Here is a 44,357-nt window from a genome sequence, read left to right as displayed (position 1 = left end):
GTGCCCCCCCCGCCCCCCCCCGCCCCCCCCCCCCCCCCCCCCCCCGCCCCCCCCCCCCCGCGCCGCCCCCCCCCCCCCCCCCCCCCCCCCCCCCCCCCCCCCCCCCCCCCGCCGTTCCGGCGAACCGTTCGCGGACCGTCGACGTCCCTGCCGTTATGAACACGTTCAAGAACGGGATGCGCCAGCTGCTGCGCTTCGCGGTCCTGGAGGTGCGCTGCTGCGCCTTCGCCGTCGCGCTCGTCGGCGGCATCGCCGTCTCGAAGCTGCTGCCCGAGCTGCCGGTCGCCCGGTACGACCTGCTGCTCCTGTACGGCGTCGGGCTCACCGTCCTCGCGTGGAAGGTCGGTTGGGACTCCGGCCGGGACGTCGCCGTGATCGCCGGCTGCCACGCCATCGGGCTCCTCTTCGAGCTGGTCAAGGTGCGGATGGGCTCGTGGAGCTACTCGGAGGACGCCCTGACGAAGTTCGGCGGGGTGCCGCTGTACGGCGGGTTCCTGTACGCGGCGGTCGGCAGTTACGTCTGCCGCGCCTGGCACCTGTTCGACCTGCGGCTCACGGGCTACCGGCCCCGGATCACGGCGGTCCTCGCCGGGGCCGTGTACGTGAACTTCTTCAGCCACCACTGGCTGCCCGACGCCCGCTGGGCCCTGGCCGCGCTGCTGCTCGTCGCGACGGCGGGGACCTGGGTGCGGTTCCGGGTCGGCGAGAGCGACCACCGGATGCCCCTGGCCCTGTCCTTCGTCCTGATCGGCTTCTTCCTCTGGGTCGCCGAGAACGCGGCCACGTACGTCGGCGCCTGGAGCTACCCGGACCAGCTGGACGGCTGGCAGCCGGTCTCCCTCGCGAAGTTCGGCGCCTGGGCCCTACTGATCACGGTCACGTTCACCCTCACGGCAAATCGGACATTCTTCATGCACGGCCGCCGGAACCGTGCTACAGTCGAGATCAGTTGCAGTCGTGGTTCCCATTGAACTTACAAGTGCCTTCGACGATTCGACATCGTCAGGCACTTTATGTGTTTTCGGTGCAGTTTTCCGGACGGGGCAATCATCACGGCGACGCCGGGATCCGCACAGTGCGGCTCCCAGGGCTACGCCCCGAAGGAGACAAGATCATGGCCAATGGCACCGTGAAGTGGTTCAACTCGGAAAAGGGCTTCGGCTTCATCGAGCAGGAGGGTGGCGGCCCGGACGTGTTCGCCCACTACTCCAACATCGCCACCTCCGGCTTCCGTGAGCTCCAGGAAGGCCAGAAGGTGACCTTCGACGTCACGCAGGGCCAGAAGGGCCCGCAGGCGGAGAACATCCTCCCCGCCTGACGTTGACACGTCCGTCGCGGCCGGGGTCCCCACCCGTGTGGTGGGGGCCCCGGCCCGTCGCGTTTCCCAGACTTCTCACCGGACCAGGTGCCGCATGAACACCACGCCCCCGAACGCCACGCCCTCCGAGGACGCCTCCGCGACGGCCGTGACCTTCGCCGCCTTCGACCTGCCGGCCGGCCTGCTCGCGGAGCTCGCCCGCCGCGGCGTCGAGACGCCCTTCCCGATCCAGGCCGCCACGCTCCCGGACGCCCTCGCGGGCCGCGACGTCCTCGGGCGCGGGCGGACCGGCTCCGGCAAGACGCTCGCGTTCGGCCTGCCGCTCCTCGCCCGCACCGCCGGGCGCCGGGCCGAGGCCCGCAAGCCGCTCGCCCTGGTCCTGGTCCCCACCCGCGAGCTGGCCCAGCAGGTCGCCGACGCCCTCACCCCGTACGCCGAGGCGCTGGGGCTCCGTCTGGCCGCCGTGGTCGGCGGCATGTCGATCGGACGGCAGGCCACGGCGCTCCGCGACGGCGTCGAGGTCCTGATCGCCACCCCCGGCCGGCTCATGGACCTCGTCGAGCGCAAGGACTGCCGTCTCGACCGGGTGGCGGTCACCGTCCTCGACGAGGCCGACCGGATGGCCGACATGGGCTTCCTGCCGCAGGTCACGGAGGTGCTCGACCGGGTGCCGGGCGGCGGCCAGCGGATGCTGTTCTCGGCCACGCTCGACCGTGACGTCGACGAACTGGTCGAGCGCTACCTCCAGGACCCGGCCGGCCACTCCGTCGACCCCTCCGCCGCCGCCGTCTCCACCATGGAGCACCACGTGCTGCACGTGCACGGCGCCGACAAGTTCGCCACCGCCACGGAGATCGCCGCCCGCGACGGGCGCGTGATCATGTTCCTGCGCACCAAGGCCTCCGTCGACCGCTTCGCCAAGCACCTCCTCGGCAGCGGCGTGCGGGCCGCGGCGCTGCACGGCGGCAAGTCGCAGCCGCTGCGGGCCAGGACCCTGGAGCGCTTCAGGAGCGGCGAGGTCCCCGTCCTGGTCGTCACGGACGTGGCGGCGCGCGGCATCCACGTCGACGAGCTCGACCTGGTCGTCAACGTCGACCCGCCCGCCGACTCCAAGGACTACCTGCACCGCGGCGGGCGCACCGCCCGCGCGGGCGAGTCGGGCCTCGTCGTCACGCTGGTCACGCCCGAGGAACGCCGTGACGTGGCCCGCCTCATGACGGAGGCCGGCATCCGCCCCCGCGAGACCCGGGTCCGCTCCGGCGAGGCCGAGCTGACCCGTATCACCGGCGCCCGCAAGCCCTCGGGCGTGCCGGTCGACGGCAGCGCGCCGAGCCAGGAGCGCGACCGGCGCGGCGGGGCGGCCTTCCGGGGCATCGGCACCGTCCCGGGGCGCCCGGGCCGCGCGAAGAACGAGTCCCGCCGGGCCGCCGAGGCCCGCAAGACGGCGGAGGCCCGCCGGGCGGCGAAGATCCGACGGGGCGGCTGACCGGACGGCCCGACGCGTCCCGGAGCCGGGGGCCGGCACGGCGCCCCGCCACCGGGCCCGGTGGCGCCGGTTCCCCCCGGTGACGGCGAAGCCCCTCCCCGTGCGGGGAGGGGCGTCCGGCCGGAACCCGAACTCCGGCCGGACGGCGGGAATCCGGACTCCGGCCGGACCTGCGGACGCCTGAACTCCTGCCGGAACGGCGGGTGTCTGGCTCTCCTACCGGATCGGCGGGTGCCTGGACTCCAGCCGGACTGGCGGGTGTCTGAACTCCTGCCAGACCGGCCGAAATCCGGCACCTCGGCCGGGCCTACCAGCGTCCGGACTCCTGCCGGACCTGCGAGCGCCCGGTACTCCGGTCGGACCGGCGGCCACCTGGTGCTCCAGCCGGTCCGGCGGGTGTCGTCAGACGCTCCAGATCTCCTTCATCGTCTCCACTTCGCCCTTGGCGTTCAGCGTGACCTCGTAGACGTTGCCGTAGCAGCCGTAGGGCGCCTCCACCTTGGGGTAGTCGTCGGGAGCCCCGATCTCCTGGGCCAGGCAGCGGTCGACGTGCAGCGCCAGCTGCTCGTGGTCGACCTGCTTCGACTGGCCGGGGCCGAGGGCCAGATACGCCTTGACGCTCCGGGGAAGGACGTAGTGCTTGGTCGGATCCCCCTTGTCGGCGCCGTAGATCCAGTCGTTCGGCGTGCAGTGCGGCTTGGCCTCCGCGGCCTCGAAGCCGCCGGCGTCGCGCATCAGCTGGACCTTCAGCTTCAGGTGCCCGGCGGGCAGGGTCGGCGGCTTGCCGCAGTCGCCGCCCTTGCCGTCGCCGTCGACGTCATCGGCCGGAGCGCCGTCCCCGGCCTCGCCGGGGTCCGACGTCCCGGACGCGGTGGCCGACGGCGAGGCGCTGCCGCCGGAACCCCCGGGCACGCCCGCGGCGTCGGGGTCGTCCGGGCCGCAGGCGGCGACGGCGCCCAGGGTGGCGAGGAGCGCGATCGCGCTGAGAACACGGCGGGTTGAGGTCATTCTTCCGTTCCCCCGAATGAGAAAGCTCGATGTCGTGATCATGATTGATCGACGGAGCTTTCTACCCCACGGAGTTACCGGAAGGCCAACGGGCACGACGGGGCGAGGGCCGTCAGTCCCGTCCCGGGGCCTTCGTCGTGACCAGCAGGCCCGTCAGGAGGCCCGCGAGGAGCAGGAGGCCGGCGGTGGTCCAGAGGGCGACGGAGTAGCCGCCCAGGACGGCCTCGTTCGTCCGCGTGACGGCCGCCCTCAGCGCTTCCGGGACGTTGCCCGGGTCGATGAGGAGGCCGCCGCGGACCGCCTCCGCCAGGGACTGCGGAAGGCCCTCGACCTCGTCGAGGCGGCCGGAGATCGCCGCGGCGAGGACGCTGCCGAACAGCGGGACGGCGAGCCATCCGCCGAGGCCCTGGGCCGCCAGGACGGCCCCCGCCGTGCCGCCGGAGCCCCGGGGGCCGGTCGCTCCGGTCGCGGTGGCGAGCAGCGGCCCCAGTGCCAGGCCGAGGCCGAGGCCGACGAGGAGGATGCCGGGCAGGACGACGGCGGCGTACGAGCCGTCGGTCCCCATGCGGGTCAGGAGCCCCAGGCCGGCGGCCGCGAGGACCAGGCCCGGGACGGCGAGGTGACGGGGCGCCAGCCGGGCCTGGAGGCGGCCGGAGAGCTGGGCGGCGACGAGGACGGCGGCGGCCATGGGCAGCAGGTCGAGGCCCGTCCGGGACGGGCTGTGGCGGAGGACGGCCTGGAGGTACAGGAACACGATCAGGAACAGGGTCGGGGTGCTCAGGCCGACGAGGGCGAGGACGAGGAGGGAGACGGCCCGGTCCCGGTCCCGGAAGAGGCGGGACGGGACGAGCGGGTTGCTCGTGCGGGTCTGCCACCACACGAAGGTCACCAGGAGGGCCACGCCGACGAGCAGGAGGGCCACGGTCGGGGGCGCGGTCCAGCCACGGGCGTTCATGCCCTGGACCTCCTGGGCCCGGTCGAGGCCGAAGGCGAGGGCGGCCAGTGCACCGGTGCCGAGCAGCAGGCCCGGTCCGTCGAGGCGGGCGGCGGCACGGGCCGACCGGTCGTCCGCCAGCAGGGCGGCCGGGAGGGCGGCGATCAGGGCGAGCGGGACCGCGGCGAACAGGCACCAGCGCCAGCTCAGGGTCTCGGCCAGCCAGCCGCCCGTGAAGGCGCCGACGGCCACGCCTCCGCCGGCGAGCACGGCGTAGACCCCGAAGGCGGTGCCGCGCTCCTTCGGGTCGGTGAAGCCGCCGCCCACCAGGGCGAGCGCGACCGAGGAGAGCAGCGCGGCGAAGACGCCCTGGAGGGCGTGCGCCGTGACGAGCACGCCGGCGGCGGGGGCCGTGCCGCCGAGCACGGAGGCGAGGGCGAAGCCGGCAAGGCCGAGGAACGCCGTCCGCCTGCGGCCCAGGAGGTCGGTGAGGTGTCCGCCGAGCAGGAGCAGGGCGCCGAAGGCGAGCCCGTAGGCGAGGGACACCAGACGGAGGTCCCCGACGGGCATCCGGAGGTCGGCCTGGATCTCCGGCAGCACGACGTTCGCGCTCGTGGCGCCGACGAGGACCAGGAACTGCGCCGCCGCGGCGAAGGCCAGGCCCCACCACCGGCGGGGAGACGGCCCGGCCTGGTCGGTCGGGGCGGTGGGCGTCCCCCAGGCGCCGGGAGCGGCGCCGACGGGCGGCCCGAAGCCCGGCGGCACCGGGCCGTGACCCGTCGGCGCCGTCGGGGGGTACGTGGGGTGCGGAGGGAGCGGCCGGGGGTCGGCGGAGTGCTGGGCGGGGATCCGCGGGTCCTGCGGCGTCACCCGCGTCTCGGGTGCGAAGTCCAGCAACCGGGCCGCGTGTCGGCCCAGTTGGGCGAGGACGGCGCCGGGCAGCCACTCCTCGTCCCGGTCCGTCGCCGTGCGCGCCGCCACGTCGGCGGGGGTCGGGCGCCGGGCCGGATCCTTGTCCAGGCATGCCCGTACGAGATCGAGCAGCGAGTCCGGGACGCCCGTCAGGTCCGGCTCGTCCTCCGCGATCCGGAACAGGTGGGCGCTGAGGCCGCTGTCGGTGGCGCCGAAGAGGAGCCGGCCGGTGGCGGCGTACACCAGGACGGCGCCCAGGCAGAACACGTCGCTGGCCGGGGTGAGTTCGAGTCCGCGCACCTGCTCGGGCGACATGAAGCCCGGCGAGCCGATCAGCATGCCCGTGCGGGTGTGCAGGCTGTCTCCGCCGAGGCCGTCCATCGCCCGCGCGATGCCGAAGTCGATGACGCGCGGCCCGTCCACGGTCACCAGCACGTTGGACGGTTTCAGGTCGCGGTGGATCAGTCCCGCCGCGTGCACGGACCGCAGCGCCGCGGCGAGCCGGTTGGCGAGGACGCGGACCGAGTGCTCGGGCAGCGGCCCGAAGTCCCGTGCGACGACGGTGGTCAGGTCGGGGCCGGGGATGTACTGGGTCGCCACCCACGGCACCGGCGCGTCGGTGTCGGCGTCGAGCACGGCCGCGGTCCATTCGCCCCCGACCCGCCGGGCGGCCGCCACCTCGCGCGCGAAGCGCCGCCGGAACTCGGGGTGCTGGGCGTGCTCGGCCTGCACCACCTTCACGGCGACCGTCCGCCCCGCTTCGGAGCGGCCGAGGTACACCAGTCCCATCCCGCCCGCGCCGAGCCGGGCGATGAGTCGGTAGGGGCCGATGCGCGTCGGGTCTTCGGTGATCAACTGGTCCACGGAACCAACATAGTTGAGGTGTGCGCGACCCCGTGCGGGATCACCCGGATCACGGTGGGATCACCCGGATCACGGCCGTCCGGGCCGTTCACGGCGCCGCCGGGGCGAAGGACAGCATGCGGGCCCGGTGCATCCTGTCGTCGCCGCTCACGCTCGACGGCGTGATCACGATGCGGCCCTTCACGTAGGCCAGGCGTCCGGCGAGCATGGCGTACTCCGTGGCCACGGCCGAGGCCGGATGGTTCAGGACCCGTTTCTCGGTGTCCGCGCCGCCCGGACCGAGGCGGATGATCCCGCCCGGCCGGCTGGGCGTGGCGGACTCGTAGACGAGCGCGGCCGAGCCCGCCTCGGCGTGCAGGGGGTGGAGCCTGGTGAGGGAGGACCTGACGCCCCAGAGGAACTTCCCGGTTCCGAGGTCGTAGGCGCCGACCCGGTCCGTGCCGCCGAGGTAGACGGTGTCCGGGCCGACGAGCGTGCCGTCGCACTCCTGGATGTCCTCGCCCGACTCCCCCGCGTCGGCGCAGTAGGTGAAGCCCTTCGCCCGGGGGTCGATGGTGGTGCGGAGCTTCCCGTCCGGGCGCAGGGCGACGACCCTCCAGTCGTCGCGCCGCACGCCGCGGAAGGTGGTGAGGACGACGGGGTCGACGGAGAGGACCCTGCCGACCTCCCATCCCGGCGGGGTCCGGAAGCGCCAGAGGACCTTGCCGGTGCGCGGGTCGAGAGCGCGCAACTGGCTGTAGCTCCTCGTCCGGTCGACGCTGATCGCACAGTCGGCCTTCACCAGGAGCCGGGCGCCGCCCGCCACGTCGTCGGGGTGGCACCTGCCGGGTTCCTCCAGGGGGATGTCGTAGAGCTTCGTCCCGTCGCCGACGCGGTAGGCGGCGGCCTTCATGCCCTGCCCGACGGCGAGGACGTCGCCGCTCAGGGCGGTGTTCACGATGATCGTGTCGTCCCCGGAGCCGGTCCTGGTGAGCTGTCGGTGCCAGCCGGTCCTGCCGGTCCTCAGGTCGATCATCTGGAGCTGGTCGCAGCGGTATCCGCTCCAGGCCTCGCGGTTCTGGCGGACCACGACCACCTTGCCGTCCGGCGTCGGGGCGGCGGGCGTCTCGCAGACGGGCGTGGGCAGGTGCACGGTCCAGAGCTCGGCGCCGTCCGAGAGGCGGTGGGCGGTGACCTTCTTGTAGAGGGCCTGGACGACGGTGTCGCCGACGGTCCACAGGTCGCGGACCTCGACGGAGCGCCGGGGCAGGTCCGTCGGGTCGTCGACGACCCACGCCGTCGCCTCCCCCGGTCCGCGGCCCGCGTTGATCTCGTCCGAGGTCGGGACGCGCTCCGGTGCGGGCGTGCGGACGGCGGGGGTACGGGACGGGGTCGGCGCTCCGGAGGGGCGCGGGGTCCGCTCCGCCACCGGGGCGGCCGGACCGCCCCACCAGCCGCCGCCGGCCGCGTACACGCCCCCGCCCGCCAGCAGGAGCAGCACGACGAGGACCGCGGCGAGCACCGGCCTCCTGCCGAAGCGTCCGCGCCGGGGCGGTGGCCCGGACGGGGCGTACCCCTCCGGGGCGTACGGGTTGCCCGGCACCGGCTGCTGCGGCGGACGCGGTGCGTACCAGGGCTGCGAAGGGCGTTGCATCGGTCTTCCCGCTTCTTTCGTCCCGGTTGTCTCTCGTCCCGGTTCTCGTTCGTCCCGCTTCTCTCTCGTCCCTGCTCGGCGGTGGGCCTACGCCGCCACGTGTTCGCCGGACGGGTCCGCGACGACGATCCGGAGGTGCGCCGGGGCGTACTTGCGCGCCTTGGTCACCATCTTCCGCAGGTCGAACTTGGCTCGGGGGACCGCGACGTGGATCGGGGCGGGCATCTCCGGGTCGTGGGCGAGGCCGGTCCCGCCCGCCGGGAGGGAGGCGCCGGGACGCAGCCGCGCGCCGATCAGGGTGTGGGCGCCGCCCTCCGGGGTCGCCACGACCAGCTGGGTGATGTCGCTCCAGGGCAGCGGGACGGTGCCGAACCGGGCGCCGGCCGCGTCGAACTGGAAGGCCGTACGCCGGTTCTCGTACCAGGAGACGATGAAGGGGAGCGCCGCCACGATGACGACACCGCCCTTCATGTCGAGCGCCCATCCGAGGAGGACGGCGAGCCCGACGACGCCCGCGATCGCGCCCCACAGACCCGCCTGGTCCCGCGCGGAGAACGGGTGGGTCACCCGGTAGCGCTCCCATCGGGCCGTGCGGCGGGTGGGGCCCGCGCCGGGCCTGCTGCCGGCCTGTGCCATGACGGTTTCTCCCTCACTTCCGACGACGCGGGCCGGCTGCCGCCCCCACGGCGGCAGCCGACCCGACGGGGCCACCCTGGCGCGGGGCGGTGGAAAGCCGATGAAATGCTGCTGAAGCGAAGGTCTTGGGAAGCGGTGCGGGCACCGCGCGTACGGGGGACGTGGGGGCGAGGACGTGGGTGTGGAGCCGACGGGCCGGGGCGCGGGCCCGGCCGGGGCGAGCGGGCCCCTGCGGATCGACCTGCTGGGGCCCGTCCGGGCCCTGCGCGGCGACGTCCCGGTCGACCTCGGTCCGGTCCGCCGGCAGGCGGTGCTCGCCGCCCTGGTCCTGCGCGCCCCGGGCTTCGTGACGTACCGGCAGCTCCTCGACGACGTGTGGGGCGCCGAACCGCCGGGCACGGGCCACCGCGTCCTGCCCAGCTACGTGTACGCGCTCCGCAGGGCACTGGACGCGCCGGACTCCGGGCCGGACCGGTCGGTGATCGGCGGCGGGCGCGGCGGCTACCGCTTCGAGCCCGGCGGGGCCCGCACCGATCTCGCCGAGCTCGCCGAGCAGGCGGACCGCGGCCGGCGGGCGAAGGCCGCGGGCGACCTCGCCGCCGCCCTCGACGCGGTCGGCCGGGCGCTCGCGCTGCTCCGCGGCGAGCCCCTGCCCGGCCTGCCGGGGCCGCTCGCCGACACCGAGCGCCAGCGGCTCGCCCGGCTGCGCCGGGCCCTGCACCAGGAGCACGCCGAGTGCCTCGTCCTGCTCGGGCGCCACGCGGAGGCCCTGGACGGCCTCATGGCGGCGCCGCTGGCCCTCCCGTACGACGAGCCCCTCGCGGCCCTCCGGATGCGCGCGCTGTACGGCAGCGGGCGCCAGGCCGAGGCGCTGGCCGTCTACGGGGAGACCCGGGCCCGCCTCCTCGACGAGCTGGGCGTGGAACCCGGCGAGGACCTGCGCCGCGTCCACCAGGCCGTCCTGCGCCGCGACGACGCCCTGCTCCTCGGCCGGGTCCCGGTGCCCCGAGGGGAGGCCGCGCCCGGCGGGGCGGGACACCGGGACACGGACGGGAACGACGAGGAACCGGCCCGCCCGGACGCGAACGGGAACACCCGGGAACCGACCCGCCCGGACGCGAACGGAAACACCCGGGAACCGACCCGCCCCGGCCCGGACGAGGAGACCGGCGAAACCGTGCGGCCCGGCATCGACCTCCCCCGCCCCCACCCCCCATCCCACCCTCGCCCCCGGCGGAACGAACTCCCCGGGGACACCGCCTGTCTGGTGGGGCGCGAGGCGGAGCTCGCGGTGCTCACCGCCGCCGTGCACCCGGGAGCGGTGTCCGTGATGACCGTGGACGGGACGGCGGGCGTCGGCAAGACCGCTCTGGTCGTGCGGGCCGCGTGGACACTGGCCGACGAGCACCCCGACGGCTGTCTGTTCGTGGACCTGGAGGCGTACGGCGCCGCCGACGAAGACGCCCGTCCGCACCGGGCCCTGCGCCGGCTGCTCCGCACGGTACGGGGAGGGGACGAGGAACTCCCCCCGGGCTCGGGCGACATGGACGCCGGGGACGATCCGGCGGAGCTGGTCACGGCCTGGCGCGCGGCCACCAGCGGGCTGCGGCTGCTGCTCGTCGTGGACGGCGCCCGGAGCGCCGAGCAGGTCCGGCCGCTGCTGCCCGCGGGACCGGGGAGCCGTGTCCTCGTGGCGGGGCGGCAGCGCCTGCCCGGCCTCGACGCCGAGGTGCGGCTCACCGTGGAGCCGCTGGACACCGGTGACGCGGTCGGTCTGCTGCGCACGCTCCTCGGGGAGTCGCGGGCGGACCGCGAGCCCGAGGCCGCCCTGGAGCTCGCCCGGCGCTGCGCCGGCCTGCCGCTGGCGCTGCGGATCGCGGGCGCCCGGCTGCAGAACCGCCCGTCCTGGACCCTGGCGTTCCTGGCCAGGCGGATGTCCGACGACGTGCGCGGTCTCGGCGAGCTGCGGGCGGAGGACCGCAGCGTGGAGGCCGCCTTCCGGCTCTCGTACGACCGGCTGGAGCCCGAACTGCGGCGGGGGTTCCGGGCGTTGGGGGCGGTGCCGACCGTCCGTTTCGACGGGCTGGGCCTGGCCGCCGCGCTGGGCCGTCCCCGTGCGCACGCCGAGGGGATCCTGGAGGACCTGGTCGACGCGAGCCTGGTCCAGGAGCCGCATCCCGGCCGCTATCGGCTGCACGATCTCGTCCGGGCCCATGCGCGGCAGCTCGCCGCCGCGGTGCCCGAGGAGGCGGCCGCGGACCGCGCGGCCGTCCTGCGGCTCTACACGACGGCCGGACGGACGGCGGGCGACTGGGGTCCCGAGACCTTTCCGGCCGTCCCCGGCGCGGCCGGGTCCCCCTTCGGCGGCCAGCGGGAGGCCTCGGAGTGGCTGGACGCGGCCGGTGGAGAACTGCTCGACGTGGTGGCCGCCGCGGCCGCCTCGGGCGCGTACGACCACGCCTGTCTGCTCGCGGAGGCCCTGGTCGACCACCAGCTCCGCCGGGGCCATCACCACGAGGCCCGGGCGGCACTGGAACTCGCGCTGCCGTGCGCGGAGACGGCCGGCGACCGGCGGCTCTCCTCCGCTCTGCGGAACTGCATGGGGGTCGTCGACATCCACCGGGGGCGGTTCCGGCAGGCGCACACGTGGTTCACGGAGGCCCTGCGGCACGCCCGTGGTCAGGGCGATCCGCGGAACGAGGCGCGGGCGATCGCGGGGACGGGGGTCGCGCTGTGGCCGCTGGGCCGGGTCGAGGAGGCCGTCGGTCTCCTGAGCCGGGCCCTGGAGCTGGCGGCCGGTCTCGGCGACGACTGGCTGACCGGGGTCTCGACCTGCAACCTCGGGGCGATCCACGCCCTGCGGGGACGGCACGAGGAGGCCCTCGACCACTACGGCGCGGCCCTCGCCCTCGCCGAGAAGAACGGCCGTCCCAGGACGATCGCCCAGTCCCTGTGCTTCGTCGCGGACGCCCACCTGGCGCTCGGCCGCCACGCGGAGAGCGCCGCCCTGCTGCGGCGGGCGGCCGAACTCGCGGAGGAGGCGGGGGACATGATGCTGCGCGCGGCGGCGCTGTCGCAGCTCGCGGCCGCCGAGCACGGGCGGGGGCGGCTGCGCGCGGCCGTCGACACCCACCACGAGGCCCTGTCCACGCTCACCGAACACAGCAGCACCTGGCTGGAGATGGAGATCCGCATCCGCCTCGGCGGCACCTACGCGGCGGCGGGCCGCCGCGCGGAGGCCCACCGGGAGTTCCGCACCGCCCTCTCCCTCCCCGGCGCCGGGGACCACCCCGGGCAGTACGACCGGGCCCGCGCCGGGCTGACCGGCACGGGCGACGCCCCCGGCCGGTAGGCGCGGACCTCCCGCCCGAAAAAGGCCGGGGGCCGGACGGGGCCCGCGCCGCCGCGCACGTCGACGCCGATCTCGATCACGGAGGGCGGCATCGGGGAGGCGGACGGTCGCGCGTGACCCGGATCACAGGGAACGTTCGCGCGGTGCGGGGCCTCCTTCAGGTGTCGGCGCCCCGTGGTGCCCGACCCGAATCCGATGCGGAGGGGATCCCCATGGCGGTCATCGACATCCAGCGGCCTCGTGCGGCGGTCGGCGGGCGTGCCGTCGCCGTGTTGCTCGCCGTGCTCGCGCTGGCGCACGTCTACTGGGCGACCGGGCTGACCTGGCCGGCCGCCGACGAGCGGGGGCTCTCGCTCGCCGTCCTCGGCGGCGTCGTGTCCTTCGGGCCTGCGGTGGTGCTGCCGCTGGCCGTTCTGGAAGGGGGTGCCGCGGTGGCCGTGGCCGCGCACGCGCGCGGGGTGCGCGGCCACCGGGTGCCGCAACTCGTCACGTACGCCGTGGCCTGCGGGATGCTGCTGCGCGGGGCGGCCGGTCTGGTGTGGATCGTCGTCGGCCGGGACGGCTCGGGCGCGGCCTTCCCCTGGCTGAACGCGCTGCTGTACACGCCGCTGAGCCTGGTCTTCGGATGGACGGCCCTGCGTGCCGCCCGCTGAGGCCGGCGGTCCCGTCGACCGGGGCGTCACGCTCGTCCGGGCCGCCCGGCGCGGCGACACCCTGGCCCTGCACGAGCTGCTCGACCACCTCACCCCGTACATCGCCCGGATCTGCCGGCCCATCGCCCTGGACGACGGGCCGGACGCCACCCAGGAGGCCCTGGTCGCCGTCTTCACCTCGCTGCGGTCGCTGCGGGAGCCCGAGGCGCTGTACGGGTGGGTGCGGGCGATCTCCGTACGGGAGGCGGTGCGGGTCGCCAGGCGGGCGGCGCGGGCGCGGCCCGCGGAGCTCCCGGACGTGCCGGAGCGGGGTGATCCGCAGCTGGCCGCCGACATCGACGACGTGCTGGCCCGGCTGTCGCCCGCGCACCGGGCGGTGCTCGTGCTGCGGGACGTCGAGGGGATGGACGAGGAGGCCGCGGCGGCGCTCCTCGGGGTGCCGGCCGGCACGGCGAAGTCCCGGTTGCACCGGGCACGGCAGAGCTTCCGAAGGGCGTGGTCCGCGTGAACGGCGACGAGACGGTGATCGACGAGGTCCGGCGGCTGCGGGTCATGGGCGCCGGTGTCCGGGGCGCGCGGATCGTGGAGCGGGTGCTGCCCGTGCCGCTCGACGTGGTGTGGGGCGTCATGGGTGATCTGGAGGGCGGCTTCGGGGAGTTCCAGCCCGACATGCGGTCGGTGCGGGTGCTGCGCAGGGACGGCGACCGGGTGGAGGCCCTCGCCCGCAGCCGTTACGGCCTGCGGGCCCGTTTCCACGGCGTGCTGCGGCCGGGCTGGTGCTGGCTGCAGAGCCGGTTCCTGGTGATCGGGATGGCGGCTGTGGACGAGGGCGGCCGGACCCGGGTGGCGCTCACCGGCGGCGTCCGCGTCCCGGGGCGCGCCGCGCTGGTCCCGTTCGGGGCGCGCCGGGAGCTGGAGCGGGCCATGGCGCGCCTCGCCAAGCGGGTCGACACACCTGGGTGACGCGCCGAGGTGCCGGACGCCAGGGACGGGCAGGAGACGGGTCAACGGTCGACCAGTCGTGGACGCGCGGCCCCACCCGTGGATTCCGCGTCGGTGTCGTCGGTGCCGACCGGGCCGCGGGGAAGCAGCCGGTCCAGCCACTTCGGCAGCCACCAGTTGGCCCGGCCGAGGAGTGTCATGGTCGCCGGTACCAGCACCATGCGTACGACCGTGGCGTCGACGAAGATCGCGGTGGCCAGGCCGAGCCCGAACATCTTGGTGGAGGGGTCCTCGGCGACGGCGAAGGACAGGAAGACCGCCACCATGATGAGGGCGGCCGAGGTGATGATCCGGGCGGTGCGCGAGACGCCCTCGACGATCGCCGTGCCGTTGTCGCCGGTGCGCAGGTACTCCTCGCGTACGCGGGAGAGGAGGAACACCTCGTAGTCCATCGACAGGCCGAACAGGATGGCGAAGAGGAACATCGGGATGAACGACACGATCGGGACCGTCGCTTCCAACCCGACGAGCGCGCCTCCCCAACCCCACTGGAAGACCGCGACCATGATGCCGTAGGCCGCGCCGATGCTCAGCAGGTTCAGCAGTACCGCCTTGAGCGGTACGAGTACCGAGCGGAAGACCAGCATCAGCAGCAGGAACGACGTCGCCAGCACGGCGGCGACGAACACCGGCAGGCGTTGGCTGGTGCGTCGGCCCACGTCGGACAGGCTCGCGGCGGCGCCGCCGACGTGGGCCCTGGCCGGGCCGTGCCCGATCGCCGTGGGCAGCACGTCGGTGCGCAGCCGGGTGATGGTGTCGGCCGTGGCCTTGTCCTGAGGGCCGGTGGTCGGGAACACCACGAGGGTCGCGATGCCGGTGGCCCGGTCGATGTGCGTCGGCGCGACGGACGCGATGCCCGGATCCGCCGCGATCGCCCCGACGAGCCGGTCCAGCACTCCCGGATCACCGGCGGGGTCCGCGGCGATGACGAGGGGACCGTTGGTGCCCGGGCCGAACCCCTCGGCGACGAGGTCGTAGGCCCGGCGCTCGGTACGGCTGTGGGGCAGCGAGCCGTCGTCGGGCAGGCCGACGCGCAGGCCGAGCACGGGCAGCGTCGCGGTCAGCAGCAGCCCCGCCGCGCCGACCGCGTACGGCACCGGGTGCCGGCCGACGTGCCCGATCCAGCGACGCCACCCGGCGGCGTGGGCGGCGCCCGCCGCCCTGTCCCGCCGCCGTGCGAGTCGGCCCGGCTTCCCGGCCTGCAGGACCCGGCCGATCCGGCCGGCCCGGGCCAGGCGCGGGCCGGCGGCGCCGAGGAAGGCCGGCAGCAGCGTCACCGACGCGAGCACCATCGTCAGGACGACGATCGAGACGGCGAGCCCGCCCGCCGTCATGAACGGCACGTTCGCGACCGCCAGGCCGAGGATCGACACCACGACGGTGCCGCCGGCGAAGACCACCGGCCTCCCCGCCGTGGCCACCGCCCGCCCCGCCGCCTCGCGGGGACCGAGCCCGCGCGCGAGGTACTCCCGGTGCCTGGCGAGCACGAACAGCGCGTAGTCGATGCCCACTCCGAGTCCGACCATGCTGCCCAGGACAGGGGCGAAGGTGGGAACGTCCGTCACCCCCGCCAGTACCGTCATCGTGGCGACCCCGACGGTCAGCCCGAAGACCGCCATGCCGATCGGCAGCGCGGCGGCGACGAGCGAACCGAACGCCAGGAACAGGATCGCGGCCGCGGCGAGGAGGCCGACCAGCTCGCTCGCGCCGCCGTCGGGGTCGGAGAAGACGTAGAAGAGGTTCCCGCCCATCTCGATGCGCAGGGGCAGTTCGGGGCGCAGCCGGTCGCCGAGATCGACGAGGGCGTCGAGGTCCTCGGCCGACAGCCGGCTCTGGTCGGGGTACTGCACCCGGACGACCGCGACCCGCCCGTCGGCCGAGACGAGGCCGCCGCGCACGGCGGTGTCCCCGCCCGCGTCGAGCGCTCCCGCCGGGTCGCTCGCGCCGAGCACGTGCGGCAGCCGCCGCACCTCGGTCCGCAGCCGCGTGAGAGCGGTGCGCGCGGTGCCGTGGTCGAAGAACGTCGCGCCGTCGTCGAGGGGGGTGACGACCACTTGGGCGGTCATCCCCTCCTGGCCGGTGCCTGCCTTCTCGATCAGTTCCGCGGCCCGTCGGGAGTCCAGTCCCGGAGCGGTCATCGAGTCCGCGGTCCGCCCGCCGAGGGCGACGGCGGCGAGGACGGCGAGCGTGGCGACGACCAGCCATGCCGCGATCACCCGCCAGGGATGGCGTGCGGCGCTTGCGCCCAGGCGCAACAGGGCTTTCGAGAGCATCGGTTCCTCCAACCACCGTGTCGGCCGTCCTTGTACGGCCGCCGATGCCGAGGTTCGTCGCCACGGCGCTCCGCGGCATCGGCCCGCGGGCCGCGGATCCGTCGGCCCCGGGGCGGAGTGACGACCCGTACTTTCGGCCGATGCGCGGCACGCCGCGGCCCCTAGGCTGAGAAGCGTGCTCCGAGACGACCTGCGAACCCTGTGGACCGAACCCCGGCCGCCCGGCGCGCCCGCCCGGGTGCGGCGGGACTGGGCGCTGCTCGCCGCGGGCCTTGCCGGTGTGGCGCTGGAGGCCGGCCTGCGCGAGGACGTCGTGTGGCGGCCGGCGGCGGTGGTGATCGCCGTATGGCTGTGCCTGCTGCTCCTGTGGCGCCGGACCCGCCCGCTGACGATGGTGACGCTGGCGTTCGGCTCGGTGGTCCTGCTCCCGGTGGCCTCGCTCGTCGCCGCACCGCGCGAGCCCGTCGGCCTGTACACCGACGCGGTCGTGCTCGTGCTGGTGTACGCGCTGCCCCGGTGGGGATCGGGACGCGAGATCGTGCTGGGCGCCGCGGTGATCCTCGCGGGCGGCGTGCTGTGTTCCGTCACGGACGAGAGCCCGGTCCTCGAAAACGTCGTGGGCCTCGTCTTCCTGCTGCTGCCCGGCGTGGTCGGGGCCGCCGTGCGGTTCCGGGTGACCGCTCGCGAGCGGCAGTTGGAGCAGGTGCGCTCCCGCGAGCGCGAGCAGCTCGCCCGGGAACTGCACGACACGGTGGCCCACCACGTGTCGGCCATGGTGATCATCGCCCAGGCGGGCCGGGTGCTCGCGGGCGTCGACCCGTCCGCCGCCGTCGAGGCGCTGGAGGGGGTCGAGGAGGAAGGGGCGCGCACACTGGAGGAAATGCGCGCCATGGTCGCCGCGCTGCGCGACCGCGGGGTCGGCGCCGAGTTGGCGCCCCCTGCCGGAGTCGCGGACCTGGAGCGCCTGGTGCGCACCCCGGGCGGTCGTCTCAGGGTCGACCTGGGGCTCGACGGCGAACTGGACGCGCTGCCCCCGGCCGTGGACGCGGCCGTCTACCGGATCGTGCAGGAGTCGGTGACCAACGCGCTGCGGCATGCGGTCGACGCGACCGAACTCGTCGTCCGGGTCGCCGCGGAACGGCACACGGTACGGGTGAGCGTGCGCGACAACGGCCGGCGCACTGGCCGGGGTCGCGACGGGTACGGACTGACCGGACTGCGCGAGCGCGCGACCCTGCTCGGCGGCACACTGCGAGCCGGCCCGGGTACCGACCGGGGCTGGCACGTCGAAGCCGAACTGCCGAGAGCGAGGAGCGAGAGCGGTGTCCATTCGCGTCCTCGTCGCTGACGACCAGACGATCATCCGCACCGGGTTGCGGATCATGCTGGACGCCCAGCCCGGCATCGAGGTGGTCGGCGAGGCCGCCGACGGGTGGGAAGCGGTGCGTCTGGCCCGCGAACTGCGCCCTGACGTCTGTCTGTTCGACATCCGCATGCCCGTACTCGACGGGCTCGAGGCCACCCGTCTGGTCGCCGGCCCGGGCGTCGCCGCCCCGCTGGCCGTGGTCGTCATCACCACGTTCGACCTCGACGAGTACGTCTACGGCTCACTGCGCGCCGGCGCCCGCGGATTCCTCCTCAAGGACACGGGACCGGACCTTCTGGCGCAGGCCGTGCGGTCGGCGTCCGACGGTGAGGCGCTCATCGCGCCCAGCGTCACCGTCCGTCTGCTCCAGGCGTTCGCGGACCTGCCCGCCGGGCGGCCCGTGGCCCAACCGGTCTCCCCCGTCACCGCCCGCGAGGAGCAGGTGCTCCTCGCCGTCGCTCGCGGGCTGACCAACACCGAGATCGCCGATGCGCTGCACATCAGCCTCAGCACGGTGAAGACGCATCTGGCCAGCCTGATGGCCAAACTCGGCGCCCGCAACCGGGTCGAGATCGCGATGTGGGCCTACGAGACGCGCCGCATCCTCCCCGGAACCTGAGCCGGGTGCCGGGCCGTGTCACCGACATCCCCGAACAAGACACCCCCTAGGGGGCGTCCTGGATCCGGCGGAACGGGCGGTCCGCCTCCAGGGTGAACGCCACGTCCAGCAGGGTCCGTTCGCTGCCGGGGCGGCCGGAGAACATGACGCCGACGGGCAGTCCCTCGTCCGTGGTCCGGGTGCTGGGCAGCGAGATCGACGGGGTGCCGACGACGTTGTCGACGGGGGTGAACGCGACGTAGGCGAGGATCCGTTCGACGAGCTCCGGGTACGGGACGGTCGGTGCGAGCCGGCCGATCGGGGGCGCGGGGTGGGCGAGGACGGGGGTGAGGAGGAGGTCGAGTCCGCGGAACGCCGCCGCGTACGCCACCTTCGTGCGCTTCAGCCGCCGCAGCACGCCCGGGGTGTGCCGCCAGTTCTCCAGGTAGGTGGCGCGCAGGCCGCGGCTGAGGCCGTCCATGCGGTGCCGGTCGAAGTCCGCGCCGAGGGTCCGGCCGGTGGCGCCGAGGAGGAACGACAGCATCCCCCAATAGGTGAGGAAGTCCTCGGTGAAGCGGGGGTCGATGGCCATCTCGACGGGTTCCACGCTGTGGCCGAGCCGTTCGAGCGTCGTCGCCGTCTCCGTGACGGCCTCCCGGGTGACGGCGTCGGAGGCGACGCCGTTCGGGGAGTCCAGCAGGAACCCGATGCGCAGCCGTCGCCCGGAGGGGCCTTCGACCAGGCCGAGGGGCGGCAGCTTCGGGTTGCGCCAGTACGTCTCGGCGGCGGCGAGGAACGCGGCGCTGTCCCGTACGGAACGGCTCACGACGCCGTCGACGACGAGGTCCAGGGGCAGGCGGCGGCTCTGGTCGTTGGGCACGACCCTGCCCCGGGTGGGCTTGAGGCCGACGAGCCCGCAGGCGGCGGCGGGGATCCGGATGGAGCCGCCGCCGTCGTTGGCGTGGGCGATCGGCACCGCTCCGGCGGCGACGAGGGCCGCGCTGCCGCCCGAGGAGCCGCCCGCGGAGTGGCCGGTGTGCCACGGGTTGCGGACGGGTTCGGCGGCCTCGTACTCCGTGGTGGGGCTGAAGCCGAACTCGGGCAGCCGGGTCTTGCCGAGCACCGTGACGCCGCTGCTGAGGAACTGCCGGGCGAAGGGCGCGTGCCGGCGCGCCGGGCTCGGGGTGAAGGCCGCGCTGCCGTGGCCGGTGGGCAGCCCCTGGTGGTCGGTGTTGTCCTTGACGAAGGTCGGGACGCCCGCGAAGGCGCCGCCGGTCGCGGCGCCGGGCGCGGGGGCGTCGACGTGCGTCTGGACGGCGTGGAGCCGTTCCTCGACGGCCCGCACCCGCTCGGCCGCGTCCCGGGCGGCCTCGGCGGCGCCGACCTCGCCGCGGCGGATGGCCTCGGCGAGCCCGACGGCGTCGTGTTCTCCCAGGGCGTCGTCCCGGAAGGCGTGCACCCTGGTCTTGTCGAAAGTCGTCACCGCTGCCTCAGCCCCCGGCCGTGTGGATGGTCTCCCGCCATCATTGCCTACCAGCGGGTAACGGGCGAGGGTTCGGCGCGGATCAGCGCCCCTGGAGCGCCTTCACGTTGTCGCCGAAGGTCCAGCCCTTGGAGCCGTCCCAGTTGGCCGACCAGGTCATCAGGCCCTTGAGCGAGCCGCCGTAGTGGTTCCAGGCCTGGGCCACCGCCGACGGCGCCATGTACCCGCCGCCCGCGCCCGGCTGGGCCGGGAGGCCGGGGACCTGCTTGTCGTACGGGACCTTGACGGTGGTGCCCTGGACGACGAGTCCACGGTTCAGGCAGTCGGTCTGGGCGACGAACCCGGCGACCGTGCCGGCGGAGTAGGAGTCGCCGGAGCATCCGTACATGCTGCCGTTGTAGTACTGCATGTTCAGCCACCACAGGCGGCCGTTGTCCGCGTACTTCTTCACGATCGGCAGGTACGCGCCCCAGATCGACCCGTAGGCCACGCTGCCCCCGGTGACGTACGCGGTCTCCGGCGCCATCGTCAGCCCGAAGCCCGCCGGCATCCGGGCCAGGACCCCGTCGATGATGCGCACCAGGTTGGCCTGCGAGGTGGACAGGGTCCCGATGCTGCCGCTGCCGACGAGACCGGTCTCGATGTCGATGTCGATCCCGTCGAAGTTGTACGTCTTCAGGATGGGCACGACGGTCTCGACGAAGCGGTCGGCGACGGCGCGGGAGCTCAGGTCGATCCCGGCGGCGGCGCCCCCGATCGACAGCAGGATCGTCGCCCCGGCCGCCTTGGCGCGGCACATCTCCGCCGGGGTGGCGACGCGGACGGTGCTGTCCATGCCGTCCTCCCACAGCACGGTCCCGTCCGAGCGGATCACGGGGAAGGCGGCGTTGACGACGTTGTAGCCGTGGGCGGCGAAGCGGGGGTCGTCGATGGGCGTCCAGCCGAACGGCGGGTGGACGCCGTTGGCGGAGCCGTCCCAGTTCTCCCAGTACCCCTGGAGCACCTTCCCGGCGGGCTTGGGCTTGAGGGCGCAGGTGTCCGCGGCGGCGACGGAGGACGGGGCGGGTTTCGCGTCTTCGGCCGTGGCCGACGGGGGCGGGGCGGGTTTCGCGTCTTCGGAGGCGGAGGCGGAGGACGGGGAGAGGGCGGGGGCGGGGCCCGCGTCCTCGGCGGCGGCGGGGGCCGCGAGGACCGCGGCGGCGAGCAGGGCGGCGAGCCCCGCTCCGAGGACACGGGGGATCCGAGGGCCTGGCATGCGTGCTCCTGGGGACGTGGGGGGGGTGGTCCTGGGCATGGCGCGCGCTCCAGGAGACCGTAAGTTGGTCCAGACCTTTCGTCAACCACCCGCACACACCCGGGAGTTACGACTCCGAGGGAGGGCGCACGGCCGTCACCTCCGCCGTCTCCCCGCGCGCGTCAGGCGGGCCAGCTCCTCGTCGACCAGGCGGCCCGTGAGCGCACCGCCGAACACGACGACGCCCACCGCGACGAGCCAGGTCTGGATGACGAGGAACGCGCCGAACGGGCCGTACGTGACGGCGCTGGAGGCGATCAGCGGGGAGAAGACCAGCTGGGAGAAGACCCTCAGGCCGAGCAGCCCGAGCGTGGTGCACGCCGCCCCTGGCAGCAGGGCGGCCCACGGGACCCGTCCGTCGAGCAGCAGCCGCTGCGACCACCAGAAGAACAGGGTGCCGATCAGCAGCGTGACGGCGTCGCTCACCGGGGTGTCCTGCCAGAACGGGAAGACCGCGAAGAGGTAGAGGACCCCGATGAGCACGGCGAGCCACAGCACGTGCCGCCATCGGGCCCTCCAGTGGGCCGGAGGGAGGTCCCAGACCTTCTCGTACCCGCTCTGCACCGCCGTGCCGAACGTGAGGCCGAAGACGGTGAGCAGGGCGAGGCCGAACGCCGTCGTGGTCCGCCGCACCTGGCCCGGCAGCGCGAACAGCCGCTCGATCTCCGCCCTGGCGGCGTCCGAGACCCCGATGCCGTCACCGAGCCACTGCGCGAACCCCTTCCCGCCGCCCGCGCCCGCCGCCGACACGACGATCAGGAGCGGCACCAGCGTGAGGAAGGAGAGCGCCGCGAACCCCAGCGAGCGCTGCCACAGCCCGAGGTCCCTGGCCGGCGCCCACCGGTGTCCGGCCCGGAAGCGGCGGATCGCGCTCCGCGTCCGCCCGGCCCGGAGCCATCGCCCGGCGGGACGGGAGACCATTCCTCCACGGTAGGACCGCCCCGCGACGGCAACCAGCGGGGCGGCCCGTTGCCGGCGGACCGCCGGCGCCGGCGGACGGCGGGGCGGACCGGCGCCGGCGTCAGCCCTCGACGCCGGTGGCCTCGTGCGAGGCGCCGACGGGCTTGGACTCGGGTGAGCCGCGCTGGCGGAGGTAGACGGAGAGGATGGCCATCGACGCCACGGCCAGGAGCTCCGACTGCCAGTTCTGCAGGGACCGGTTCCAGAAGTCGGCGGAGGCGAGGTAGGAGCCCCAGGAGACGGGGGCCTGGAGCTGCCGCAGCCGCAGCTCGTTGAAGGCGGCCGCGCCGGAGACCGACTGGGCCAGCCAGGACAGCAGGAAGAAGACGGCCATGACGAGTCCGAGCGACCGCGAGTAGACGGCCTGCCGCCAGTCCTTCGTGGCCGCCCAGCGGGGGGAGTCCGGCCGCGCGTGGTCACCCATGCGCTGCTCCCGTTCGCTCTCCGTACCCGCCTTGTGCAGCTCCTTGGACTCCGGCGAACCGCGCTGGAGCAGATAGACCGTGCCGAAGATGTAGAGGAAGAACTGCAGGAACTCCGACTGCCAGTTCTCGGTGACGTCGACGGCGAAGTCCGAGGACATCAGGTAGTCGCCGAGGCCGATCTGCTGGAGGCCCTGGACGGCGAGCTGTTCGTTGAACTCCGCGCGCCCGGAGACCGCCTGGGCACCCAGGACGATCAGGAAGGCCGCCCCGAAGAAGAGAGTGAGGCTGTTCGACCGCCAGAACCCGTGCTCCCGGGACCGCTCGGCCGTCACCGCTGCATCACCCCGATCGCGGTGAAGTAGGCGAGGCCGCCCACGATGGTCACCACGCACGCCACGAACAGGGTCCTCACGTCATGCCCCCTTCAGTACACAGCTGTACGGCGTGTCGCCCGGTTCGGGCGCGCAACCGGCGGCGGTGACCCGCCACCCCTCGTCGAACTGCGAGAGGAACAGCGTGTCGCCGTGGAGGCGGAGCAGCGCCTGCCTGCCGTGGACGTCCACGCTCCGCACTCCCCCACCGCGCGGCAGGTCCTGCGAGGCCAGGGCCTGGGCGCAGGGCTTCTTCTCGTCCTCTTCGAGCTGGTCACGGCTCTCGGGGGCGAGCAGCGCGCAGGCCACCCGGAAGTTCCCGGACACGAGGGACTCCTCGAAGAACCGGCCCGCCTCGGTCGCCCCGTCCCGGCGCGCCTGCGACGCCCCGCAGGCGGAGAGGGAGAGCACGGCCGCCGCCACGAGGAGCAGCGGCATCCGCCGGAGCGAGGACGCCCGCCGGAGCGAGGGCCCCTGCCGGAGTGCGGGGGTCCGCCGGAGCGGAGCGATCGCCGGGAACGGAGGGACTCGCGGGGGCGGGGGGACTCGCAGGAACAGGGGGGCTCTCACCCTTTCAGCCTGACGCCGCGGGCGGGCGCGGCAAGCGGCAGGGGGCCGAACGGGGTACCGCCCCGCCCGTCCGTCCCCCACGGACGACGACGTGCGGGCTCCGGTGCGCCACGGGAGGATGGAGGCGGAGGGAGAGCCGCCATGAGTGAGTTCGACATCTGGAACCACCGCCCGAGCACGGGGTACCGGCAGGGCGTCGACCTCGTCGGCTACAAGGTCGAGGCCACGGACGGTTCCATCGGGAAGATCGACAGGCACTCCGAGGACGTCGGCTCGTCCTATCTGGTCGTCGACGTGGGGGCCTGGATCTTCGGCAGGCGGGTGCTGCTCCCGGCCGGGACGATCGAGCTGATCGACACGGCCGAGAGGAAGGTGTACGTGGACCGCACGAAGGAGCAGATCAAGGCGGCCCCCGACTTCGACGAGGCGAAGCAGGGCGGCGAGCCCGGCTATCTGGAGCAGTTCGCCCGGTACTACGGCCAGCCGCACATGTGATCACGCCCCGCGCGGGCCCTCCGTCCGGCGGTCGCGCCGGGCCGGGACGAGGGCCGTGAGCATCAGGACGGCGGTGAGGGCGAACGCCCACGGGTAGCCGGTCCGGTCCGCGAGGAACCCGAAGCCGACGGCCCCGACGCCCATGCCCGCGTCGAAGGCGAAGTTCCACAGGGCGCTGACCGTCCCGTAACCGGAGGCGGGGACACGCGCGTACATCAGCGTCAGGGTGGTGTTCTGCGTGATGCCGAAGCCGACCCCGAACAGGGCCACGCCGATGACGACGGCGACCGGGCTGTGGGTGAGGGAGGCGAGCAGCGTCCCCCCGGCCGCGACGAGGAGGCCGGGGACGAGGAGCGCGGCCGGCCCGTGCCGGTCGCCGTGCCGGCCGGCGACCCAGCGGGCCACGGTCGCCGCCGCGGTCTGGGCGAACAGGGCCGTGGCGACGACGCCCCCGGAGGCCGAGGGCACGGCGAGGGGGAGGAAGGTGACGAGGATCCCGGCGGCCAGCGCGGTGACGGAGAAGACGAGAACGGGCCGTGACAGGGCGGGCGTACGGAATCCCGCCATCACCCCGATCGGCCGCCCCGGCTCCGGATCACGGCCCGGACCGCCGCCCGCCTCGCGGTCCGGAACACGGTCCGGGTCCGAGGCCGCCCCACGGGCCGGGTCGCCCTTCAGGCCCGCCTCACGACCCGCGTCCCCCTCCCGGCCCGCGTCCGCCTCACGACCCGGATCGCCCTTCGGGCCCGCGTCCGACTCACGACCCGGGCCCACGTCCGCCTCACGACCCAGGCCCGTGTCCGCCTCACCGTCCGCGTCCCGGTCCGGGCCCGTGTCCCCCTCGCGGTCCGGCAGGCCCGGCACCGAGACGACGGCGGCCAGCGCGGCCACGGCACCGGCGGCGAACACCGGCCCGTACCCCACGTGCACCGCCAGCCACACCCCGAGCGGGAGCGCCACCAGCGAAGGGATCCCGGTCACGATGCCGACGAGCGCCAGGCCCTCCCCACGGCGCTCGGCCGGGATGAGCGAGGCCGTCAGGGCGCCGCCCGCGACGACCGTGAACGCGAAGCCGAGGCCGCGCAGGAGGCAGACCGCCGTGATCCAGACCGCGCCGCCGGAAGCGGTGAGCGCGAACGCGGGCGCGCCGAGGAGGAAGAGTCCCGCCCCCAGGACGAGGCGGTAGCCGAAGCGGGCGACGAGCCGGGGAGTGGCCAGCTCGCCGCCGACCGTGGCCAGCATCAGCGCGCCCGTGGTGAGCCCGGCGGCGTTTCCGCGGCCCTCTCCGGTCACCTCGGCGTAGAGGGGGACGACCGACAGGAGCAGGTAGAAGCTCGTCGAGGCGCCGATGATCGAGACGAAGCGCAGCAGCAGGGGCCGCGTCACCAGGGGCGGCCGTGAACCGGCGGCCTCCGCTCGGGAGTTGAGTAACTTGGTCACGCGGACGACGCTAGGGGGCCGGGCCGGTCCTCAGTAAGATCCGGTTCCATGCCTCTGGAGTGGTCCGGTCTCTCGCCCGAGCTGCTGTTGGTCGTCGACCGGGACAGCGGCGAGCCGCTGCGGACCCAGCTGGAACTCCGGCTGCGGGACGCCGTCCGGACCGGGCGGCTGCGGGTGGGCGAACGGCTGCCGTCCTCCCGTGAGCTCGCCCGGATGCTCGGGGTCTCCCGCGGTCTCGTGCAGGAGTGCTACGCCCAGCTCCAGGCCGAGGGGTACCTCGTGACCCGCGTCGGCTCCGCCACCCGGGTCGCCGCCGGCGCGGCACCGCCGCCGGCGACCGCACCGGCGGCGGCGGCCCCCTCGCGCCTCCTGGCCGACTTCACCTGGGGCGTCCCGGACCTGAGCGGATTCCCCCTCGCGGACTGGCTGTGGGCCACCCGCGAGGCGGCACGCGCCATGCCGAAGTCGGCGCTGGGGTACGGGGATCCGCGCGGCAGCGCGGAGCTCCGCGAGGTCCTCGCCGGATATCTGCGGCGGGTGCGCGCCGCCGCGGCGGACCCGGAGCGGATCGTGATCTGCGCCGGTTACGCGCAGGGCCTCGGCCTCGCCCTGCGCGCCCTGGCCGGGGCGGGCGTCCGCACGGTGGCGTACGAGGATCCCGGTTCACCGGCCACGGTCTCCTCGGCCGCGTCCTGGGCGGGCGTGTCGGCGGTCCCCGTGCCGGTCGACGAGTTCGGCATCGACGTACGGGCCCTCGCCGCCACCGACGCCCGCGCCGTCGTCGTGACCCCCGCGCACCAGTGGCCCACCGGTGTCGTCCTGGCACCCGAGCGCCGGCTCGCGCTGATCGAGTGGGCCAGGAGCCGGGACGCGGTGATCGTCGAGGACGACTACGACGCCGAATTCCGTTACGACCGCGGGCCGGTGGGCGCCCTGCAGGGGCTCGCCGCGGACCGGGTGATCTCCCTGGGCACCGTGAGCAAGTCCCTCGCGCCGGCGCTGCGCATCGGCTGGATGGTGTGTCCGGCCGCGCTCACCGGGGCGGTCGTCGAGCAGAAGCGGCTGAGCGACCGCGGGTCGCCCACGCTCGACCAGCTCGCCCTCGCGACGTTGATCGAGTCCGGTCGCTTCGACCGGCACCTGCGGCGGATGCGGGCGACCTACGCGGCGCGGCGCTCGGCCCTGGTGGCCGCCCTCGCCGAGCACGCCCCCGGGGTCGGGGTGACCGGTCTCGCGGCGGGCTTCCACGCGGTCGCCCGGCTCGCCGGGCCGGCCGACGAGCGGGCCGTCGTCGCCGCCGCCCGCGCCCGGTCCGTCGGCCTCTACGGCATGAGCGCCTGCCGCACCTCGCCCGCGCCGGGTCCGGTGCGGCTGGTCCTGGGCTTCGGGAACGTCGGCGAGCGTGCCGTCACCGCAGGTATCGCGGCTGTCGGCGACCTGCTCGAGGGCCGGTAGCGGGCGCTCGGACCGGTTCCGAAAAAAACTTCGGAGGAACGCGAATCCTCCCGGCACCTCCCCGTCTCTTATGTGTGTACCGGCCGAACGGGCCGGAGGAACACGGAGGGAACAGCAACTATGTGGACTGCCATCATCGTGGTGGGCGTCGTGCTCGTGGGTGCGTGCAGCTGGCACCTGATGCGACGCTTCAACAAGAGCCGCACCTGACCGGCGCCTGCGCACGGGGCGCCTTCCGGTATGAGTAGCACATGAACCAACGCTTCCCCTGGCCCGACGAGCGGCTGATCAAGGCCGCTCAGGACGGCGACGTCACGTCGCTCACCACCGTCGTCATGGAATCGCAGCCGCATGTGCGCAAGTTCGCCATATCACTGTGCGCCTCGCCGCAGGACGCGGAGGACGCGGCACAAGAGGCGCTGATCATCCTCTACCGGAAGATCGGCACCTTGCGGGCCACCGGCGCGCTTGCCTCGTGGATGTTCCGGATCGTCCGCAACGAGTGCCTCCGGCAGGTGAGGCTGCTCATCGCCATGCGCGACGAGCCCTCGGCCGAGCCGGAGGCATCCGCGGAACCGTCCGCCGAGGAGGCCGTGCTGTACCGGCTGGAGGTGGAGCGGATCGCGGCCGCGGTCAGCGCCCTTCCCCGTGAGCAGCGGCAGGTCCTGATCATGCGGGACGTACAGGGCCTGCCGGGCAAGACCGTCGCCCACACGCTCGGCCTGAGCACCGCCGCGATGAAGTCACGGCTGCACAGAGCACGCGCGGCGCTGCGTCACGCGCTGGAAGCGACCGACCAGGCACCAGATCGAGCCATCGACCGACCAGTCGAAGGAGAGTCACGCCCATGAACACCGTGAACATCGTGAAGCCCCCCGAGGGCACGAAGTCCCCGGTCATCGCACCGACCGAGGTCAAGGCACCGTCCGCGGCGCCGAACTTCGCCAGCAAGTCCGTCCCGCGCCACCTGGCGCGCGGCGTCATCGGCTTCGGGCTCATCATCGGCTCGATCGCGATGGTGCCCGTCGCCGGCCCGGCCACCCTGCTGGCGGCCCCGCTGGCCCTCATCGCCTTCCGCGGCTGCCCCACCTGCTGGATGGTCGGCCTGGCCCAGACCATCTCGCGGGGCCGTCTGGAGCGCCAGTGCGTGGACGGCGTCTGCACGCTGACCAAGGCGGACCCCGCGGCGAAGGCCGAGTAGGGTCCCCGGCTCCGGCCTCCTGCCCCGGTCCGACATCCGCCCTCCCGCCGGAGGGGGAGTCACCGGGCCGGGAGGCTTCGGCCGTGTGCCGAGATGGCGTGAAACGACTCCCCGCGAGAGGCCCTCAAAGCTTTTCTTTGATTTCCCATCACATTCATTTTGCTTACCAACTCCCCGCTCTGGCCATTGGTTTACGGAGCGCCGCCTCGGTGCTAGGGTCCGAAACGAGATTGAGTCTGGCAGGGCCGCCGAGTCGGCAACGCCGTTGATCGTGCTTCACGGGGGGAGCAGAACACGATGATCCGCCATGCCCAGATCGAGGCGGCAGCACCACAAATCGACACGGGGGACCTGGCACCCGATCAGACGGACGACCGGACCGTCGCCGTCGTCGGGCTTTCGTGCCGTTTTCCCGGCGGGGCGAACCCTGCCGAATTCTGGAATCTGCTCAGGAACGGCCGTGACGCCATAGCCGAGCCGCCCGCGGATCGCGCGCACCTCGGCGCCCTGGACGACGGCTCGTCGCGCCCCGGTGGTTTTCTGCCCCGCGTCGACACCTTCGACGCCGAGTTCTTCGGCATATCCCCGCGCGAAGCCGCCGCGATGGACCCGCAGCAGCGCCTCGTGCTCGAGCTCGCCTGGGAGGCGCTGGAGGACGCCCGCATCGTCCCGGCCACGCTCGCCTCCACCGCCACCGGCGTCTTCGTCGGCGCGATCGCCGACGACTACGCGACCCTCACCCACGCGGCCGGCCCCGAAGCCACCTCCGCGCACACGGTGACCGGCTTACACCGGAGCATCATCGCCAACCGGGTCTCCTACGTCCTCGGCCTCCGGGGACCGAGCATGGTGGTCGACAGCGCGCAGTCGTCCTCGCTGGTCGCGGTGCATCTGGCCTGCGAGAGCCTGCGGCGCGGCGAATCCGTGGCGGCCCTGGCAGGCGGCGTCAACCTCAACCTCGCGCCGGAGAGCACCCAGGCCCTGGCGGCCTTCGGCAGCCTCTCGCCCGACGGGCGATGTCACAGCCTCGACGCCCGGGCGAACGGCTACGTCCGGGGTGAGGGCGGCGGCGTGGTGGTGCTGAAGCTCCTCAGCCGGGCCCTCGCCGACGGGGACCGCATCCACTGTCTGCTGCACGGTGGGGCCGTCGGCAGCGACGGCGCGAGCGACACCCTCCCCACCCCCGACGGAAAGGCCCAGGAACGCGTCATACGCGACGCCTGGGAAAACTCCGGTATACCGCTGGAACAAGCGCAGTACGTGGAAATACACGGGTCGGGCACCCGGGTCGGCGATCCCATAGAAGCCTCTGCTCTGGGCGCCGTATTCGCCTCCTCCCGCACTCCGGACAACCCGCTTCTCCTCGGCTCCGTCAAGACGAACATCGGCCACCTCGAAGGTGCCGCGGGCATAGCGGGTCTCGTCAAGACGATTCTCTGCCTCAAAGAGCGGGAACTTGTTCCGACTCTCAACTATCAAACCCCTAATCCGCAGATCCCCTTCGAGGAACTGCGGATCGCCGCCTCCACCGAAACCGGCCCGTGGCCGAATCCCGACGGGCCGCTCTTCGCCGGTGTGACATCGGTCGGAATGGGCGGGACGAACTGTCATCTGGTCCTCGGAGAATGGCGAGAAGACGCCTCCCCGACCGTCGGGGACAAGCCGGAGGACACGCCGGACGAGACAGAGGCGTCGGACGCCTCCGAGGCCGTCGCATGGGTGATTTCCGGCCGCGGCGACAAGGCCCTGCGCGCCCAGGCCGCCCGGCTCCGCGACCACCTCGCCGAACGTCCGGAACTCGACGTCGCCGAGGTCGCCCGGGCCCTCGCCCACGATCGCACCGCCTTCACCCACCGCGCCGTGCTGACCGGCTCCGGCCGCGACGAGCTGCTGACCGCCCTGGACGCGGTCGCCGACTCCCGGGGCACCCAGGCCGCGGTCGAGGGAAGCAGCCACCGGACCGTCCGCGAGGCGGTGTTCGTCTTCCCCGGCCAGGGCTCGCAGTGGGCCGGCATGGCCGCGGAACTCCTCGACGACTCCCCCGTGTTCGCCCGGGTCGTCGAGGATTGCGAGCGCGCGCTGCGCCCGTACCGCGACTGGTCGCTGACCGACGTGCTGCGCGGACGCCCCGGCGCACCCGCCCTCGACCGCGACGACGTCGTGCAGCCCGCGCTGTGGGCCGTGATGGTCGGACTCGCCGCGCTGTGGCGGGCGGCGGGCGTCGAACCCGCCGCGGTCGTCGGCCACTCGCAGGGCGAGATCGCCGCCGCCACCGTCAGCGGCGCCCTCACCCTGGACGACGCCGCCCGCCTGATCGCCGTACGGAGCACCGCCCTCGGCGCGCTCGCCGGGCGCGGCGGCGGCATGATGACCGTGGGGCTGCCCGCCGACCGGGTCCGCGCCGACCTGGCCGGATTCCCTCGGCTCAGCGTGGCGGCCGTCAACTCGCCCGGCATGACCGTGGTGGCCGGTGACGGGGACGACCTGGACGCCCTGGCCGCACGGTACGGCGAGGAGGTGCGCACCCGGCGCGTCCCGGTCGCCTACGCCTCGCACAGCCCGCACGTCGACGCCGTGCGCGACACGCTGCCGGCCGAACTGGCCGGGATCGCGCCGCGCGCCGGAAGCGTGCCGTTGCACTCCACCGTGACCGGCACCGCCCTCGACGGCTCCGAGCTGGACGTCGACTACTGGTACCGCAACCTGCGCGAGCCCGTGCGGTTCGAGCCCGTCGTGCGGGCCCTCCTGGACGCCGGGCACGAGCTGTTCGTCGAGATGAGCCCGCACCCCGTCCTGGCGCTCGCCGTCCAGCAGACCGCGGAGGCCGCCGACATGCCGGTCGCCGCCCTCGGCACCCTGCGCCGCGGGGAGGGCGGCCGACGACGGCTGCTGCTCGCGTTCGGCGAGGCGTTCTGCCAGGGCGCGGAGGTGGACTGGTCCGCCGTCCTGCCCGCCGGCACCACCCGCGCCGAGCTCCCGACGTACGCCTTCCAGCGCCGCCGCCACTGGATCACCGGGCAGCCCCACGCCGCCCGGACCCTGGCACCGGCGCAGCGGCCCGCGGTGCCCCCGGAGGACACCGCGGACGCCCCCGAGGCCGAGCCGAACCGCACGCTGACCGGTCCGGCCGCCCTGGAGCTGGTGCGGGCGCACACGGCCGCCGTGCTCGGCTACGACACCGTCGCCGAGGTCGAACCCCGTCGGACGTTCAAGGAGTTGGGCATCGACTCGGCGATGGTCGTCGAGCTGCGCAACCGGCTCGTCACCGCCACCGGACGCAGGCTTCCCACCACCGTCGTCTACGACCACCCCAGCCCCGCCGCGCTCGCCGACCTGCTCGCCGACGCGCCGCAGGAGGCCGTGACGGCGCCCGAGGCCCGTACCGACGAGGACGACCCCGTCGTGATCGTCGGCATGGGCTGCCGCTTCCCGGGCGGGGTGGACTCGCCCGAGGCGCTGTGGCGGGTCGTCGCCGAGCAGCGCGACGTCATCTCGGGCTTCCCGGCCGACCGGGGCTGGGACCTGGACGGCCTCTACCACCCCGACCCCGCGCACGTGGGCACCACCTACGTCCGCAACGGCGGATTCCTCGAAGGCGCGGCGGAGTTCGACGCCGAACTGTTCGGGATCTCGCCGCGCGAGGCGCTGGCGATGGACCCGCAGCAGCGCGCCTACCTGGAGGTGTGCTGGGAGGCCCTGGAGCGGGCCGGGATCGCCCCCGACTCGCTGCGCGGCACCCAGACGGGCGTGTTCGCCGGTGTCATGGCACAGGAGTACGGTCCGCGGCTCGGCGAGGCGGGCGCCGGTGCCGCCGGGTTCGGTCTGACGGGCACGACGTCCAGTGTGGCGTCGGGCCGGGTGGCCTACACGCTCGGTCTGCAGGGTCCGGCCCTGACGGTGGACACCGCGTGCTCGTCGTCGCTGGTCGCCCTGCACCTGGCGGTCCGCGCCATCCGGTCGGGCGAGTGCTCGCTGGCGCTCGCTGGCGGTGTGACGGTCATGTCGACGCCCGGCATCTTCGTGGAGTTCTCGCGGCAGCGGGGGCTCGCGGCGGACGGCCGGTGCAAGTCGTTCTCCGCGGACGCGGACGGCACCGCCTGGGCCGAGGGCGTCGGCGTCCTCGTCGTCGAACGGCTCTCCGACGCACGCCGCCTCGGCCACAACGTCCTCGCCGTCGTCGCCGGCTCGGCCGTCAACCAGGACGGCGCCTCCAACGGCCTCACCGCCCCCAGCGGCCCCGCCCAGGAACGCGTCATCCGCGCCGCCGTCCAGGACGCCGGAATCACCTTCACAGACGTGGACGCCGTCGAGGCGCACGGCACGGGCACGGTCCTCGGCGACCCCATCGAAGCCCAGGCACTCCTCGCCACCTACGGAACCCAGCGCGACGGCCAGCCCCTGCTGCTCGGCTCCCTGAAGTCCAACCTCGGACACGCCCAGGCCGCCGCCGGCGTCGGCGGCATCATCAAGATGGTCATGGCGATGCGCCACGACGAACTCCCCGCCTCCCTCAACCTCAGCAAGCCCAGCGAACTCGTCGACTGGGAAACCGGCGGCGTCGAAGTCCTCACCGCGCCGCGCCCCTGGCCCGCCGAAGAGGGCAGGGTCCGGCGCGCCGGTGTGTCGTCCTTCGGCATCAGCGGCACCAACGCCCACGTCGTCCTGGCGGAAGCCCCCGCCGAGCCCGTCGCGCCCGAGGCCGGGGCCGGAGCCGGGGACGAGAACGACAACCCGCTGTGGGTGCTGTCCGGGCGTACCGAACCGGCGCTGCGCGCCCAGGCCACCGCGCTCGTCGACGCCCTCGACGGCCTCGACGGGGTGTCCGACCGTGACCTCGGCCGCGCCCTGGCCACGACCCGTACCGCCCTCGACCACCGCGCGGCCGTCACCGCCGAGGACCACGCGGAGGCCGTCGCGGCCCTGGCCGCGCTCGGCCGGGGCGAACCGCACTCCGCGCTGGCCGTCGGCACGGCACGCACCGACGACGGTCTCGCCTACCTCTTCACCGGGCAGGGCAGCCAGCGCGTCGGCATGGGACGCGAGCTGTACGAGTCCGAGCCGGTCTTCGCCGCCGCCCTCGACGCGGTGTGCGCCGAACTCGACGCCTGCCGCGCCTCCGTGCCCGGCACGCCGCCGATCCGCGACGTGATGTTCGGCGACGCGGAGGCGCTCGACCGCACCGAGAACACCCAGTGCGCCCTCTTCGCCCTCCAGGTCGCGCTGTTCCGGCTCCTGGAGCACCGGGGCCTGACGCCCGACGCCGTGCTCGGCCACTCCATCGGCGAGTTCGCCGCCGCCCACGTCGCCGGGATCCTCACCCTGCCCGACGCCTGCGCCCTGGTCGCCGCGCGCGGCCGGCTCATGCAGGCGCTGCCGTCCGGCGGCGCGATGACGGCCGTCCAGGCCTCGCAGGACGAGGTGGCCGCGCTCCTCGAAGGCCGTGGGCACGAGGTGAGCATCGCCGCCGTCAACGGCCCCCTGGCCGTCGTCGTCTCCGGCGACGTCGAGGCCGTCGAGGAGATCGCCGCCGCCTTCGCCGCCCAGGGGCGCAAGACGCGTCGGCTCGTCGTCAGCCACGCCTTCCACTCCCACCGCATGGACGGGATGCTCGACGCGTTCGCCGCCGTCACGTCGACGGTGCGGTACGCGGAGCCGCGCGTCCCGATGGTGTCCACGGTCACCGGCGGACCCGTCGAGGTCACCGCCGACTACTGGGTGCGGCAGGTGCGCCGGGAGGTGCGGATGTCCGACGGCCTCGCCGCGCTCCACGGGCTCGGGATGCGGACCTTCCTCGAACTCGGCCCGGACGGCGTGCTGTCGGCCCTCGGGCAGGACTGCCTGGACGACGAGGAGCTCGCGTTCGTGCCGGTGCTGCGGCGCGGCCGGTCCGAGCGCCGCACCCTGGCGTCCGCGCTCGGCACCCTGCACGTCCGCGGCCGGAGCCCGGACTGGCGGGCCGTGTTCGGCCCGGGGCGGACGCCCGCCCTGCCCACGTACGCCTTCCAGCGGGAGCGGTACTGGCTGACCGCGCACGGCACCGAAGGCCCGGCCGGGCACCCGCTGCTCGGCCCCGCCGTCGAGCTCGCCGAGTCCGGGCAGACCGTCCTGACCGCCCGCCTCGGCCGCCGTACCCACCCCTGGCTCGCCGACCACGCCGTCCTCGGCTCGGTCCTGCTGCCCGGCACCGCCTTCCTCGAACTCGCCGCCCGCGCGGGCTCGCAGACCGGCACGCCCCGGGTCGCCGAGCTCACCCTCGTCGCCCCGCTGGTGATTCCCGACGAGGGCCGCACCGAAGTGCAGGTCGTCGTGGCCGCGCCCGGCGACGACGGACAGCGGACGGTGACCGTGCACGCCCGCACGGAGACGCCGGACGGCGCCGTCGAGCCGTGGACCCTGCACGCCACCGGCGCGCTCGCCCCGCACGACGGAGCCTCCGCGTCCGCCGCGGCCCGGCCCGCCGGGGAGGGCGAAGCACTGCCCGTCGACGGCTGCTACGACGAGCTGGCCGCCTCCGGCTACGCCTACGGCCCGGTCTTCCGGGGCCTGCGCGCCGCGTGGCGGCACGGCACCGACCTGGTCGCCGAGGTCGCCCTGCCGGCCTCCGTCACCGACGCCGCCTCCTACGGGCTGCACCCGGCGCTGCTCGACGCGGCCCTGCACCCGATCGTCATGACCGCGCTCGACGACGGCGGCCGCCGTCTGCTGCCCTTCTCCTGGCGCGGCGTGACCGTCCACCAGCCCGGCGTCCGTGCCGTCCGGGTGCTGATCCACCCCACCGGACCGGACGCGGTGTCCCTGACCCTGCTCGACGAGGCCCACGCGGTCGTCGCCGAGGTCGAGGAGCTCGTCCTGCGCCCGGTGAGCGAGGACGTGGCCGTGCCGCGCTCGCTCCACCGCCTGGACTGGAAGCCGGCCACGGCGGAGCCGGAGCCGTCCCCGCGCGCCGTCTCGCTCGGCTCCGTCGACCTGGGCGTCGGCCCCCGGTACGCCGACCTCGCCGCCCTCGGCGAGGCCGTCGGCGCGGGGCTGCTCGCCCCCTCCGTGGTCCTCGCGCCGCTCGCGGAGCTCGAAGGGCACGCGGACGGCACCGGGCCCGCCGTGCACCGCGCGCTCGCCCTGCTCCAGGCGTGGCTGGCCGACGACCGGCTCGCCGACTCCCGCCTGGTGCTCGTCACCCGGGGGGCCGTGGCCACGGCGCAGGACTCCGACGCGGACCCCGACCTGGCGGCCGTCTGGGGCCTGGCGCGCTCGGCGCAGACCGAGAACCCCGGCCGGGTCGGACTCCTGGACGTGGAGACGGCGGAGGACTGCCGTACGGCGCTGCCGCTGCTCGGCGCCGAGCCCCAGCTCGCCGTACGGGACGGGGCCCCGCTCGTGCCCCGGATCGTCCCGGCGACGTCCGGCGGCGCCCTGGTGCCTCCGGCCGGCACGGCCGCCTGGCGGATGGTGGTGCGCGAGCGCGGGACCCTGGACCACCTGGCCCTCGATCCCTTCCCGGAGGCCCTGGCCCCGCTGGGCGACGGCGAGGTCCGCGTCTCCGTGCGCGCCGCCGGCGTCAACTTCCGCGACGTCCTGGGCACGCTGGGGCTCTACCCCGGCGACCCCGGTCCGCTCGGCCTCGAAGGGGCCGGTGTGGTCACCGAGGTCGGTCCCGGCGTCACCGGTCTCGCCGTCGGCGACCGGGTCATGGGCCTGCTCTCCGGGGCGTTCGGTCCGACGGCCGTCGCCGACCACCGGCTGGTCGCCGTCATGCCCGCCGACTGGACGTACGCCCAGGCGGCGTCCGCGCCCATCGTGTTCCTCACCGCCTACCACGCCCTGGTCGACCTCGCCGGCCTGACGGCGGGCGAGCGCGTCCTGATCCACGCCGCCGCGGGCGGCGTCGGCATGGCCGCCGTCCAGCTGGCCCGGCACCTGGGTGCCGAGGTCTACGGCACGGCGGGCCCCGGCAAGTGGGACGCCCTGCGCGACCTGGGCCTGGAGGGGACGCACCTGGCGTCGTCCCGCACCCTGGACTTCGAGGACGCGTTCGGCGCGGCCACCGGGGGCCTCGGCGTGGACGTCGTGCTGAACTCCCTCGCCGGCGAGTTCGTGGACGCGTCCCTGCGGCTGCTGCCGCGCGGCGGACGCTTCGTGGAGATGGGCAAGACCGATCTGCGCGACCCGGCGCTGATCGCGGCCGAGCACCCCGGGGTGGACTACCGCTTCTTCGACCTGCTCCAGGAGCCGGCCGAGCGGATCGGCGAGATGCTCACGGCCGTCATGGGCCTGCTGTCGTCGGGGGCCCTGACGCCGCTGCCGGTGAGCACCTGGGACGTCCGCCGGGCGCCGGAGGCCTTCCGGTACGTCAGCCAGGCGCGTCACGTCGGCAAGGTCGTCCTCACCCTGCCCGCCGCCCTCGACCCGGAGGGCACGGTCCTGGTCACCGGCGCCACCGGGGCCCTCGGCGGGCTGGTCGCGCGGCACCTGGTCACCGAGCACGGCGCCCGCCGTCTGCTCCTGGTCAGCCGGCGCGGCGCCGACGCGCCCGGGGCGAAGGAACTCGCCGCCGAGATCGGCGAGTCGGGTGCCGAGGTCACCCTCGCGGCCTGTGACACCGCCGACCGCGACGCGCTCGCGAAGCTGCTGGACGGCGTACGGCTCACCGCCGTCGTCCATGCCGCGGGCGTGCTCGACGACGGCGTGATCACGGCGCTCACCCCCGAGCGCCTCGACACCGTGCTCGCCGCCAAGGCCACCGCGGCCCGGCACCTGCACGAGCTGACCGCCGGCCAGGACCTCGCGGCCTTCGTCCTCTTCTCCTCCGTCATGGGCGTCATCGGCGGCGCCGGCCAGGGCAACTACGCCGCGGCCAACGCCTACCTGGACGCCCTGGCCCAGCACCGCGCGGCGCGGGGGCTCCCGGCACGGTCCCTGGCCTGGGGCATGTGGGCGGACACCGCGGGAAGGCCGGGTGCCACCGGAATGGCCGGCACCCTGTCCGAGGCCGACCTGGTACGGATCGCCCGGACCGGTCTCGCGCCCATCGACCGGGCCGAGGGCCTGGCCCTGCTCGACGCGGCGCTGCGCGTGGACTCCCCCGCGCTCGTGCCCGCGCCGATCGACCGGGCCGCGCTCGGCGCGCTGGGCGGTCAACTGCCCACCGTGCTGCGGGACCTGGTCCCGTCCGCCCCGCGACCGGCACAGGACTCGCCGGCCGCGGCCGCACCCCGGGCGACCGAGCCCCTGCGCGACCGGCTCGCCGCGCTGAGCCCGGCCGAGCGGGAGGAGCTGCTCCTCGACCTCGTCCGGGTGCAGACCGCCGCCGTGCTCGGCCGGTCCTCCGCCGCCGGCGTCCCCGCCGACCGGCCCTTCAAGGACATGGGCTGCGACTCGCTCACCCTGGTGGAGCTCCGCAACAGGCTGCAGACCGCCGCCGGTCTGCGGCTGCCCGCCACCTTCCTCTTCAACTGCCCGACGCCGCTGGCGGTCGTGGCCCACCTCCACACCGAACTCGCCCCGGCCGAAGCGGAATCCGCCGTGGATCCCGCCGGTTCGGCGTCCACCCCCGGCCTGGCCGAACTCGACCGGCTGGAGGCGGCGCTCGGCGAGCTGCCGGACGACACCCAGGACGACGTCCGGGCCGAGATCGTCCAGCGGCTCCAGGCACTCGCGGCCCGGATCCCCGCCCAGCGGACCCAGGCCGACCACGACGATCTGTCCGCACGGGTCGAGTCCGCCTCGGTCGACGAACTCCTCGCGTTCATCGACTCCGAACTCTGATCCCGGGTCCGCCACGCCGGACCCTCACTCCGCTCAACCTGTTCGACGCGCGCGGCGTGCTCCGGCACGCCGCCCGGGCAGCGCTGCCCGCACCGCGCGCACGTACGGCTCCACAACGCCTACGGGGGCATCATCACCATGACAACACCGGACAACGACAAACTCGTCGAGTACCTCAAGCGCCTCACCGTCGACCTCCACCAGTCCCGTCAGCGGGTCCGTGAACTGGAGGCGGGCACCAACGACCCGATCGTCATCGTCGGCATGGGCTGCCGCTTCCCGGGCGGGGTGGACTCGCCCGAGGCGCTGTGGCGGGTCGTCGCCGAGCAGCGCGACGTCATCTCGGGGCTGCCGACCGACCGGGGCTGGGACCTGGACGGCCTCTACCACCCCGACCCGGACCACTCCGGCACCTCCTACGTGCGTGACGGCGGCTTCCTGGACGGGGCGGCCGAGTTCGACCCCGCCTTCTTCGGGATCTCGCCGCGCGAGGCGCTGGCGATGGACCCGCAGCAGCGGCTGCTGCTCGAGGTGTCGTGGGAGGCCTTGGAGCGGGCCGGCATCACGCCCGGCTCGCTGCACGGCACCCAGACGGGCGTGTTCCTCGGAGCCATCGCCCAGGAGTACGGCCCCCGCCTCGGCGAGGCGGGCGCGGGCGGCACCGGCTTCGGTCTGACGGGCACGACGTCCAGTGTGGCGTCGGGCCGCGTCGCCTACACACTCGGTCTGCAGGGTCCGGCCCTGACGGTCGACACCGCGTGCTCGTCGTCGCTGGTCGCCCTGCACCTGGCGGTCAACGCCCTGCGCTCCGGCGAGTGCTCGCTGGCGCTCGCGGGCGGTGTGACGGTCATGTCGACCCCGGGCATCTTCGTGGAGTTCTCCCAGCAGCGGGGCCTCGCACCGGACGGTCGGTGCAAGTCGTTCTCCGCGGACGCGGACGGCACCGCCTGGGCCGAGGGCGTCGGCGTCCTCGTCGTGGAGCGGCTCTCCGACGCACGCCGCCTCGGCCACAACGTCCTTGCTGTGGTGGCCGGTTCGGCCGTGAACCAGGACGGCGCCTCCAACGGCCTCACCGCCCCCAGCGGCCCCGCCCAGGAACGCGTCATCCGCGCCGCCGTGCAGGACGCCGGAATCACCTTCTCGGGTGTCGACGCCGTGGAGGCGCACGGCACGGGCACGGTCCTCGGCGACCCGATCGAGGCACAGGCCCTCCTCGCCACGTACGGCAAGGAACGCGAGGGACAGCCCCTGATGCTGGGCTCCCTGAAGTCGAACCTGGGGCACTCCCAGGCGGCCGCGGGTGTCGGTGGCGTCATCAAGATGGTCATGGCGATGCGCCACGCCGAACTGCCCGCCTCCCTCAACGTCAGCAAGCCGAGCGAGCTCGTGGACTGGGCGGGCGGCGGCGTCGAGGTGCTCACCGAGCCGCGCCCGTGGCCCGCCGAGGAGGGCAGGGTCCGGCGCGCCGGTGTGTCGTCCTTCGGCATCAGCGGCACCAACGCCCACGTCATCCTCGCCGAGGCCCCCGCCGGGCAGTCCGCGGACGACACGACTCCGGACGACGGGACCGGTCTGGACGGCACGTCGCTGCCGTGGCTGGTGTCGGCCCGTACGCCGGACGCACTGGCCGAGGCCGCCGGACAGCTGGCCGCGTACGTACGGGAGCGGCCGGAGATCGGCCCGGCCGACGTGGCCCTCTCCCTGGCCACCGGACGCTCCGCCTTCGAATCCCGGGCCGCGCTGCCCGGCGGCGACGGACGCGACGGCCTGCTCGCGGGCCTGGACGCCCTGGCGTCCCGCGAGGTCGACGGCGAGAACGGTGTGTCCCCCTCTCGCGCCGTCTTCGTGTTCCCGGGGCAGGGGTCGCAGTGGGTGGGCATGGCCACCGCCCTGCTCGACTCCTCACCCGAGTTCACCCGCGTCATCACCGACTGCGAAACCGCCCTGACCCCCTTCGTGGACTGGTCCCTCACCGCGGTCCTGCGCGGCGAGGACGGAGCGCCCGGCCTCGACCGCGTCGACGTGGTCCAGCCCGCCTCCTGGGCCATGATGATCGGCCTCGCCGCCCTGTGGCGCACCGCCGGCGTCAACCCGACCGCCGTGGTCGGCCACTCCCAGGGCGAGATCGCCGCGGCCGTCGTCGCCGGCGGCCTGACCCTGGAAGACGGCGCCCGCATCGTCGCCCTGCGCTCCAAAGCCCTGCGCGTCCTCTCCGGCGGCGGAGGCATGGCCTCGCTCAGGGTCCCGGAAGCACAGGCGGAAGAGCTCCTCGCCACGTGGGGCGGACGCATCTCCGTCGCCGCGGTCAACGGCCCGTCCTCCACCGTCGTCGCCGGACAGCCCGAGGCCCTGGACGAACTCCTCGCCCAGTGCGAGACCACCGGAGTGTGGGCGCGCCGCATCCCCGTGGACTACGCCTCCCACTCCGCCCACGTCGACGAGATCCGCGACACCCTGGCGACCGAACTCAAGGACGTCACCCCGCAGTCGGGCCGGATCGCCTTCCACTCCACCGTCACCGGCACCGTCCTCGACACCACCGAACTCGACGCGGCCTACTGGTTCCGCAACCTCCGCAGCAAGGTCAAACTCGCCGACGTCATCACACAACTCGCCGCCCCCGACATCGTCTTCGTCGAAGTCAGCGCCCACCCCGTCCTCGTCTCCGGCATCACCGAAACCCTCGGCGACACCGGAGCCGTCGTCGGCACCCTCCACCGCAACACCGGCACCCTCGACCGCTTCGTCCAGTCCGCCGCCGAAGCCTGGACCCACGGCGTCACCATCGACTGGCCCACCCTCCTCCAGCCCTACCGCGCCCAGACCGTCGAACTCCCCTCCTACCCCTTCCAACGCCAGCGCTACTGGCTGGAGCCGGAGCCGGCCTCGACCGACGCCCGTGGGCTCGGTCTGGCCTCGGCCGGGCATCCGCTGCTCGGCGCCGTGGTGGAGCTGGTCGAAGAGGACCGGCTGGTGTACACGGGGCGGCTCGCCCTCGACACGCAGCCGTGGCTCGCCGATCACGCCGTGCACGGCACCGTGCTGCTGCCCGGCACCGCCTTCCTCGAACTCACGATGGCCGTGGGCGCGCGCGTGGGCTGGCGGCGGCTCGCCGAGCTCACCCTCCAGGCGCCGCTGGTGCTTCCGCCCGGCGAAGCCGTACAGCTGCGGGTGACCCTCGAACCGCCGGCCGAGAACGGGCAGCGGGAGCTGGCCGTGCACTCCCGGCCGCAGGACGCCGACGCGGGCGCCCCGTGGATGCGGCACGCGGCGGCCGTGCTCGACCTCGACGACGCCGCCGCGGACTTCGACCTCGCCGAGTGGCCGCCGCCCGGCGCCCAGGAGATCGACGTCGAGAGCCGTTACGACACCCTCACGGAGGCGGGCTACGACTACGGCCCCGCCTTCCAGGGCCTGCGGGCCGCCTGGCGTTCCGGCCGCGACGTCTTCGCCGAGGTCGGCCTGCCCGCCGAGCTGGACGCCACGACCTTCGGGGTGCACCCGGCGGTCCTGGACGCGGCCCTGCACGCGGTCGGCCTGCTCCGCGAGGACGGCGGCACCGTCCTGCCCTTCTCCTGGTCCGGCGTCACCCGTTACACGGACGGCGCGGACGCCCTGCGGGTGTGGCTCAGCCCGCGGGGCGAGGACGGGGTGACCCTGCGCGCCACCGACGGCGCGGGCAAGCCCGTCCTGTCGGCGGAGTCCGTCACGATGCGGCCGTTCACGGCCGACCTGTCCGCCGGCCGGGGCGCCGACTCGCTGTTCCGCGTCGAGTGGCAGCCGGTCGCCGCCGCGACGGCCGAGGTCGACGTGTGCCCGGTCGCGGACCTGGCCGACGTCCCGGACGTCGTGCCGCAGGTGGTCGCCGTACGATGTCCGGTCACCGCCCGATGTCCGAGCACACCGCAGGACTCCGACAGCACGGGAACCGGCCTCGCCGAGACCGCCCATCAGGCGGCGCGCTGGGCGCTCGGCCTGGTCCAGGCGTGGCTGGCCGATGCCCGCTTCGCCGGATCCCGCCTGCTGGTGCTGACCGACGGCGCCGCCGGCCCCGAGGTCACCGACCCCGCCCAGGCCACCGTGTGGGGCCTGATCAGGACCGCCCAGTCCGAGCACCCCGACCGTTTCGTTCTGCTGGACTCGGACGAGGCGCACGAGACCGGCACCGTGCCCGGCGCCGTGCTCACCGAGCCCCAGCTCGCCCTGCGGGCGGGTGCGCTCCTCGTCCCCCGGCTGGTCCGGCACGCCTCCGTCGCCGACCCGGCCGGCGTCACCCCGCTCGACCCGGACGCCACCGTGCTCGTCACCGGCGGCACCGGTGTGCTCGGCGCGTCGGTCGCACGCCACCTGGTCACCGAGCACGGCGCCCGCCGTCTGCTCCTGGTCAGCCGACGCGGCGCCGACGCGCCCGGGGCGGAGGAACTCGCCGCCGAGCTGACCGGCTGGGGCGCGGAGGTCACCCTCGCGGCCTGTGACACCGCCGACCGCGACGCGCTCGCGCGACTCCTCGACGGCGTACGGCTCACCGCCGTCGTCCACACCGCGGGTCTGCTCGACGACGGCGTGGTCGAGTCGCTCACCGAGGACCGGCTCGCGGCCGTCCTGCGGCCCAAGGTGGACGCAGCGGCACTCCTGGACGAACTGACCGCCGATCAGGACCTCGTGGCCTTCGTCCTGTTCTCCTCGGTCGCCGGCGTGCTCGGCAACCCCGGCCAGGCCAACTACGCGGCGGGCAACGTCTTCCTCGACGCGCTCGCCGCCCGCCGCCGCGCCGCCGGCCGTCCGGCGACCTCGCTCGCCTGGGGCCTGTGGGCCGAACGCACCGGTCTCACCGGCCACTTGGACGACGACACCCTCTCGACCCGGGGCATCGCCCCGCTCTCCACCGAGCAGGGCCTCGAACTCCTCGACCGGGCGCTCACCGACGACAACCCGCTGCTCGTACCGGCCCGCCTCGACCCGGCCGCGCTGCGCTCCGACGCGCTCGCCGGGACGCTGTCCCCGGTGCTGCGCTCCCTGGTGCGGGTCCCGCAGCGGCGGAGCGGCGAGTCCGGTCTGCGCCGCAGGCTCGGCCGGCTGTCCGAGGAGGAGGGCCGCCGTCTGCTGCTCGACGTCGTCCGCACCCAGCTCGCCTCGGTCATCGGCAGCGACTCGGCGGACGGGATCGACCCGGACCAGCCGTTCAAGAGCTTCGGCATCGACTCGCTGCTCGCGGTCCAGCTGCGCAACCGCCTCAACTCGGCGACCGGCCTGCGTCTTCCGGCGACCCTGGTCTTCGACCACCCCACGCCGACCGCCGTCGTCGACTTCACGCTCTCGCTCGCGCGGGAGCGGGCCGAGAACGCCCCCGCACAGCCCGTCGCCCCCGTCGTCCCGCGTACGGACGACGACCCGATCGTCATCGTCGGCATGGGCTGCCGCTTCCCGGGCGGGGTGGACTCGCCCGAGGCGCTGTGGCGGGTCGTCGCCGAGCAGCGCGACGTCATCTCGGAGTTCCCGACCGACCGGGGCTGGGACCTGGACGGTCTCTACCACCCCGACCCGGACCACTCCGGCACGTCGTACGTCCGGCACGGCGGGTTCCTCCACGAGGCGGCCGAGTTCGACCCCGCCTTCTTCGGGATCTCGCCGCGCGAGGCGCTGGCGATGGACCCGCAGCAGCGGCTGCTGCTCGAAGTGTCGTGGGAGGCCCTGGAGCGGGCCGGCATCACACCCGGTTCGCTGCACGGCAGTGACACCGGTGTGTTCGCCGGCGTGATGTACCACGACTACGGTGGTGGGGGCCGGCTTCCGGAGGAGGCCGAGGGGCACTTCCTGACCGGCACCGCCGGCAGTGTCGCCACCGGTCGGGTGGCCTACACGCTCGGTCTGCAGGGTCCGGCCCTGACGGTGGACACCGCGTGCTCGTCGTCGCTGGTCGCCCTGCACCTCGCCGTCCGTGCCCTGCGGGCGGGCGAGTGTTCGCTCGCCCTCGCCGGTGGTGCCGCGGTGATGTCCACCCCCAACACCTTCATCGAGTTCTCGCGGCAGCGAGGGCTCGCGGCGGACGGTCGGTGCAAGTCGTTCTCCGCGGACGCGGACGGCACCGCCTGGGCCGAGGGCGTCGGCGTCCTCGTCGTCGAACGGCTCTCCGACGCACGCCGCCTCGGCCACAACGTCCTCGCCGTCGTCGCCGGTTCGGCCGTCAACCAGGACGGCGCCTCCAACGGACTCACCGCCCCCAGCGGCCCCGCCCAGGAACGCGTCATCCGCGCCGCCGTCCAGGACGCCGGAATCACCTTCACGGACGTGGACGCGGTCGAGGCGCACGGCACGGGCACGGTCCTCGGCGACCCCATCGAAGCCCAGGCACTCCTCGCCACCTACGGAACCCAGCGCGACGGCCGGCCTTTGATGCTCGGCTCCCTGAAGTCCAACCTCGGACACGCCCAGGCCGCCGCCGGCGTCGGCGGCATCATCAAGATGGTCATGGCGATGCGCCACGACGAACTCCCCGCCTCCCTCAACGTCAGCAAGCCCAGCGAACTCGTCGACTGGGAAACCGGCGGCGTCGAAGTCCTCACCGCGCCGCGCCCCTGGCCCGCCCAGGACGGCAGGACCCGGCGCGCCGGCGTCTCCTCCTTCGGCATCAGCGGCACCAACGCCCACGTCATCCTCGCCGAGGCCCCGGCCGACGCGCCGGTCGAGGAGACGACGCCCGACGACGGTGTCCGTCTGGACGGCACGGCGCTGCCGTGGCTGGTGTCGGCCCGTACGCCGGACGCGCTGGCCGAGGCCGCCGAACGGCTGGCCGCGTACGTACGGGAGCGGCCGGAGATCGGCCCGGCCGACGTGGCCCTCTCCCTGGCCACCGGACGCTCCGCCTT

General features: G+C 74.5%; 25 protein-coding genes and 1 pseudogene (1 of these 26 cut by a window edge). 15 read left to right on the top strand and 11 right to left on the bottom strand.

Annotated elements, in window-relative coordinates; translation table 11 throughout:
- Positions 1-155 precede the first annotated feature (155 nt).
- The 3 genes from ACIGW4_RS07305 (at position 156) to ACIGW4_RS07295 (ending at position 2,804) form a co-directional block, all read left to right on the top strand.
- Positions 156-971 (top strand): DUF817 domain-containing protein, encoded by an 816-nt coding sequence (locus tag ACIGW4_RS07305; protein ID WP_399578959.1) that lies wholly within the window; start codon positions 156-158, stop codon positions 969-971.
- Positions 972-1,114: 143 nt separating this feature from the next.
- Positions 1,115-1,318, top strand: a complete 204-nt coding sequence (locus ACIGW4_RS07300; protein WP_015031667.1) for a cold-shock protein — start codon at positions 1,115-1,117, stop codon at positions 1,316-1,318.
- Positions 1,319-1,412: 94 nt separating this feature from the next.
- Positions 1,413-2,804: a DEAD/DEAH box helicase gene (locus ACIGW4_RS07295; RefSeq protein WP_359591876.1), complete on the top strand. Its 1,392-nt coding sequence runs from the start codon at positions 1,413-1,415 to the stop codon at positions 2,802-2,804.
- A gap of 402 nt (positions 2,805-3,206) precedes the next feature.
- On the opposite strand, the gene ACIGW4_RS07290 is transcribed toward ACIGW4_RS07295, so the two are convergent.
- From ACIGW4_RS07290 to ACIGW4_RS07275, 4 genes are all read right to left on the bottom strand, one after another.
- Positions 3,207-3,812, bottom strand: coding sequence for a hypothetical protein (locus ACIGW4_RS07290; protein WP_398713261.1), 606 nt, complete (start codon positions 3,810-3,812; stop codon positions 3,207-3,209).
- A 112-nt stretch (positions 3,813-3,924) separates the two neighbouring features.
- Complete coding sequence (locus ACIGW4_RS07285) at positions 3,925-6,522, bottom strand: MDR family MFS transporter (protein ID WP_399578955.1); 2,598 nt, start codon at positions 6,520-6,522, stop codon at positions 3,925-3,927.
- An 88-nt stretch (positions 6,523-6,610) separates the two neighbouring features.
- A complete protein-coding gene (locus tag ACIGW4_RS07280; RefSeq protein WP_399578953.1) occupies positions 6,611-8,155 on the bottom strand; it encodes a PQQ-binding-like beta-propeller repeat protein in 1,545 nt (514 codons plus the stop codon).
- An 87-nt stretch (positions 8,156-8,242) separates the two neighbouring features.
- The gene (locus tag ACIGW4_RS07275) at positions 8,243-8,791 is read right to left on the bottom strand and encodes a hypothetical protein (RefSeq protein WP_399578952.1); all 549 of its coding nucleotides are present in this window, start codon (positions 8,789-8,791) and stop codon (positions 8,243-8,245) included.
- Positions 8,792-8,972: 181 nt separating this feature from the next.
- On the opposite strand from ACIGW4_RS07275, the gene ACIGW4_RS07270 reads away from it, so the two are divergent.
- The 4 genes from ACIGW4_RS07270 to ACIGW4_RS07255 all read left to right on the top strand — a co-directional run bounded on the left by ACIGW4_RS07270 (position 8,973) and on the right by ACIGW4_RS07255 (position 13,759).
- Positions 8,973-12,143 (top strand): AfsR/SARP family transcriptional regulator, encoded by a 3,171-nt coding sequence (locus ACIGW4_RS07270; protein WP_399578949.1) that lies wholly within the window; start codon positions 8,973-8,975, stop codon positions 12,141-12,143.
- A gap of 212 nt (positions 12,144-12,355) precedes the next feature.
- Positions 12,356-12,796, top strand: coding sequence for a DUF3995 domain-containing protein (locus ACIGW4_RS07265; RefSeq protein WP_398713251.1), 441 nt, complete (start codon positions 12,356-12,358; stop codon positions 12,794-12,796).
- Positions 12,783-13,304 (top strand): RNA polymerase sigma factor, encoded by a 522-nt coding sequence (locus tag ACIGW4_RS07260; protein ID WP_398713249.1) that lies wholly within the window; start codon positions 12,783-12,785, stop codon positions 13,302-13,304. Before ACIGW4_RS07265 ends, ACIGW4_RS07260 begins: the two co-directional genes overlap by 14 nt.
- Positions 13,301-13,759, top strand: coding sequence for a hypothetical protein (locus ACIGW4_RS07255; RefSeq protein WP_399578946.1), 459 nt, complete (start codon positions 13,301-13,303; stop codon positions 13,757-13,759). The genes ACIGW4_RS07260 and ACIGW4_RS07255 overlap by 4 nt, the downstream gene beginning before the upstream one ends.
- Positions 13,760-13,800: 41 nt before the next feature.
- Here the strand turns inward: ACIGW4_RS07255 and ACIGW4_RS07250 are convergent, their stop codons facing one another.
- Complete coding sequence (locus ACIGW4_RS07250) at positions 13,801-16,071, bottom strand: MMPL family transporter (RefSeq protein WP_399578943.1); 2,271 nt, start codon at positions 16,069-16,071, stop codon at positions 13,801-13,803.
- Between the two features lie 175 nt (positions 16,072-16,246).
- On the opposite strand from ACIGW4_RS07250, the gene ACIGW4_RS07245 reads away from it, so the two are divergent.
- Entirely contained in the window at positions 16,247-17,419 is a 1,173-nt protein-coding gene (locus ACIGW4_RS07245) for a sensor histidine kinase (protein ID WP_398713245.1), read from the top strand.
- A complete protein-coding gene (locus ACIGW4_RS07240) occupies positions 17,394-18,056 on the top strand; it encodes a response regulator transcription factor (protein ID WP_123458550.1) in 663 nt (220 codons plus the stop codon). Before ACIGW4_RS07245 ends, ACIGW4_RS07240 begins: the two co-directional genes overlap by 26 nt.
- A 46-nt stretch (positions 18,057-18,102) precedes the next feature.
- Here ACIGW4_RS07240 and ACIGW4_RS07235 read toward each other — a convergent pair whose 3' ends face one another.
- The 5 genes from ACIGW4_RS07235 to ACIGW4_RS07215 all read right to left on the bottom strand — a co-directional run bounded on the left by ACIGW4_RS07235 (position 18,103) and on the right by ACIGW4_RS07215 (position 23,006).
- Positions 18,103-19,518, bottom strand: a complete 1,416-nt coding sequence (locus ACIGW4_RS07235; protein WP_398713242.1) for an amidase — start codon at positions 19,516-19,518, stop codon at positions 18,103-18,105.
- 82 nt (positions 19,519-19,600) lie between these two features.
- Positions 19,601-20,773 carry a chitinase gene (locus ACIGW4_RS07230; RefSeq protein ID WP_123458552.1) on the bottom strand — a complete coding sequence of 391 codons (1,173 nt, stop codon included), beginning with the start codon at positions 20,771-20,773 and terminating at the stop codon, positions 19,601-19,603.
- Positions 20,774-20,908: 135 nt separating this feature from the next.
- Complete coding sequence (locus tag ACIGW4_RS07225; protein WP_399578940.1) at positions 20,909-21,733, bottom strand: YhjD/YihY/BrkB family envelope integrity protein; 825 nt, start codon at positions 21,731-21,733, stop codon at positions 20,909-20,911.
- A gap of 100 nt (positions 21,734-21,833) precedes the next feature.
- Positions 21,834-22,529, bottom strand: a complete 696-nt coding sequence (locus tag ACIGW4_RS07220) for a DUF6766 family protein (RefSeq protein WP_123458554.1) — start codon at positions 22,527-22,529, stop codon at positions 21,834-21,836.
- Positions 22,530-22,610: 81 nt separating this feature from the next.
- Positions 22,611-23,006: a hypothetical protein gene (locus tag ACIGW4_RS07215; RefSeq protein WP_399578937.1), complete on the bottom strand. Its 396-nt coding sequence runs from the start codon at positions 23,004-23,006 to the stop codon at positions 22,611-22,613.
- A 273-nt stretch (positions 23,007-23,279) separates the two neighbouring features.
- On the opposite strand from ACIGW4_RS07215, the gene ACIGW4_RS07210 reads away from it, so the two are divergent.
- Complete coding sequence (locus tag ACIGW4_RS07210; protein ID WP_123458555.1) at positions 23,280-23,633, top strand: PRC-barrel domain-containing protein; 354 nt, start codon at positions 23,280-23,282, stop codon at positions 23,631-23,633.
- Here ACIGW4_RS07210 and ACIGW4_RS07205 read toward each other — a convergent pair whose 3' ends face one another.
- The gene (locus ACIGW4_RS07205; protein WP_399578934.1) at positions 23,634-25,073 is read right to left on the bottom strand and encodes an MFS transporter; all 1,440 of its coding nucleotides are present in this window, start codon (positions 25,071-25,073) and stop codon (positions 23,634-23,636) included.
- Positions 25,074-25,121: 48 nt separating this feature from the next.
- Between ACIGW4_RS07205 and ACIGW4_RS07200 the strand changes: the two genes are divergently transcribed.
- From ACIGW4_RS07200 to ACIGW4_RS07180, 5 genes and pseudogenes are all read left to right on the top strand, one after another.
- On the top strand, positions 25,122-26,528 hold the full coding sequence (locus ACIGW4_RS07200; RefSeq protein ID WP_399578931.1) for a PLP-dependent aminotransferase family protein: 1,407 nt from the start codon (positions 25,122-25,124) through the stop codon (positions 26,526-26,528).
- A 251-nt stretch (positions 26,529-26,779) separates the two neighbouring features.
- Positions 26,780-27,379 (top strand): RNA polymerase sigma factor, encoded by a 600-nt coding sequence (locus ACIGW4_RS07195; protein WP_123458558.1) that lies wholly within the window; start codon positions 26,780-26,782, stop codon positions 27,377-27,379.
- Entirely contained in the window at positions 27,376-27,729 is a 354-nt protein-coding gene (locus ACIGW4_RS07190) for a hypothetical protein (RefSeq protein WP_359591893.1), read from the top strand. The genes ACIGW4_RS07195 and ACIGW4_RS07190 overlap by 4 nt, the downstream gene beginning before the upstream one ends.
- 297 nt (positions 27,730-28,026) lie before the next feature.
- Positions 28,027-37,491, top strand: a complete 9,465-nt coding sequence (locus ACIGW4_RS07185; RefSeq protein ID WP_399578926.1) for a type I polyketide synthase — start codon at positions 28,027-28,029, stop codon at positions 37,489-37,491.
- Between the two features lie 144 nt (positions 37,492-37,635).
- Positions 37,636-44,357, top strand: a pseudogene (locus ACIGW4_RS07180) (amino acid adenylation domain-containing protein); its annotated part runs 6,508 nt beyond the window's last position; the annotation flags it as partial.

Origin of the sequence: Streptomyces sp. NPDC053513 (assembly GCF_044544765.1) — a bacterium.
GTDB lineage: Bacteria > Actinomycetota > Actinomycetes > Streptomycetales > Streptomycetaceae > Streptomyces > Streptomyces litmocidini.
Note: the sequence above shows the minus strand (reverse complement) of the source record. Positions and strands in the feature narration are given on the sequence as shown.

Excerpts from the sequence above, each read along its gene's own strand:
- ACIGW4_RS07305 (WP_399578959.1), top strand. The coding sequence starts at position 156 with ATGAACACGTTCAAGAACGGGATGCGCCAGCTGCTGCGCTTCGCGGTC.
- ACIGW4_RS07300 (WP_015031667.1), top strand. The coding sequence starts at position 1,115 with ATGGCCAATGGCACCGTGAAGTGGTTCAACTCGGAAAAGGGCTTCGGC.
- ACIGW4_RS07295 (WP_359591876.1), top strand. The coding sequence starts at position 1,413 with ATGAACACCACGCCCCCGAACGCCACGCCCTCCGAGGACGCCTCCGCG.
- ACIGW4_RS07290 (WP_398713261.1), bottom strand. The coding sequence starts at position 3,812 with ATGACCTCAACCCGCCGTGTTCTCAGCGCGATCGCGCTCCTCGCCACC.
- ACIGW4_RS07280 (WP_399578953.1), bottom strand. The coding sequence starts at position 8,155 with ATGCAACGCCCTTCGCAGCCCTGGTACGCACCGCGTCCGCCGCAGCAG.
- ACIGW4_RS07275 (WP_399578952.1), bottom strand. The coding sequence starts at position 8,791 with ATGGCACAGGCCGGCAGCAGGCCCGGCGCGGGCCCCACCCGCCGCACG.
- ACIGW4_RS07265 (WP_398713251.1), top strand. The coding sequence starts at position 12,356 with ATGGCGGTCATCGACATCCAGCGGCCTCGTGCGGCGGTCGGCGGGCGT.
- ACIGW4_RS07250 (WP_399578943.1), bottom strand. The coding sequence starts at position 16,071 with ATGCTCTCGAAAGCCCTGTTGCGCCTGGGCGCAAGCGCCGCACGCCAT.
- ACIGW4_RS07230 (WP_123458552.1), bottom strand. The coding sequence starts at position 20,773 with ATGCCAGGCCCTCGGATCCCCCGTGTCCTCGGAGCGGGGCTCGCCGCC.
- ACIGW4_RS07225 (WP_399578940.1), bottom strand. The coding sequence starts at position 21,733 with ATGGTCTCCCGTCCCGCCGGGCGATGGCTCCGGGCCGGGCGGACGCGG.
- ACIGW4_RS07215 (WP_399578937.1), bottom strand. The coding sequence starts at position 23,006 with ATGCCGCTGCTCCTCGTGGCGGCGGCCGTGCTCTCCCTCTCCGCCTGC.
- ACIGW4_RS07210 (WP_123458555.1), top strand. The coding sequence starts at position 23,280 with ATGAGTGAGTTCGACATCTGGAACCACCGCCCGAGCACGGGGTACCGG.
- ACIGW4_RS07200 (WP_399578931.1), top strand. The coding sequence starts at position 25,122 with ATGCCTCTGGAGTGGTCCGGTCTCTCGCCCGAGCTGCTGTTGGTCGTC.
- ACIGW4_RS07195 (WP_123458558.1), top strand. The coding sequence starts at position 26,780 with ATGAACCAACGCTTCCCCTGGCCCGACGAGCGGCTGATCAAGGCCGCT.
- ACIGW4_RS07190 (WP_359591893.1), top strand. The coding sequence starts at position 27,376 with ATGAACACCGTGAACATCGTGAAGCCCCCCGAGGGCACGAAGTCCCCG.
- ACIGW4_RS07185 (WP_399578926.1), top strand. The coding sequence starts at position 28,027 with ATGATCCGCCATGCCCAGATCGAGGCGGCAGCACCACAAATCGACACG.